Below are 55464 nucleotides of genomic sequence, written 5' to 3' on the forward strand. Positions count from 1 at the left end.
CCCGCTGGGCTACGTCATCGACCTGCTGGCCGCCGTGCCGTCCATCGTCTTCGGACTCTGGGGCCTGTACGTTCTCGCGCCGGTCATCTCGCCCGTCGCCGAGTGGCTCAACACGAACCTCGCGTGGTTCCCGCTCTTCGCCACCGGTTCCGTCTCCATCGCCGGCGGCGGCACCATCTTCACCGGTGCGATCGTGCTCGCCGTCATGATCCTGCCGATCATCGCCGCGGTCACCCGCGAGGTGTTCGTCCAGACGCCCCGTGGCCAGATCGAGGCTGCTCTCGCCCTCGGGGCCACTCGGTGGGAGGTCGTGCGCACCACGGTCATCCCGTTCGGCAAGTCCGGCTTCGTCAGCGGCTCGATGCTGGGCCTGGGCCGCGCGCTCGGCGAGACCATCGCGCTCTACATCATCATCCGCAGCACCCAGGAGACGTTCGGCTGGACGCTGTTCGACGGCGGCAACACCTTCGCGACGAAGATCGCACTGGCCGCGGGTGAGTTCAACAACCAGCTGCAGGCCGGTGCTTACATCGCCGCGGGCCTGGTGCTGTTCGTCCTCACCTTCGTCGTCAACGCCGGCGCCCGCGCCGCCATCGCTGGAAAGAAGGACTGACCCATGGCCGACACCACGTCCGGTGGAACCGCCACCATGGATCGCCCCGTCAAGGAGCCGACCTTCCAGGGTGTCAGTGCCCGTCGCAAGGCCTCCGACTCGATCGCGACGGTCCTCGTGTCCCTCGCGGTGCTCATTGCGCTCGTCCCACTGATCTGGGTTCTCTACACCGTCGTCTCCCGCGGTATCGGCGCCGTCGCGTCGGCCGACTGGTGGCAGTACTCGCAGGCGGGTGTCACCCCCTTCAAGGAAGGCGGCGGCGCGTACCACGCGATCGTCGGAACGCTGCTCCAGGGACTCTTCTGCGCGGTCATCTCCATCCCGATCGGCATTTTCGTCGCCATCTACCTCGTCGAGTACGGCGTGGGTACGCGGCTCGCGAAGGCCACGACGTTCATGGTCGACATCCTCACCGGTGTCCCGTCCATCGTCGCGGCGCTGTTCATCTACTCGCTGTGGATCGCGACGTTCGGCTTCGACCGGTCGGGTCTGGCTGTCTCGCTCGCCCTGGTCCTGCTCATGATCCCCGTGATCGTGCGCTCGGCGGAGGAGATGCTGCGCATCGTTCCCCAGGACCTGCGCGAGGCGTCGTACGCGCTGGGTGTGCCGAAGTGGAAGACCATCGCCAAGATCGTCGTCCCGACGGCGCTCTCGGGCATCGTCACGGGCATCATGCTCGCTCTCGCCCGCGTCATGGGTGAGACGGCGCCGGTGCTGATCCTGGTCGGGTCCGCGACGGCCATCAACTTCAACCTGTTCGCCGGTCCGCAGACGTCGCTGCCGCTCATGATGGTCGACCTCCAGAAGGCCGGAACCGCTGCCCTCACCAGCGAGCGGATGTGGGGTGCCGCCCTCACCCTCATCCTCATCGTTGCGGTGCTGAACATCGGCGCGAAGCTGGTCTCCCGCTTCTTCGCTCCCAAGAACTTCTGACAGAAGGATCTCGACATGGCAAAACGACTCGATCTCAAGGACGTCAACATCTTCTACGGCAAGTTCCACGCCGTGTCGAACGTGACGCTCTCCGTTCCTCCTCGTAGCGTCACGGCCTTCATCGGACCGTCCGGCTGCGGCAAGTCCACGGTGCTCCGCTCGCTGAACCGCATGCACGAGGTCACCCCGGGTGCCCGCGTCGAGGGCTCGGTGCTGCTCGACGGCGAGGACATCTACGGTTCCGGCGTCGACCCGGTCGGCGTTCGCCGCACCATCGGCATGGTCTTCCAGCGTCCGAACCCGTTCCCCACCATGTCCATCCGTGACAACGTCGTGGCCGGCCTGAAGCTGCAGGGTGGCCGCAGCAAGAAGCAGCTGGACGAGGTCGCGGAGGAGTCGCTCAAGGGCGCGAACCTGTGGAACGAGGTCAAGGACCGCCTCGACAAGCCGGGCGGCGGTCTGTCCGGTGGTCAGCAGCAGCGTCTGTGCATCGCCCGTGCGATCGCGGTGCAGCCCGACGTCCTGCTCATGGACGAGCCCTGCTCGGCTCTCGACCCGATCTCGACGCTGGCGATCGAGGACCTGATCGGTGAGCTGAAGAAGGACTTCACCATCGTCATCGTCACGCACAACATGCAGCAGGCTGCACGTGTGAGCGACCAGACCGGCTTCTTCAACCTCGAGGCCACCGGCAAGCCCGGCAACCTGATCGAGATCGACGACACCGAGAAGATCTTCTCCAACCCGTCGCAGAAGGCCACCGAGGACTACATCTCCGGTCGCTTCGGCTAGACCGCAGCTCGCGCGTCCACACACGGAAAGGGCGCCCTCCCCGCGGGGAGGGCGCCCTTTCGTGCGTCCGGGTACCGAGTGGAAGAACTAGGACACGTGCTGCGCGGGAGGCGTCGGCAGGTCGCTGGGCAGGCTGCCGGTGACCAGGAAGATGACTCGGCGGCCCACCTCGACGGCGTGGTCGGCGAAGCGCTCGTAGAAGCGACCCAGCAGGGTCACGTCGACGGCTGCGGCGACGCCGTGCTTCCACTCCTTGTCCATGAGGACGCTGAACAGGTGGCGGTGCAGGTCGTCCATCGCCTCGTCCTCCTCACGGAGCTTCGCGGCGCGCTCGGGGTCGCGGGTCTCGAGCACCTCACGTGCGGAGGAGCCGAGAGCGACGGCGATGCGTCCCATCTCGGCGAAGTAACCGTTGACCTCCTCCGGCAGTGCGTGCTGGGGGTGGCGACGACGCGCGATCTTGGCGACGTGCAGGGCGAGAGCGCCCATCCGGTCGATGTCGGCGACGATCTGGATACCGGAGACCACCGAGCGGAGGTCGCCGGCGACGGGTGCCTGGAGAGCCAGCAACGCGAAGGCGCGCTCCTCTGCCTGGGCACTGAGGTCGGTGATCTTGTCGTGCTCGCCGATCACCTGCTCGGCGATCCGGAGATCCGCCTGCAGCAGGGACTGCGTGGCGCGCTCCATCGCACTACCGGCCAGGGCGGCCATCTCGCCGAGCAGGTCGGCGAGTTCTGTCATCTGTTCGTTGTAAGCCACGCGCATGGCCCGATTTTACTCGGCCGTACGTGGGTACAGGGCATGCAGGCGGTGAACGGGCGGTGAATGCGGAGCAGCGATTCACACACAGGACTCGTCCGCCCCGTTCGTGACCGTCAGATCGCTGGGGAGCGCGACCTCCGTGGACGCTCCGGAGACCCCCGTCGCGAAGGTCGGTAGCAGGTCTCCGACGACGGTCGGCGGCGTCAGGAAGCCCTGGAAATCCGTCCCCAGGACGACCTCGACGATGCCGCCCAGAGTCGGCGTCTCCTCGAGAACCGCTCCCGGAATGGTGCTGGCCACCGTCGACGCGTCCGCGATCGACCCGGCGCCGTACCGCACGACGGTCGCCGCGGCACCGGTGGTCTCGGCGTTGCCGGTCCCGACGACCTGGAAGCCGTAGGCCGCCAGTTCGTCCGCGGTGGTGGCGGCCAGTCCGCTGGTCTCCGAGGCGTTGGAGATCTGGACCGACACCAGCGAGGGGTCGACCGCGACCTGCGTTTCGGTGGTGACCGGCGGCGCGACCTCGGGGGTGGTCTCGGGTGCGCGTTCCTCACCGGGGAGCGGCTGGTCGTCGATGATCGCCTGGAAGATCGCCTTGATGTCGTCGGTGCGCGGGATCTCGTTGCCGTAGTCGGTGGTACCCGCGGTGGGGACGGTGAGGAACGTGACCGCGCCCGCCTCGACGCCGCGCAGCGACTTGCCGAGCGTCAGCAGATCCGACGTCTTCACGTTCTCGACGAACGTGTCGCGGGTGAACGCCGTGACGAAACCGTTGAGGGCGCCCGGGTCGAACAGCACGCGGTTGCTCAGCACGGAGCGCAGGAGCGAGGACAGGAAGAGTTGCTGACGTTTGATGCGTCCGTAGTCACCGGTGCCCTCGGCGTCCACCTTGCGGGCGCGCACGTAGTTGAGCGCGGTGCGTCCGTCGATGCGCTGTTCGCCCGCGGTGGCCAGGACCGTTCCCAGCTCCTCGTCGACCAGCGGAACCGGGGAACACACGTCCACCCCGCCGACCTCGTCGACCATCGACTCGAAGCCGGCGAAGTCGATACCCACGAAGTGGCCGATCCGCAGTCCGGAGATCTTCTGAATGATCTTGACCAGGCACTTGGGTCCACCGAGCGCGTAGGTCGCGTTGAGCTTGTCGCCGTCCGCGGCGGGATACATCTCGCCCGTGTAGTCACCGGTGGTGCTGTCCCAGCCCTCGCACTCGGGGCGTTCGACGTCGAGGTCGCGGGGGAACGACACGGCGACCACGCGACTGCGGTCGGCCGGGATGTTGATGAGCATGACGGTGTCGGACCGTGCACCCTCGGCATCGGCTACCGTGCCGGCGCCGATCTCACCACTGGCTCCGGCTCGGGTGTCCGTCCCGACGATGAGGTAGGTCTCGTCGCCGTACTGGCCGGGCGCGTCGACCACGTCGGTGGACTCGGTGTCCAGGGCCGCGACCTGCTCGAACCCGCGGTCGGTCGCCCGGAGATATCCCCACACGACACCGGTGATGACCAGGGCCAGGATCGAGACCATCGAGACGCCGACACGGCCGGCGACCCGCATCCGCTTGCGCTTGCGTGCCCTGCTGAGGGCGAGCCGCGTGAGCGTCGGGGGTGCGACGGGGCCGACCGCCTCGGGCGCCGGACGCTCTGCGGTGCGTCGCTCGTCCACGACGGGGGCGATCACCTCGGTGGGCGGCTCGGGATCCTCGCGAGGTGGAACCGGCGGGGACGGTGGAGGGCTCGACGCGACCGCTCGATCGTCCGCGCCGGAGGTCGGCGAGTCGTCGCGACCCGCTGCGCGTCCCCGGTTGGAACCGATGCGGGAGATCCGATCCACGACCTCGGCCACCGAGAGCCGTCGATCCTGGTCGTCGGACGAGGACGGCGGGGTCTGCTCGGGCTCGGGTCGATCCGCTGGCGGGCGCTGTTCCGGCGCGGGCTGCTCGGACGGGGGAGACGGTGTCTCGGGGTCGCGATCGGAGCGCGGCACTCGCGAGATGGGACGCTCCCAGGGGGCGCGTCGTCCGGGTGTGGGCGACCCCGGTTCGTTCTCGTCACCCACTGGTCGTTCCGTCTTTCTCTCTGGCGTCGAACAGTGGTCGACGGATCGACGCCATAGTACTGATCATCCGCCCGAGTGCATCAGATCGGCGCCCGCCGGCACCGCACAGTCGTCGGGATCGTCGAGCCAGCCGTCGGGCAGCGACACGGCGCCGGGGGAACCCTGGCGACCGCGGGGGCCCTCGGCGTCGGCCGGGAAGGGAACGGTCGGATCCAGGCGAGCCAGCAGCTCGTCGAGCTCCGCGAGTGTCGAGACGGTGGCCATGCGTACCCGCAGGTCCGAGCCTGCCGGGAAGCCGCGCATGTACCAGGCGACGTGCTTGCGCATCTCCCGGAGCCCGCGGCCCTCGCCGTGGTGGTCGGACAGCAGTTCCGCGTGCCGACGCATGATGACGGCGACCTCGCCCAGCGTGGGCGGCGTCGGCGCAGTGGTGCCGCGCAGAGCGGCGGACAGTTCGGCGAACAGCCAGGGGCGTCCCAGGCAGCCGCGGCCGACGACCACGCCGTCGCAGCCGGTCTCGGCCATCATGCGGGCGGCGTCGGACGCGTCGAAGATGTCGCCGTTGCCCAGGACGGGGACGTCGCGGACGTGATCCTTGAGGCGCCCGATCTCGGACCAGTCGGCCGTACCGGAGTAACGCTGCGCCGCGGTGCGCGCATGGAGCGCGACGGCCGCAGCACCCTCGCCGGCGGCGATCCGTCCTGCGTCGAGGTGCGTGTGATGCTCGTCGTCGATGCCGATCCGAAACTTGACGGTCACCGGGATGTCCGTCCCCTCGGTGGCCTTCACCGCCGCGGCGACGATGCGTCCGAAGAGCGATCGCTTGTACGGCAGGGCGGCGCCGCCGCCCTTGCGCGTCACCTTGGGCACGGGGCAGCCGAAGTTCATGTCGATGTGGTCGGCCATGTTCTCGTCGACGATCATCTTCGCGGCGTCGTACGTCGTGTCCGGGTCCACGGTGTAGAGCTGCAACGAGCGAGGCGTCTCGGTCGGGCCGAACGTGGTCATGTGCAACGTGGCGGGCTGCCGCTCGACGAGGGCACGCGCGGTGACCATCTCGCAGACGTAGAGCCCGGAGGTGCTGCCCGTCAGCGTCTCCTCGAGCTCCCGACACAGCGTGCGGAACGCCACGTTGGTGACACCGGCCATCGGCGCGAGGACGACGGGACTACGCAGGGCGAGGGAACCGATCTGCAGAGTCATGGTTGATCACACACCAGACATGGTCGACGGGAAACAGCGATGTGCCCGGCATCCGCGGAACGGGTGCCGGGCACATCGAGGGTATCCGTCGGAACTGGCACTCGGCCACTCCGTGGTGCGGTGCGGGTCAGGATGCCTGCGCGGCCTGCCGCTTGGCAGCCTCGCGGGACAGCATGCGGTCGCGCTGCTCCTCGAACTTGAGAACGTCCTTCTCCAGCTTCTCGAGGAAGGCGGCGAGCTCCTCACGCGTCTGCTCGCCCTCGGCGGTGAAGTCGGTGCGATCGAAGATGTTCCACTTGCGCAGCACCGGCATGACGACGTCCTCGAGGTGCTGACGCAGATCGTAGATCCCGTGCTTGGCCATCAGCACGCCGTTGCGGCGGAAGTTGGGCATGCCGGCGCCGGGCATCTGGAAGTTCTGCACGATGTCGGCGATGGCACGCAGCGCCTGGTCGGGCGAGATGTCGAGCGCCGCACCGCACAGGTTGCGGTAGAAGATCATGTGCAGGTTCTCGTCGGCCGCGATGCGCTGGAGCATGCGGTCGGCGATGGGGTCGTTGCAGACCTTGCCCGTGTTGCGGTGGCTGACTCGCGTGGCCAGCTCCTGGAACGTCACGTACGAGACGGAGTGCAGGAAGCCCATCTGATCGTGGCCACCGGCAGCGGCCGAGGAGAAGCCGTTGGTCATGTGCTCGATGCGGGCCTGCTCGAGGGCGACGGGATCCACTCCGCGCGTGACCACCAGGTAGTCGCGCATGACGATGCCGTGGCGGTTCTCCTCGGCGGTCCACCGGCCCACCCAGGTGCCCCAGGCGCCGTCCTGCGAGAAGTTCTCCGCGATCTCGCGGTGGTACGACGGCAGGTTGTCCTCGGTGAGGAGGTTGGTGATCATGGCGGCCTTGGCCACCTCGTCGAGCCGAGACTGCTCGGGCGACCAGTCCTCGCCACCGAGCGCGGCGAAGTTACGCCCCTCGTCCCAGGGGACGTAGTCGTGGGGGTGCCACTCCTTCGCCATGGAGAGATGCCGGTTCAGATTCTCTTCCGCAACCGGCTGCAGCTCTCCGAGCAGCTCCAGTTGGGTCAGATCCCGTGCCATGCGTGTCCTCCAGAATGGTGTTCGGCTCACTGCTTCCGCGCGATGACCGCGCTGCCTCGTACTGTGAGGGCAGCCTACGGCACCGTAACTTCGATGTGAATTGCTTCGACGAGCCGCCGCGAGGGGTGCGTACCGTCCGGTAGACGTTCATCGAGCGGGGCGACAGTTCGTTACGCCCGCCCGCCGTCGACCTCGTCCAGTATATGCCGCGGGGTACGGGGTACAGGTGTTGTGACTTCTGCGAGAAACGAACTCGATGTACTGTGCGTCACTCGGAGTCGCTGGCAGGGGACAGATCACCGGAGCCACTGTGGCGACGACCGTTGTCTGCCATTCTGTCTGCCGTGGCGCAACTGAGAACCGAGGGACACCGCGTTCTGGTCGTCGACCTGCACGGGGACAGCGTGCGGGCGGTCACCGGATCGATGATCGCGTACGAGGGCCAGGTGACCTTCCGGAACGCCGGGATGGGCGGTGGCGGTGGACTGCGCGCCGCTCTCAAGCAGAAGGTCACCGGCGAGTCGCTGTCCCTGATGGAGATGGCGGGGCAGGGAACGGTGCGGCTCGCGGTCGACGCGCAGCACGTCGTCGTCGTGCCGTTGGCGGGTGACGCACTCCACGTCGAATCGTCGCAGTTGCTCGCTCTGTCCGGCGGGCTGCGGTCCGATGTGGCCTTCGCCGGGCTCCGCGGCGCCTCGTCCGGGCAGGGCCTGTTCACGACGGTCGTCAGTGGACAGGGCGAGGTGGGGCTGCTGTCCGCGGGCGGACCGCTCATCGCGCTCGAGGTGTCGCCGCAGTACCCGTTGGTGGTCGATCCGGACGCCTTCGTCGCGCACCGAGGTCAGGTGACACAGAGCTTCGTCACCGACGTCACGTGGCGGTCGGCCGTCGGCGGCGGGAGCGGCGAGGCCTTCTCCCTCCGCTTCGACGGCACCGGTGTCGTCTACATCCAGCCGCAGGAGCGCTGACATGTTGGAACTCGTCAACAGCAAGGTCGTGAAGTCGACCGTCGCCCCGGGCTCGCCCACGCTCGCGCGCCGTGGATCCATGTTGTTCCACCAGGGCGACGTCCGCTTCGTCCCGCACACGATCGGCGGCGCGGGCGGCATGCCGCGGATGGGTGCCGTCGCGGGAATGGCCGGCCGGATGATGTCGGGCGAGCACGTCGCCATGATGGCCGCCGAGGGGTCCGGCACCGTGCACTACGGCCACGCCGGGCTGCACGTGTCCGTCATCGATCTCGACGGGACCGGTCTCCTGTCGGTCGAGGCGTCACGGTTGCTCGCACACAGTGGCGCACTCTCGACATCGGTCGTACCCCTGACGCAGCAGGGAGGAGTCCGCGGCGCGGTGCGCGGGGCGATGACCGGGCAGGGCATGTTCACGACACAGGTCGCCGGACGTGGGCAGGTGGCCGTGCTGTCCCACGGTGGGACGGTCGAGATCGAGGTGGGTCCGCACCGGCCGCAGGTGGTGGTCGATCCGCAGGCGTACGTGTGCCACCGCGGCACTCTCACCGTCGACATCTCGACGAACGTCGGGTGGCGTGACGCCGTCGGCCGCGGTTCGGGTGAAGCCGTGCAACTCGCGATCGGCGGCGCAGGGACCGTGTGGGTCCAGGCGTCCGAGCAGAAGTTCTGACGAGAGGGAATCGGACATGACCGACGTCGTGCACAACCCCCACACCCTGCCGGTGAACGACAACGTGCCGGGAAACGACTACGCCTTCTGCATCGAACTCGCGGGACAGCCGTGGTTCACGGCGAAGGGCGCGATGATCGCCTACTACGGGTCGGTGCAGTTCGAGCCTCTCGGGCGGACGTCGATGGCGGCCGTCGTGGCCTCACGCTTCTCGTCGCCGCTGTACGCGAACGACTGGGTGCTCGCGAGCGGACACGGCAAGGTGCTGCTCGGCGATCGCGGCTTCGACATCAACTCGTTCGATCTCGACGACGGCAACCTGACCATCCGGGCGTCGAACCTGCTGGCCTTCGAACCCGGCCTCGAGCTGAAGCAGTCCATCGTGCCCGGTTTTCTCACGCTGCTCGGCACCGGGAAGTTCCTCGCCTCGTCCAACGGTGCGGTCGTGTTCGCCGAACCGCCCGTTCGAGTGGATCCGCAGGCACTCGTCGGCTGGGCCGACTGCCCCGCTCCGTCCCACCACTTCGACGCGCAGTGGATGCAGAGCTTCCTGGGGGCGGCGCAGGGGATGCTCCTCGGAGCACAGACGGGGGAGGAGCGGCAGTTCGACTTCACCGGTGCGGGAACGGTCCTGATCCAGTCGTCCGAGAAGGTGGTGAGCGACGCTCATCTGCTCCGCCACATCGAGTCGGAGACCGTGGCGCTGGGTCAGAACGCGTTGCGCTCACTCCATCAGAGCATCGGGGCCCGGCTGAGCCAGAATTCCTGAGCGTCGACGGGTGTGGGGAAAGACGTTGTGCCCCCAGTAGGGCTCGAACCTACGACCTGCGGATTAAAAGTCCGTAGCTCTACCAACTGAGCTATAGGGGCAGTGCTCGACGAGTGTAATGGACCCCGGGCGGACGCTCACGACCTGGCCTCGCGTCGGGAGTGACGCATTCACCATTCACCTATTCGCTATGAATCATCACCATTCTCGCCGGTCGACATTCGGATGCGGGCCGGGCATATATCCGACAAACCGGTCATCGGAACGCACGACACGCTGGTGGGGCCGTCCGAACACGCCGGACGAACCCGCTCGAGCTCGATGTTTGCGGCCACGTCCGAGGGGATTCTCAGGTTTGTCGGCTACCCTTCACTCAGTATCAGGGCCCTTCAGGGTGTTCAATTTCGGAGGCAGCAGCGCAATGGCACAGCAGGAACGTGCTCGACGCACCCGGGCCGCGATCGTCGAGGCAGCCGCGTACGAGTTCAGCAAGCGTGGGTACACCGCGGCGTCGGTCAACACGATTCTCGAGGGATCACGCGCCACCAAGGGTGCGATGTACTTCCACTTCAGCTCCAAGGAAGAACTGGCTCGCGCCGTTCTGCAGACCGCGATGGAGAAGTACGTCGCGATCATGGACGTGGAGCGCCCGGACGGCGTCGACGCCCTCGAGTGGCTGCACAACCTCATCTTCCAGCTCGCCCGGTCCTTCGACGAGAACGTCGTCGTGCGTGCGGAGTTCCGTCTCGTGGTCGAGCCCGAGTTCCACGCGAGCATCCGCGAGGGAGCGGGCGCCGTGTGGGGTCGCACCGCCCACAAGCTCGCGGCCGAGGCGCACGAGACCGGTCTGCTGCGCCCCGACATCGATCCGCGCATGTTCACCCGCGTGCTGGTGACCTCGCTCGCCGGCCAGCGGTACATGGCCGATCTGACCGCCGAGGACACCGACCTGGTGGTGCTGTTCGAGGAGTCCCTCGAGGTTCTCCTGATGGCGATGGCGTCGCGGGAATGGCTCGACAAGTGGCGCGTCAACGGGTGGCCCCGAGTCGACGCTGTGAGCGTCGAAACATAGCCTCACCTGCGGATTTGTGAAATTCCGAAGCGGTGTCCTAAGCTATCCAAGCTCCCAACGGAACGCCGTTGGGGTACGGTCGGAGCGATTCGACGGGCCCCCTTCGTTTAGCGGCCTAGGACGCCGCCCTTTCAAGGCGGTAGCGCGGGTTCGAATCCCGTAGGGGGTACGTTTCAGCGAGTGACAACGCTGGAGCGGGAGTGGTGAGAAGTAGGACGAAGATGCAGTAGGGTCTTCCACGCAGTACATGCTTCACAGCATGGCCCTGTGGCGCAGTTGGTTAGCGCGCCGCCCTGTCACGGCGGAGGTCGCGGGTTCGAGTCCCGTCAGGGTCGCAACACCTCAGAGGTCGCAATACCTCAGTGATGCGATGATCGTCAGCACCGAGTAGTACAGCATCACCGGTACCCGCGAGGGTGCCCACGGCCAGGTAGCTCAGTCGGTACGAGCGTCCGCCTGAAAAGCGGAAGGTCGCCGGTTCGATCCCGGCTCTGGCCACCGAGAATGGACACAGACTGGAACCACCTGCCGGCGCAGGTGGTTCTTCTCGTTTCCGGACCCGTCGTCCTAGGTCGCCGACGCCCGGGTGGTATCGATAGGGCATGACTGACATCGATGCTGACGTGATCGTGGTGGGGGCGGGTATCGCCGGTCTACGGTGCGCCGGAGCGCTGCGCCGGCGTGGATTCACGGTGCGGGTCGTGGAGGCGGGCGACGCCCCGGGGGGACGGATCCGCACCGACGTCGTGGACGGCTTCCGCTGTGATCGAGGCTTCCAGCTCCTCAACCCCTCCTACCCGGCCGTGAAGCGTCATGTCGACGTGTCCGCGCTCGATCTGCGGGTCGCCGGTCGCGGTGTGCGGATCGTCGACGACTCGGGGCGAGCGCACACGATCGCCGACCCGACACGGCACCCGGGCCTGCTGCTCGGGACGGTGCGGTCCGCGGCTCGCCTCGGCCTGCTGCACCCGGGCGCCGTCGTCGGCGCCGCGCGGTGGGCGTTGCCCGCTGTCGGACCGGTGCGCCGCCTGGCCGCGTCCCCCGACGCTGCACTCGCCGACGACTGGGACCGCGTCGGCCTCCGCGGTCCGCTGCGCTCCGCACTGCTGGCTCCGTTTCTCAGCGGGGTCCTCGCCGACGGCGTGGGAGACACGTCGGACCGCTACGTCCGGCTCGTGCTCCGCAGCTTTCTTCTCGCGACACCCGGTGTGCCGAACCGCGGAATGCAGGCGTTCCCCGAGCAGCTCGCCCGCGATGCCGGGGTCGACATCGCGTACTCCTCGCGCGTCGAGCAGGTCACCGACGGCGCGGCACCCGCCGTGCGGATCGCCGACGGGTCGGTGCTGCAGGCCCGCGCGGTGGTGGTGGCGACGGACGCGCGAGGCGCGAACGAGCTGACGGACACCCGGACCTCTCCCATGCGCGGGTTGTCGACGTGGTGGTTCGAGGCCGACGCCGCGGAATCCGACGAGTTCCTCCGCATCTCGGGGACGGGCGGCGTGGTGGTCAACACCGCCGAGATGAGCTCCATCGCACCGGGATACGCGCCGACCGGGAAGACCCTGGTGCAGGCGACCACGCTGCTGGACGACGCCGGTCCCGCCGAGGAGTCCGTCGTGCGCGCCGTTCTCGATCGGCTGTGGGGTCGGTCCACCGCGTCGTGGCGGGTGATCGTGCGTCACGACGTACGGCGTGCGCTCCCGGTCCAGGCACCCGGGACGTCGCTCCGGCGATCGCTGCAGGTCGGTGACCGCGTGCTGCTCGCCGGCGACCATCGCGACACCCCGTCGATCCAGGGTGCTCTGGTGTCGGGTGGTCGCGCGGCCGCCGAGGTGGCGCGGCTGCTCGGCTGACGTGGCGTCCGGTTCGTGGGCCGGAGCGATCTCCACGGAATCTTCACAACGTGTCCCCGAGACCCGCACATGATGCCGTTACGGTCTGTTTCATGGATCGACGACGAATTCTGGTGGTCGAGGACGAACGGGCCCTGGCCGACGCGATCGCGGCGCGGCTGCGGTCCGAGGGCTTCGACGTCGACCTCGCGTCGACCGGACCGGCCGCCGTGGAGACGGTGGCCCACACGAACCCCGACCTGGTGGTCCTCGACGTGATGCTGCCGGGGTTCGACGGTCTCGAGGTGTGCCGACGCATCCAGTCCCGCCCCGAGGGAGCAGTCGCCGTCCTCATGCTCACGGCGCGGTCGGACGAGACGGACCAGCTGGTGGGCCTCGGGGTGGGTGCGGACGACTACATGTCCAAGCCGTTCTCGATGCGCACCCTGGTGGCCCGCGTGCACGCACTGCTGCGCCGGGTGGAACGCCATCCCGCGCCGACGCCGACCGTCGTGCACGAGTTCGACGACGTCCGGGTCGACGAGCACGCGCGGCGGGTCTTCCGTGACGGCGACGAGGTCCACCTGACACGCACGGAATTCGATCTGCTGCTGTTCCTCGCTCGGCGGCCGGGCGCGGCCTTCGGGCGAGATCGACTGCTGTCGGACGTGTGGGGGTGGTCGCGCGACGACTCCATGACGTCGGTGCCGTCCCGCACGGTCGACAGCCACGTCAAGGCGTTGCGGCGCAAGCTGGGGTCCGACGTCGTGCGCACCGTCCACGGCGTCGGGTACGCGTTCCGGGCACGCGCATGATCCGCCCTCTCGACTCGCTGCGCTCGTTCAAGGTCAAGACCGGCCTGGTGGTGGTGATCGCGCTGTTCGCGGCGTCGGGCACCTTCTGGCTCGCGGCCCAGCAGCCGTTCCGGTACGCGCTGCTGCTCGCACTCGTCGTGGCGCTGGTGGTCACGCAGATCGTCGCGCACGGGATGACCTCGCCGCTGCGCGAGATGACCGCAGCCTCGCGAGCGATGGCGAACGGGGACTACACGCATCGGGTCCGGGCCACGTCGCGGGACGAGATCGGCCAGCTGGCCGTCGCGTTCAACACGATGTCGGCAGACCTGGCAGAGGCCGACCGCTACCGTCGGGAGCTGATCGGCAACGTCTCGCACGAACTCCGGACACCGATCGCGTCGCTGCAGGCCGTGCTCGAGAACATCGCAGACGGGGTGCAGGAAGCGACCCCGGGGACGGTGGGGGTCGCCCTCGAGCAGACCGAACGTCTGGCTCGGCTCGTCGACGACCTCCTGGACCTCTCCAAGCTCGAGGGTGGCGCACTCGGTCTGTCGCGCAGCACGTTCGACCTCCGTCAGTTCCTGACCAGCGTGGTCACCCAGAGCACGGCGACCCGATTCTCGGTGTCGGTCGAGCCTCCCGGTGCGACGGTGACCGCCGACGAGGAACGGGTACGGCAGGTGGTGGCCAATCTGGTCGAGAACGCCGTGCGCCACGGTCCGCCCGACGGTGCAGTGGCCGTGTCGGCCGTGGTGGGTGACGACACGGTGCGCATCGACGTGGTCGACGAGGGCGACGGGATCGCGCCGGCCGATCGCGCTCGGGTGTTCGACCGGTTCGTCCGCGGCGGGTCGACCGACGGCGGCACCGGCATCGGGCTCGCCATCGCTCGATGGGCCGCCGAGTTGCACGGCGGCACACTCGATGTGGTCGACGTCGGCGCCGGGTGTTGCTTCCGGCTCACCCTTCCCGTCTGACCCCCCACCGTCCGCACTCGGCACGTGACACCGCATCCGGTGCTCGCGCGATCACCCCTGCCCGAAAGAGGTTCACGATGACCACCGACCTTCTTCCCGATCCGGCGGCGCAGTCGCCGGTCCGCACCGTCACCGAGTCTCCGCGTCGCTGGGCCGTGGGCTCCGCCGCAGCGGTCGGGGTGGTCGCCGGCGCCATACTGACCGACCGGCCGTCGGTGGCCTACCTCGCCGTCGGCGTCGCTGCCGTCCTCGCCGCTCGACTGCCGGACCGGTCGCGCTGGTCCGTGGCATGGATCGGCGCCGCGTTCGCGCTGCTGCTGGTCCCGTTCGTCCGCGATTCGGGTTGGCTCGCAGCGTCGTCCGTCGGATTGGCCGTGTGGTGTGTGGCTCTGTCGACCACGAGATCGACGACGTTCACCGCCACGGTGCTCGCGCCGATCGTGCCCGTCGTGGTGCAGGGAGCCGTGCTCCGCTCGCTCGGAACCGGTGCCGCACAGGTGACGCTCCCGTCTCGGGGGTCCGCGGTACGCACGCTGCGCGTCGTGGTGAGCACGGCCCTGCTGGTCACCGTGTTCACGCTGCTGTTCGCGGGTGCCGACGATCGCTTCGCCTCGCTCGTCGACGCGGTGATCCCGACCGTGTCCGTCGACGTCGACCCGCTGGGGCCGGTCGTGGCTCTGTGCGTCGCGCTGTGGATTCTGGGTGTCGCCCACGCGAAGCGTCACGCGATGGCACTCGATGCGCTCGCTCCCGGCGCTGGTCGACGACGACCGGTGTGGGAGTGGGCGGTGCCGGTCTGCGCGCTCGTCGTCGTGTTCGCTGCGTTCGTCGTGGTGCAGGCAGCCACGTTGTTCGGCGGACACGACCACGTGATGACGACGGACGACCTGACGTTCGCGGACCACGCCCGATCGGGATTCTGGCAGCTGATCACGGTGACAGTCGGCGTGCTCGTCGTGGTCGCCGTGCAGGTACGCAAGGTCGACGCCGAGGTGCGGCGCGACCGGGTGCTCGCGCGCATCGCCTTCGGGTCGCTGTGTGTGCTGACGCTGGTGGTCGTCTGGTCGGCGGTGTACCGAATGTCGTTGTACGAGCAGCAGTTCGGTCTCACTCGGCTGCGAGTCGGGGTCATGGCCGTCGAGGTGTGGTTGGGCGTCGTCGTGCTCGCCGTCATCGTCGCCGGTGCGCGCTGGTCCGCGCGCCTACTGCCCGCGGTGATCGTCGGCACGGCGGCGCTGGGCGTGCTGGTGATGGCGGTGGTGAACGTCGATGCGCTGGTCGCGGACCGTGCAGTCGAGCGCTACGAGCGGACCGGACTGATCGACGTCGACTATCTCGGCACGCTGTCGGCGGACGCGGTGCCCGCCGTGTCGACCCTGCCGCCCACGCTGCGCGACTGCATCGTCGACGAGCCCGGGAGCGACCCGTGGTGGAACGCGAACCTCGCACGCCGTGAGGCCGCCGTCATCGCGGCGAGCGACCCTCTCGCAGAGTGCGCTCTGCCAGCTCGCGAAGCGGGCCGGTGAGTGCCGAATCGCCGGTCTCGCACGAGTGCTCGCCGATCTCGAGTCGCCACCGGAAGGTGTCGCGAGCGAGGGACGACGACTCGGGCAGGCCGTTCAACAGGGGGAGCGCGCGAGTGACCAGCTGCTCCCACTCGGGTGCCGTGTCGCCGAGGGCCGTGGTGTCGACGCTGCCGCGGCGGGTCATCCCGGCCACGCCGCCGCTGCGTACCACCACGATGACCATGTCACGTCCTCTTGCTCGCCTCGTCCGCCGCATCGGACGCGGATCCCGTCCCGGCCGGCTCGAGGCCCACGGTAGTCCACCCGCCGACCACGGCGCGGTGAACGTCGGACCCGGTTCCGTACCGCGCCGATGCGGCCGCGACCGTCACCGCGGAGAAGGCGGCGAAATCGGCGGTCGGCGTCAGGCTGCCGGACGTGAGAGCGTCGAACCAGACCTGTCCGAGACGATCCCAGGCCGGCCCGCCGAGCGCGACGGCGGCCTCGGCGAACGCGCGGTTGGGGATGCCGGAGTTGATGTGCACCCCGCCGTTGTCCTCGGTGGTCTCGACGTATCCCGCCATGTCCGCGGGCTGGGGGTCCTTGCCGAGGACGTCGTCGTCGTACGCGGTACCGGGTGCCAGCATCGAGCGGAGGGCGCTGCCCTGCACGTCGGGGAGGAAGAGCCCCTCGCCGACGAGCCAGGACGCGTCCTCGGCGTTCTGCCCACGCGAGCGCTGTTCTGCGAGGACGCCGAACACGTCGGACACCGACTCGTTGAGGGCGCCGGACTGTCCGGCGTACTCGAGCTGTGAGGTGTACTGCGTGAAACCGTGAGCCAACTCGTGCGCGATGACGGACAGCGACACGGTGAAGCGGGTGAACACCTCGCCGTCACCGTCGCCGAACACCATGCGGGTGCCGTCCCAGAACGCGTTGTCGTACTGCTCGCCGTAGTGCACCGTGGCGTCGAGCGGCAGCCCCTGCCCATCGAGGCTGGACCATCCGTAGACCTCGGCGAACAGGGCGTGGGTGACGCCGAGGCCGTCGTAGCTCTCGTCCGCCGCCGGATCGCCGACAGGTTCGCCGCCCTCGGTACGCACGACGTCGCCGGGCAGAGTCTGCGTGTTCTTCGCGTCGGCGATGGTGCGCTGCAGCCGATCCGCGACGGCGCCGCGGGGAGCGGTGGGCGACACGGTGGACCGCGTCGAGTCGCGTCGGCGCCGCATCTCGTCGTCGAGTTCCAGCGTGCGGCTCGCGACGGACGGGGCGGTGTCCAGGCGGGCACTGCGTTCCGCGGGGGCCGACGCGAGGCGCTGCAGAAGGTAGGGAGGAACGACGCCCTGGCAGCAGGGCGTGGTGCGCGAGAGGTCGGGGGTGGCCACGATGAGATCCTTCCGAAGGGGAACGATCGCCACGCTAACCCCGATCACCGACAGCCCGCGCACCTCGCGGAGCTCGTGCGGTCAGGGGCAGGCGACCTTCGCCTGGTCGTAGATGCGACCGGCCTCGTCGACACCGGGCTCGTTGCCGTTGTTGGTGGCCTGCGACCGGATGTCGGTGACCACGGCGTCCTTCTCCTTGCCGTCGGTGATCTGCTGGCAGATGCTGCCGAGCAGCGATTCGATGTCCTCGTCGGACTTTCCCTCGGAGAGCGCGGAGAACTGCGCCTTGTAGGCGGCGACGAAGGTCGCGCGCTTGGCGTCGTCGAACACGTTGCCGGCATCGTCGGCCAGGCTGCCGGCGCTCGACTGGATGCCGGGTGCGGCCGACTGTGCAGAGCTGAGTGCGCCCTGAGCTGCGTCGCCCACCGATTCCGCGGCGTTGTTCGCGGTGTCCTGTGCGGACTGCTGATCCTCGGAGCTGCATCCACCCAGGACCAGGGCGAGGGTGGCAGCGGCGGCGAGCGTGGCGGGAAGGAGTCTCATCGGACGAACTTTACCGGGCGTACCGTCGCATTCCACCGCGAAAGAGGCCTGTGAATGACCATGATCGACGATGGCCATCATGCAGCGGGGTGCGCGTGCGCGGCGGGTGCGGACGCCGATCGTGCGCAGTGCCGACGGGACGTCGTCCGTGGAGTCGTTCGTCATCGCCGCGGTCGCGACCATCCTGCTCACCCGCGCCTACCTCGAACTCACCGACTATCCGCAGGTGGGCGGTGGGAGCCTGCACATCGCCCACGCACTGTGGGGCGGTGCGCTGATGATGACGGCGCTCGTCGTCGGATGGCTGTTCCTCGGCTTCGGAGCGCGCTCGTCGGCCGTGCTGCTGGGCGGCGTCGGCTTCGGTCTGTTCCTGGACGAGGTCGGGAAGTTCGTGACGAAGGACAACGACTACTTCTACGGCCCGTCCGCCGAGATCATGTACGTGACGGTGGTTCTGGTCCTGGTGCTCGGACGAACCGTCCGCGACGTCCGTGAACCGACGCCACGGGAATGCCTCGCGAACGCTGCCGCCATCGCGTCGGAAGGACTCGTCGGTGGGGTACCGGGATCGCGCCGGGAGCTGGCCCGCGAACTGCTCGACCGAGCGCGGACGACGGGAGCCGATCCCGAGCTCGTCGCGAGCATCGACACCCTGCTGAGTCGGTGCGTTCCGGCACCGTCCCGGCCGACGAGTCGGCGGGCGTGGTTCTCGCGCGCCGTCCCGTCGTTCGTGACCAGTACGCGCTGGGCGATCGCGTTGTCCTGGCTCATGGTGGTCACCGCGTCCGCGACGGTCGTGGCGGGCATCGCGCAACTGGCCACGGGCGGTCTGGTCATCGAGCGCGACGACCTCGATGTCACCCTCGACCGGATGACCATCTCGGGCGGCATCCTGTGGGTGACGGCGTGCGTCACGGTCGCCCTCGGGCTCCCGTCGCTGATCGCACGGCGGCGCACCGCGTCCCTCTGGCCTCTGCACCGACTCCGGTCGGCGGCCCTGATCTACGCGTTGCTCGGTGCGCTCGTCGACTTCGCCGAGACGGGCTTCGCCGCCCTGACCAACCTCGCGATCGGACTGTTGACGCTCGCCGCGATCTCGCACCGGATCACGGTGGAGACAGCGCGAGGGTCCGCTGCGACGCGAAGTGCCGCGGTGCGCCTGTGAGCGGGTCGGTGAACTCGATGCTCCGCGCCAGCAGTCGCAGTGGATCCCGGTAGTCGTCGACGGCGACCTCGCGCGGCACGGGATACAGCGAGTCGCCGACTATGGGCAGGCCGAGAGAGGCCATGTGCACGCGTAGTTGATGGGTCTTGCCCGTGCGTGGATGCAGGCGGTAGAGCGCCAGGTCGCCCACCGTGCGCACCTTCTCGATCACGGTCTCGCTGTTCGGCTCACCCGGCACCTCGGTCGCCTGCAGTGATCCACGGTACTTGACGATGCGGCTGCTCACGGTGTGCGGGAACGAGATCGGCGAGTCGGGGGCCACCGCTTCGTAGACCTTGACCATGCTGCGCTCCCGGAACATCTCCTGATATGCGCGGCGGACGTCCTGTCGTGCGGTGAAGACGAGCACGCCCGCGGTGAGGCGATCGAGGCGGTGCGCCGGGGACAGTGCGTCGTTTCCCAGTTCGCGTCGCAGCCGGGTCAGGGCGGTCTGCACGACGAAGCGCCCCCGTGGTGTCGTCGCCAGGAAGTGCGGCTTGTCCACCACCACGATCGCATCGTCTCGGTACAGGATCGGGGCGGTGAACGGCACCTCGGGTTCCACGGGCGGATCCCGGTACAGGTAGACGTCGGCGCGGGGGACCAGGGGAGTGTCGACCAGCACGGGCCGTCCTGCGGCATCCACGACCTCGCCGTCCGTCACCTTCGCGCGCAGGGCCTCCGCATCGCGCGGAAAGCGTGCGACGAGGTACTCGACTATGGTCCTGTGCTCTGCCGGCGCGTCCGGCATGCGGATCCGCGTCGGATTGAGACCGTCTCGGATCGGCAGCGGTGCGGGCACCGGATCGAGCGTAGTGCGCCGGTACCCTCGAACGCGGTCGGCCGCGGCGAGCGGCCGAGAGAAGTCTCAGGGGGGAAGCGCATGGCACAGAAGTCTGCACACAAGTGGGTCGAGACCGACGTACCGGATCAGTCCGGCCGGACCTTCGTGGTCACGGGAGCCAACAGCGGGCTCGGCGCCGAGGCCGCGAAGGCACTCGGTCGCGCGGGCGCGACGGTGGTGCTGGCCTGCCGGACCGTGGAGAAGGCGAAGCCGATCGCGGACGAGATCGGTGAGCGCGCCGAGGTGCGTCGACTCGACCTCGCGGATCTGAGCTCGGTGCGGGAGTTCGCCGACGACACGCCCACCGTGGACGTACTGATCAACAACGCCGGCGTCATGGCACTGCCGCTGAAGCGGACCGCCGACGGATTCGAGATGCAGTTCGGCACGAACCATCTCGGGCATTTCGCGCTGACCGGCCTCCTGCTGGACAGGATCACCGACCGCGTGGTCACCATGTCGAGTTTCATGCACCAGGTACCGGGACTGAAGCTGTCGGATCTCAACTACGAGAAGCGTCGCTACAGCCGGTGGGGTGCCTACGGGCAGTCGAAGCTGTCGAACCTGCTGTTCGCGTACGAGCTGGATCGCCGACTGCGTGCGGCGGGGTCACCCGTGCTCTCGCTGGCGGCGCATCCCGGTTACTCGAGTACCGAGTTGATGGGTCGGACGGAGAGTGTGCAGGACGCGTTCATGTCACTCGGCCGGGTCTTCGCCCAGTCGGCCTACATGGGAAGCCTGCCGGAGCTCTACGCCGCGACGGCACCGGGGCTGCAGTCCGGCGGCTACTTCGGACCGGACGGGTTCCAGGAGCTGAGCGGGCACCCGAAAAAGGTCGGATCGAACAAGGCCTCGCGTGACGAGGCGAAAGCCCGTGAGCTCTGGACCAGGTCGGTCGAGCTCACGGGCGTCACCTACCCGATCTGAACGGTCAGTCGTCGCTGACGGTGATCTGCACGTCGATGTTGCCGCGGGTCGCGTTGCTGTAGGGGCAGACCTCGTGGGCCTTGTCCGCGAGGGCCTGCGCCGTGTCGTGATCGAGGTTGGGGAGGGTCACCTCGAGGACCACGGCGAGCTCGAAGCCGCCGGCGTCGTTCGGGCCGATGCTGACCTTCGCGCCGACGGAGGAGTCGGTGACGTCGGCCTTCTGCTGGCCGGCGACGAGGCGCAGAGCGGAGTGGTAGCACGCGGCGTAGCCGACGGCGAAGAGCTGCTCCGGGTTGGTTCCGTTGCCGCTGCCGCCCATCTCGGTGGGGGCGGCGAGGTCGACGTCGACCTTGCCGTCGGTGGTGCGGCCGTGGCCGTTGCGTCCGTCGCCGGTGGCCAGTGCCTCTGCGGTGTACAGCGTCTTCATGGGTGAACCTCTCGTGGTGGGGATGGACGGGTCAGGCGGAACGAAGCGACGCGGTGGTCTTGCGGACGAGCGCGATCAGCGTGGTCGCCTCGTCTTCGGTGAGGCCGGTCGCGGTGAAGATGCACTCGGGAACGTGCGCGGCCGCGGAACGCAGGGCGCGGCCCGTGTCCGTCAGCCGGATCTCGACGCGTCGTTCGTCCTCCGCTGAGCGTTCGCGGGTGACGAGCGACAGTGTCTCGATGCGCTTGAGCAGGGGGGACAGTGTTCCGGAATCCAGGCCGAGTCGATCGCCCAGTTCCGAGACGCTGAGTCCGTCCCGCTCCCACAGCACGAGCATCACCAGGTACTGCGGGTAGGTGATGCCCAGGTCGTCCAGCAGGGGCCGGTAGACCGCGGTGGTGGCCCGCGACGCCGAGTACAGGGCGAAGCAGAGTTGCTTGTCCAGTGTCAGCGCGTCGTTCACAAGACCGAACGTAGCGCACAATTGAATTGTGCACAACCTATTGCTCGAGACAATTGTCCGTCCAAGCGATCGAGGCGGACGTCAGCGTGCGAACAGGAACATCGCAAGAGTGCGGAGAACGCCGGGGTAGGCGTCGTCACGCGGCTGCGAGGCGGCGGGCGCGGGTCGGAGCGGCGTCATGGGCACCGATGGGTACTGACCGTCGGTAACGGGTGCAGTGGTGGTTTCGGCGGAATGGTCCAGACTCATACCCCGTATTGTGCACCACCCGTCTGCGAAAAGGCTGTGAACAGCCCGTGCGGTTCGTGGCGTGTCCCACGGGACGTCACATCCGGGCGTGCCGGGCCATCACGACGGCGTAGACGCCGTAGAGGGCGATGCCGACTCCGGCGAGGACGAGCAGGATCTGTCCGAACGGCTGCGCCCCCAGGGTCTTGACGGCTCCGTCGAGACCCGTCGCCTTGCCGGGATCCGCGGTCAGCACGGCGGCGGCCACCAGGACACCGACACCGACGAGGGCGAGGCCCTTGGCGGTGTATCCGACCACGCCGATGACCCGGACCGGACGCCCGACGTGACCCTCGAGGTCCTTCTCGAACTTCGTGGAGATGCCCTTGTACACGTGATAAGCGCCGACGCCGATGATGACGGCCGCGGCCACGACGAGAACGACCTTGCCGATCGTCGACTCCATGAGGCGGGCGGTGAGCCCGGCGTTCTGCTGACCCGTCGACTGCCCGGCACCGCGAGCGAAGTTCAGCGCGGACCAGGCGAATGCGAGGTACACGACGGCGAGTGCACCGGCCTTGAGTCGATCGGTCGCACTGCCGGAATCGGCCTCGGTCTTCTTACCCACCACCGCCTCGAGAATGCGCCACGCGGCGAGGGCCAGGAAGGCGACGACGGCGATCCACAGCATGACGGCACCGCCGGGCTTGGAGGCCAGCTCGCCCAGCGCGCCGGACTGGTCGGCGTTGCCGCCCTGTCCGAAGGCGAGCCGCACCGCGATGTATCCGATCAGGAGGTGCAGCACTCCGCTCACGAGATGCCCTGCGCGGGCGGCTCTCTCGAGGGCCGTGCTGTTCTGGATGCGGTCCCCGCGAGAGGTGTCGATCGCCATCGGTCCATGGTCCCACGTCAAGGGAGAAGAATGTCCGCTTCCGCCGCCCGGGTGCGTCGGTACGGCCGTGCGCTACAGTGCCTGTGTGCAGCGAGCATATTTTTGGTTCAGCAGGCCGGCCCTCGGTGGTCCGGTCAGCGGAACCATGCGCTGACCCACTCCACCCGACGAGCCGGCAGGACCGGCTCGCGTGGAATTCGTGTCCCGGTCGTGACGTCTCACCCGACCGCCCCGAGGACTCATCGTGACTCTCGCACTCGACACTCTTCCCGACCTGTCGCGGACAGGTCCGCTCGTCTCGCCGCGTGCGCTGCGGGACGCGGAACCCGCATCCGCCGACGCGGCTCTCCGCGTCGCCGACAGCCGTGACGCCCTGCGCGCCATCCTGACCGGAGCCGACGACCGCGTGGCCGTCGTGGTGGGCCCGTGCTCCGTGCACGACCCGATCGCGGCACTGGACTACGCCCGCCGGCTGGCCGTCCTGGCCGACGAGGTGGGGGATCGACTCCAGGTGATCATGCGGGTCTACTTCGAGAAGCCGCGGACATCGGTGGGCTGGAAGGGTCTGCTCAGCGACCCCGGCCTCGACGGCTCGGACGATCTCGACGCCGGGCTCCGGGCGGCGCGGCGCATTCTGGCCGCCATCGTCGACGGCGGCCTGCCCACGGCGACGGAGTTCCTCGATCCTGCTCTGTCCGGCCATCTCTCGGACCTGGTGACGTACGGGGCGATCGGTGCCCGCACCGCGTCGTCGCAGGTTCACCGCCAGATGGTCAGCGGTCTGCCGATGCCGGTGGGCATCAAGAACGGAACGGACGGCGACGTGCAGGTGGCCGTCGACGGGGTGCGCTCGGCGAGGTCGCCGCACGTGTACGCCGGGGTCGACGACGACGGCCGACTGGCCGCCGTGCGCACGACGGGCAACGAGGACGCCCACGTCATCCTCCGGGGTGGGTCCTCCGGCCCGAACTACGACGCGGCTTCGGTGACCGACGCTGGGGAGCGGCTCCGGCGCTCGGGCGCGGACCCGCGGGTGGTGGTGGACGTCAGCCACGGCAACAGTGCCAAGAACCACCGACGCCAGCTCGACGTGCTGGGCGACCTCGCCGACCGGATCGCCGGCGGCGACCGCGGCGTCGTGGGGGTGATGGTGGAGAGCTTCCTCGTCGAGGGCCGTCAGGACCTCGGCACGTTGGGGGAGCCGCTCACCTACGGCCAGTCGATCACCGATGCCTGCCTCGGGTGGGCGGACACCGAATGCGCCGTGCGTGCGCTGGCCGACGCCGTCAGCGCACGCCGTGCGGTCGGAACTGGACGCTGATCCGGGGCCCCGTGGCGCGCGTGCTCTTGGGCACGCAGTGCTCCCAGGTCCGCTGACAGGACCCGCCCATGACGATCAGATCACCGTGTCCCAGAGTGTGTCTCACCGAGGGACCGCCGCCGCGCGGTCGCAGCAACAGCGGCCGTGCGGCGCCGAGGGACACGATGGCGACCATGGTGTCCTCGCGCGCTCCGCGTCCGAGGTCGTCGCCGTGCCAGGCGACGCTGTCCTTGCCGTCGCGGTAGAAGCAGAGTCCGGCCGTGGCGAAGTCCTCGCCCAGTTCGGCTCGGTAGTGCTCGCTCAGCTGTCGACCGGCATCGACCAGGACGGGGGCGGGCAGCCGCTCGGGATCGGGGAAGAAGGAGACCAGGCGCGGGACGTCGACGACGCGGTCGTACATCGGTCGGCGTTCCGACCGCCACGGAACCTCCTCCACCAGCCGGTCGAAGACGGAGTCCGAGCCGCTCACCCAGTTCGGCAGCACGTCGATCCACGCGCCGTCGGTCAACACCGTCCGGCGGACGGACGTGAGGGAGCCGAGCGACGGTCCGTCCGCGCCGTCGTCGAACAGGGACGCCTGGAGTGCGTAGGTCACGGGGCCATCGTAGCGCGGTCGTTCGAACGTATGTTCCTACGCGGCCGTCGTCAGCGAACGCGGGCCAGCTCCGCTGCGCGCAGACCGACGTACAGTTCGGCGGCGTCCACCGGGTTCGTGTGATCACGGCCCGTGAGGTCGTGGATACGGCGGAGCCGGTAGAGCACGGTGTTGCGGTGGTAGTGCAAGCGGTCGGCCGCCGCGGTGGTGGAACCGGCGGCCGCGAACCACGCGTCGAGCGTCTCGAGCAGGCTGTCCCGGTCCGCGAGGCGGTGCGGGCCCTCGGCCACGGCGAGCGGACCCAGGATCTGCCGGGCGGCCCGCGCGGCGGCGTCGGGAGTCGAGACCAGCAGCAGCGGAACCGGACACGCGTCGTAGCGACTGACGCGCGCGCTCCCCGGCGGTGCGCAGCGACGAGCCGTCCGGGCCTGCGCCACCGCCGTCGGGGTGGACAGCGACCGCTCGTAGTACGTGCCGACACCCAGTCGGGTGCCGTAGAGCCGGCCCAGGGTGTCCACCGCGTCGTCGAGCACCGCCGGCGCCGAGGCGACCAGCAGTCCCAGGTGACCGTCCGCATCGGTGTCCCACACCGACTCGACACCGAGCGGCAGGATGCTCTCGCGCGCGCTGCCCGGAGTGGCACCCCGGTCGACGGTGGTCTCGGCGGACACGACGGCGAAGTGGCCCGCGTCCGGGATGCGGAAGGCCCGCAGGGCGTCCTGCACGGCAGCGGGGTCCGAGGCGGTCTCGTCGAACAGAGCGCGGAGCACCATGCGGCGCGCATCGGCGTCGTCGAGGGCGAGCCGGTCCGCGGCGTCGCGATACGCCTCCGCGGCCGCGTCGGAATAGGTGTCCACCAGTGCCCACACCTCGGTGGCCATCGCGAGCAGCACCTCCGGAGCCCGGCCCGCGGCCGCCGCGGTGAGCTCGGCCCAGATCAGACGACCACCGAGGCGGAACGCGTGCAGCAACGCCGCCAGCGGCACCGCGTTCTCGGCCTTGATCCGGCCGGCCGCGCGTGCGGGTTCCAGGTCGCCGCTCGCGCCCGTGGTCAGAGCGTCGAGCATGGATCGAAGATTGCCGGTGCACACCGTGGCGAGCTCGTCCCGCGTGAGCGACGTGGCCTCGAGGTACGACTGTTCGGCGACCAGGATGTCGAGGACGAGTCGCTCGCTGAGCTCGCCGACGTGCTCTCCCAGCAGCGCGGCGAGACCCTGCGAGGTGAGCGGTTCCGGTGCGGAGCGGCGGACGGCCACGGGCGTCGACATCACTCCACCGTACGGCTGTCCGGTGACGGACACCACAGGGCGGCTGTGCCTCGGCACAAACCGGGCGCGTGAGCTGCCGACGTCCGCCTATGGCCACCTGATGTAGTACAGGTCACAATCAACGGTATGGCCACAGGCGAACTCACCCCGAGTACCACCGGCGCATCCGCCTTTCCCGAGGTCGACGCGGCTCTCCGCGACCTCGAACAGGGCGAGGCCGCATGGGCACGTGCCTCGCTCGGCGACCGCGCGGACCTTCTCGACCGGGTCGCGGCCCTCACGGCGTCGAAGGCGCAGGAGTGGGTCGATGCGGCCGCTCGATTCAAGAAGCTGCCCGCGGCCTCCGCACTCCTCGGTGAGGAATGGCTCTCCGGGCCGTACTCCGTCGTCACCGCGTGCCACGTGCTCGCGCAGAGTCTGCGGCAGCTCGCCGTGGGGAAGAGCCCGCTCGCGGACGCCCGGATCGGCTCGGGTCCGGGCGGGCGCACCACCGTGCAGGTGCTGCCGTCGAACATCTTCGACACGTTGCTGCTCAACGGGTTCTCCGCCGAGGTGTGGCTCGAACCGGGTGTCGACGCGGACACCGCGCGCCGTGACGCCGGACTCGCGCAACGGAATCCGACCGAGACCGGCGGCATCGGTGCGGTGCTCGGCGCCGGCAACATCACGTCCATCGCCCCGCTCGACACGCTCTACGAACTGGTCGCTCACAACCGCGTCGTCGCGCTGAAGCTCAACCCGGTGACGGATCCGATGGAGCCGGTGCTCCGCGCCGTCTTCGCTCCCTTGGTCGAGCTGGGCGCGGTGCGCATCCTCACCGGTGGCCCGGACGTCGGCTCGTACCTCGTGCACCACGACGCCGTGGCGCACGTGCACATGACGGGCAGCTCGATCACGCACGACGCCATCGTCTTCGGCACCGGCGAGGAGGGTGCCGAGCGCAGGAAGGCCAACACCCCGTTGCTCGACGTGCCCATCTCGAGCGAACTCGGCGGCGTCTCGCCGGTCATCGTGATCCCGGGCGAGTGGTCCGACGCGGACATCCGGTTCCAGGCCGAACACGTGGTGACCCAGCGGCTGCACAACGGCGGCTACAACTGCGTCGCGGCGCAGGTCGTGGTGATCTCCTCCGAGTGGCCGCAGCGCGACGCGTTCCTGGCGGCACTGCGCACGGCACTGCACGAGGCACCGGACCGCGAGCCGTACTACCCCGGCAGCGCCACCCGCGTCGCCGGTGCCCGAGCGGACTACCCGGGCGCGGAGTCGCTCGGCCCGTCCGGCGGCCGCACCCTCGTGAGCGACCTCGATCCGGACAGCTATCGCGCTCTGCTCACCACCGAGTACTTCGCACCGGTACTCGGTGTCATCGAGATCCCCTACACCGGGCAACGTTTCGTGGACGAGGCCGTCCGCATGTCGAACGAGGAGTTCGTCGGCACGCTCGGCGTCAACGTGATCGCGCATCCCGACACGCTGTCGTCGCTCGGCACCGCCGTCGACGAGATGCTCGAGGACCTGCGCTACGGCACCATCGCGCTCAACGCGTGGACCGGCGTCGGCTTCCTCACGGCGGCGGCGACCTGGGGTGCGTTCCCGGGCCACACGCTCGACGACGTCCAGAGCGGAATCGGCGTCGTGCACAACGCACTGCTGATCGACCGACCCGAGCGCACCATCGTCCGCGGGCCCTTCCGGCCCGCGCCGCGCTCGATCCTGAAGGGCGAGTTCACCCTGTCGCCGAAGCCGCCGTGGTTCGTCACCAACCGCACCGCGGCCACCACCGCGAAGCGGTTCACCGCGTTCGCTGCGGCTCCGTCCTGGAAAGCCCTGCCCGCCATCTTCGCGTCCGCTCTGAGAGGTTGACATGACTGAGACTTCCACCGACTACGTCGTCGTCGGCGCAGGATCCGCAGGATGCGTCGTCGCGAATCGGCTCAGTGCCGCATCGAACACCGACGTCGTCGTCCTCGAGGCGGGCCCGGAGGACAAGGACAAGTTCGTCCACATTCCCGCCGGGTTCTCGAAGCTCTTCCGTTCGAAACTGGACTGGGACTACGACACCGAGCCGCAGGCCGAACTCGCCGGCCGACGGATCTTCTGGCCCCGTGGGCGCATGCTCGGCGGCTCCTCGTCGATGAACGCCATGATGTGGGTGCGCGGATTCGCAGCCGACTACGACGACTGGGCGGAGGCAGCGGGACCCGGGTGGTCGTTCGACAGCGTGGTGGACACCTTCCGCCGTATCGAGAACATCGAGGGTGCCACCGAGTCCGACGAGGGCAGCGGCGGACCGCTGCACGTGTCGAAGCAGCGCAGTCCCCGGTCGATCACCGGCGCGTACCTCGACTCGGCCGCGGCACTAGGCTTGTCGACGGAGCGCGCCAATCTCCCCACGCCCAAGGGCATGACCGAGACGATGGTCAACCAGAAGCGCGGCGCCCGGTGGAGCTGCGCCGACGCGTATCTGCGGCCGGCCATGTCACGGCCCAACCTCACCGTGGTGACGGAGGCGCAGGCCACGCGCGTGCTCTTCGAGGGAACCCGCGCGGTGGGTGTCGAGTACTCGAAGGACGGTGCGCTGCACACGGTTCGGGCTTCGAAGGAGGTCATCCTGTCCGGCGGTGCCATCAACACTCCGCAGTTGTTGATGCTGTCGGGGATCGGTGCGCCGGAACATCTCGCCGAGCACGGCATCGACCTGGTGCACGCCGCCCCCGAGGTGGGCGAGAACCTCATGGACCACCTGGTGTCCGCCCTCGGATACGGGGTGCAGTCCGACACGCTGTTCACCGCGGAGAAGATCCCGGAGCTGATCAACTACCTCGCACGTCGACGCGGCATGCTGACCTCCAACGTCGCGGAGGCGTACGGCTTCGTCCGCAGCCGCGACTCGCTCGACCTCCCGGACATCGAACTGCTCTTCGCGCCGGCGCCCTTCTTCGACGAGGGTCTCATCCCGGCGGACTCGCATGCGGCCATCCTGGCCTCGATCCTGCTCAAGCCGGAGAGCCGCGGACGCATCTCGTTGCGGTCGTCCGCACCGTTGGACAAGGCGATCGTGGATCCGCGATACCTGTCCGACCCGGGCGGTGTGGACCGCGCGGCGATGCTCAGCGGGCTGCGGTACTGCGCCGACATCGCGCAGACGGAGCCGCTGAAATCGCGACTGGGGGAGATGGTGCGCCCGGTACTGCGCAACAGCGAGGCACTCGACGAAGCGCTGAGCGAGTCGCTGGAGACCATGTCTCACACCCTCTATCACCCGGTGGGCACCGCCCGGATGGGCTCGGACGCGGCATCGGTGGTGGATCCGGAGCTGCGGGTGCGCGGGGTGGAGGGGCTGCGCGTGGCCGACGCGTCCGTGATGCCGACGATCATCCGCGGCCACACTCACGCCCCGTCGGTGCTCATCGGGGAGAAGCTGTCGGAGTTCGTGCTCGCCTCACGCGTGTGAGCGGTAGGACCCCGGCGTCATCCCGGTCCACCGTTTGAAGGCGCGGCGGAAGGCGCTGGGTTCGGAGAAGCCGAGACGCGAGGAGATCTCCTCGGCCGTCTCGCCTCGTTCGAGCCCGGCGACCGCCGCGTCGCGCAGCACCTCGTCGCGCAACTGACCCAGTGACGTGCCCTCCTGGCGCAGCAACCGGCGCAGGTGCGGCACGCTGATGGACAACATCGTCGCGATGTCGGTGGTGGTCGAGGCGCGGCCCATCGCGCCCAGTGCGAGGGCGCGCCGCACCACACTCGCCGCGCTGGAGCCGTAGTCCCGCTCCGAGAACAGGCGATTGGGCGACTCGCGGAGGTACTCCTCGAGGCTCTCCTCCGTCTGCACGAGCGGTGACGCCATGATCGCGTCGTCGAATTCCAGTGCCGCGACGTCGGATCCGAACGTCACGTGCACCCCGAATATGTCGTCGTACACCCGCGGCGACGGATGCTGCGGTTCGGGGAAGGGCACCTGGACGGACAGCAGTTTCACGCGCCGCCCGATGAGCCATGCCGAGAAGCGGTGCCAGAGGATGAGCAGGAACTCGATGCGGATGCGCTGCGCCGCCTCGGCCGCCTCCGGGGAGAGCTGATCGGCGATCATCGTCGGGGAGTCGACGAGTTCGAGCCGGGCGCGTCCCCCGCCGCGCATCAGCACACCGCGCGGGACGCCGGGAAAGGCGCGACCGACGTCCACCATCCGCTCGAGCGCGCTCCCCAGATCGGGGCGGTGGATCATCGTCAGACTGAGTGCCCGAAAGGTGCCGCGGCGCACCGGAGCCGATCCGAGACCCATCAGCTCGTCGCCCGTCATCTGCCACAGCGCGCGAGTGAGGCGCGTGACCTGGTCGGTGGTGAGGCGGGCGCCGGGACGAGTGAGGACGTGCGGGTCGATGTCGGCCTCGCGCAGGCAGGCGGACAGGTCCACACCCGTCTCCTGCGCGAGGGTCACCGCCGTGCGGACGAACTCCACCGAGATGGTCGGCGGCGCCGCAGTGTCGATCGTCATGGGGTGGCGGACAATCGGGCCAATCGCGACGCCGCGTCGGCGAGCACGTGATCCTGTTTGCAGAAGGCGAAGCGCACCAGGTTGTCCCAGCCCTCGCGGTGATCGACGAACGCGTCCACCGGTACGCCGACGACGCCGATGCGTTCGGGCAACGCACGGCAGAAACTGTCGGCGTCGGACTCGCCCAGTGGAGCGATGTCGGCGCAGACGAAGTACGTGCCCTCACTGCGCTTGACGTCCAGCCCGGCATGCGACAGCGCGGCGGACAGCGTGTCCCGCTTGGCCTGTAGTCCCGATCGCAGGGCGTCCACCCAGGCGCTCTCGTGGTCGAGGGCGTGGGCCACCGCCGGCTGGAAGGGGGCGCCGCCGACGAAGGTCATGAACTGCTTGGCCGCCTTCACCGCGGCGATGAGGTCGGCGGGTCCGCAGGCCCACCCCGTCTTCCACCCGGTGGCGTTGAACGTCTTCGCCGCGCTCGACACCGTGATGGTGCGTCCGGCCATGCCGGGGAGCGTGGCGATGGGGGTGTGGACGGCGTCGTCGAACACCAGTCGCTCGTAGACCTCGTCGGTGAGGACCAGGAGGTCGTGCTCGCACGCGACCTCGGCGATCGCGGCCAGCTCCGATGCGGTGAACACGGTTCCGGTGGGATTGTGCGGGGAGTTGACGACGATCATGCGGGTACGCGGGCCGACGGCGGAGCGCAGGGCATCGACGTCGAGGGCGAACCGATCGCCGTCGACGACGAGGGGGACGGTGCGCCGCTGCGCACCCGCGAGCGCGACGGCGGCCGCGTAGGAGTCGTAGTACGGCTCGACGAGCAGCACCTCGTCACCGCTCTCGACGAGGCCGAGCATCGCAGCGCTGATCGCCTCGGTGGCCCCGACGGTGACCAGGATCTCCGAGTCCGGGTCGTACTCGGTGCCGTAGCGGCCGACCCGGTCCCGAGCGACGGCGTCGCGCAACACCGCCATGCCCGGCCCGGGCGGGTACTGGTTGAGGCCGGACGCGATGGCCTCGCGCGCCACCTCGAGCATGCGCGCGGGGCCGTCGGTGTCCGGGAAACCCTGACCGAGGTTGACGGCGTCGTGCGTGGCCGCCAGCGCGGTCATCTCCGCGAAGATGGTGGACGCGAAGGGGCGCAGCCGGGCGACGGTGCGGGAAGGCCGGAGGCCGGCCGGATTCGATTCGCGGGAGGAAGGCCGGAGGCCGGCCGGGTCGGAGTCGGAAGGCCGGAGGCCGGCCGGACTCGATGCGCGGTCGTTCGACGTCACAGCCATGAGGGGGAGCCTAGCGTTCGAGTCACGAGTCCCTCGACGCGTCAGTCCGCGCGCTTCTGCAGCAGTTCCTCGGGCAGGTCGTGGGGGTCGATGAGGAGCTGATCGTTCTCGGCCTGCCGCACGGTCTCCGACACGGACAGGTTCTTGCGCAGCAGCTTCCACTCGACCGGATCGATGGCCTCGATGGCCGTCCGCAGCACGGTCCTGTCCCGCGTACCCCAGGCGATGGGCATGGGGCTGACCATCTGCCACGTCTCCGAGATGGATTTGGCGCTCCGGTCGGACAGCACGGCCACGGAGGGGACGCGCTCGCCCTCGGTCATCGTGTGTCCCGGCAGCGCCCGCACGTTCCGGACGACGAGTGCGTAGTGCGGGACGGTGGTCTCCGGTTTGGCGATGTCGATCAGCGCGAGGATCGTGGCTCCACGCGGTCGCGTCTCCGACACCATGGCCGGCACCAACGCGCTCGAGGCGTACAGCTCGTCGATGGACCCGACCTTGCGGGGCGCCCACACGGACACCCACAGCGACATCAGGGCGGCCACGGCCAGCACCGCACACAGGATGTAGGACCACGCGTGGTCGAGGACGTACAGCCAGGCCGCGCCGCCCGCGAGGAGCACGGCGAAGACGACGGACGAGATGCGCAACCGCCGCACGTCGCCGAGGGTCTCGTTCACCGACCGGGCGTGCGCGCGGTCGACGGGGAAGTCGAAGGTGCGCACGTCAGATCGCCGGTCCCAGGAGGTCGTCGGCGTCGGTGATGCGGTACGCGTAGCCCTGCTCGGCGAGGAAGCGCTGGCGGTGAGCCGCGTACTCCGCGTCGAGGGTGTCGCGCGAGACGACCGAGTAGAAGTGCGCCTGCCCACCGTCGTGCTTGGGGCGCAGCAGTCGGCCCAGTCGCTGGGCCTCCTCCTGCCGGGATCCGAAGGTGCCCGAGACCTGCACGGCCACCGAGGCTTCGGGGAGGTCGATGGAGAAGTTGGCGACCTTGCTCACCACGAGGGTCTTGATCTCGCCGCGGCGGAACGCGTCGAAGAGCAGTTCGCGCTCCTTGTTCTTGGTCGAGCCCTGGATCACGGGAGCATCCAGGGCCGCACCCAGCTCGTCGAGCTGGTCGAGGTACGCGCCGATGACGAGCGTCGGTGAGTCCTCGTGCCGTGCCAGGATCGACTTCACCACGGCGATCTTCGTGTGCGCCGTGGAGCACAGCTTGTAACGCTCCTCCGGCTCCGCCACGGCGTACGACATGCGTTCCGCGTCGGTCAGAGTGACGCGCACCTCGATGCACTCGGCCGGCGCGATCCAGCCCTGTGCCTCGATGTCCTTCCACGGTGCGTCGTAACGCTTGGGGCCGATGAGCGAGAACACGTCGCCCTCGCGGCCGTCCTCGCGCACCAGCGTCGCGGTGAGTCCGAGTCGGCGTCGCGACTGCAGGTCGGCTGTCATGCGGAACACGGGAGCGGGGAGGAGGTGCACCTCGTCGTAGATCACCAGGCCCCAGTCGCGGGAGTCGAAGAGCTCGAGGTGCTTGTACTCACCCTTGGTGCGGCGCGTGATCACCTGGTAGGTCGCGATGGTGACCGGGCGGATCTCCTTGCGCTCGCCGGAGTACTCGCCGATCTCCTCCTCGGTCAGGGAGGTTCGGGCGATGAGCTCGCGCTTCCACTGCCGACCGGCGACGGTGTTGGTGACGAGGATCAATGTGGTCGCGCGGGCCTTGGCCATGGCCGCGGCGCCCACCATCGTCTTGCCGGCACCACAGGGGAGGACGACCACACCGGATCCACCGGCCCAGAACGAGTCGGTCGCCATCTGCTGGTAGTCGCGGAGCTCCCAGTGGCCACCGGAGAAGTCCAGGTCGATGGGATGCGCCTCGCCGTCGACGTATCCGGCCAGATCCTCGGCCGGCCAGCCGACCTTGAGGAGCATCTGCTTGAGGCGCCCGCGCTCACTGGGGTGGACGAGCACGGTGTCGTCGTCGACCTGCGCGCCGAGCATCGGGGCGATCTTCTTGTGCCGCATGATCTCGGTGAGCACGGCGCGGTCGAGGCTCACCAGGGACAGCCCGTGCACGGGCGACTTGACCAGCTGGAGCCGGCCGTAGCGGGCCATCGTGTCGACGATGTCGACGAGCAGGGGCTGCGGAACCGCGTAGCGGGAGAAGGTCACGAGGGCGTCGACCACCTGCTCGGCATCGTGGCCCGCGGCGCGCGCGTTCCACAGCGCGAGCGGTGTGATGCGGTAGGTGTGGACGTGCTCGGGTGCGCGTTCCAGCTCGGCGAACGGAGCGATGGCCGCGCGGGCCTGCCCGGCGAGCTCGTGGTCGACCTCGAGCAACAGGGTCTTGTCGGACTGGACGATCAACGGTCCGTCGGTCACGGTCTCTCCTTCACGCGCCCCGCATGGACGAACCGGGGCGCAACCAGTCCATTGTGCCTTGCACCGGCGCGGCGGTTCAGGCGAGCAGGGCCACCGACGTGATGCGGTGCAACGTGAAGTGACGCATGACACCGGCGTCGGGGTCCCACGCGTCGAGTTGGCCGCCGCCGACGGTCACCGGTTCGACGACACGGTTGCTCGAGACACCGGCAGCGTCCACGTAACCGATGCTGATCGGTGAGCGGGACAACGCGGCGCGCTGGAGAAGCGCGATCGTCGCGGCGCCGGACGCACGGGTGCCGTCGGACCGCACCCGTTCACGCTCGGTCCGGCGCACCTCTCCGGCTCGGGTGCCGGCCCGCATCTCCGAGACGAGGCGCCCCAGTTGCTCGTCCGTGGGGACGGCGGGCGTGCGGTAGGGCGAGCGACCGCGACGGGGGACGACGCGCGCACCGCGATCGCGGACGTCGACGATGGTGCCGGAGGAGTCCTCGCCCGCGGGTGCGAACCCGGCGGCGCGCAGCCCGGCCAGCACGTCGGCCAGCGGCGCCTGCGAGATCGCGACGGTCGGGGCCAGTGCCCGCAACGCGAGGGCCTCGGCGGCGGGAGAGGAGAGCACCTCCGCGAGCAGTGCGGGGTCCTCGCAGCGGACGAAGGACGACGCCACCCCGGCACGCAGGCGTCCGTGGCGGCGGGCGACGTCGTCGATGAGGTAGGTCAGCGACTGCGGGACAGGCGTCCGCGAGTGGGTGGCGAAGAGTGCATGGAGCTCCACGGCGGTGGTGCCGCCGTCCAGAGCACGTCGCAGCGTCCGCTCGTCGATGCGGTACATCGTCGCGGCGCCCGCCGACTCGATGTCCGCGACCGTCGCCATCCGCTGCGCGAGCTCGGGAGTCAACGGCCCGGGGGCGACGACGGTCAGGTCGGCCTGGACCAGAACGTGGTCGATGGGGTCGGGCAGGACGCGGTGCATCGCCGCCGCGGCCGAGGAGGGATCACCGATCAGTGCGCGTCCGGGGGTGGACAGTGCTCCGCGGCCGACGACCCCGAGAGCGCCGGCCTCGGCCAGGTAGCGGGAGACCGGGCCGACGCCCAGGCGAGCGGCGAGGCGTGGCCTGCGCCAGGTGGCGATGCGGACGACGTCCTCGGTGGCGAGGGCCTTTCCCGAGGCGAGATCGGCGATCACGCCCAGCACGATCCGCCGGTCTCGGGGCGCGGCGGCCGAGCGGGCCTCGTCGGACAGTGCGGCGATCGGCTTGTCGTTGGCGTCGCGCATGCCGATCAACCACGGCACCCTGGGCAGATCCAGCCAGGCTCCGGCCAGGGTGGCCCAGCGCTGTGCCGGCGATGCGGTGACCCACGCGTCGACCGCGGGGGTGGGCGTCCACATGTCGTCGATGTCGGTGAGAGGTCCGGGATCGGGCAGCCCCACCGCGATGAGTCCGGCGCCCGCCAGGACCTCGACCAGCAGGCCGACCCGCGCCTCGTCGAGATCGGCTGCCTTTGCGATGCGTCGGATCTCCCGGACGCCGAGTCCCCCCGCCTTGAGTGCGGGCGCGGGTGTGCGGGAGAGCGAGTCGACGATGTCCTCGCAGTGCCGCAGCAGCTCGAGGGCCTCCCCGGCGGCGGCCGCGTCGACGTCCGCCACCCCGACAGCGGTGGTCGACGCCGCCGGTGGGGCCAGCGACACCGGATCGGTGACGGGCTCGCCGCGGAGTACCTGCGAGACCTGCGGCGGCAGTTCGACCGTGTTGTCGTCGAGCCAGGTGAGCAGCCCGGCGGCGAGCAGGCGCTGGACGGGCCGATCCGCGGGCGTACCGGGTGCGGCGTCGCGCGTCCGGCCGATCGACGACGAGCGGGTCAGCGTGGTGAGCAGCTCACGGCTGCGGTCGTCGATCTCCGCGAGCTTCGCACCGACCACCTCGGCGGTGAGAGAGGCGTCGACGTCGAAGAACCGTCCGACCCGCCACGGCACGGCGTCGCGTGCGGCCGCGACCAGGGTGAGCGACGTCGTGCCGCGCACCAGCGCACGCGCACGCAGCACCGACAGTGCCGCGTCGACCGCCTTCTTCGTCGCTCGGCGGCCGACGATCTCGTCGAGTCGGGCGCGGGCGACCGGGGCGGTGTCGGCGCCCTCGTGCGCGAGCAGTTCCACGACGGTCAGGCACGTGGTGTCCAGGTCCTCGGCCGCGCGCAGTACCGAGGCACGTTGCTCGGACCGGCCCGCCAGAACCTCGAGTGTGGGCGGCGGCGGGATGGTCAGGTCGGGGCGGAGCCGCAGCAGTTCGGCCAGTTCGTCGTCGCTGCGCGCGGACAACCACTCGGTGAGTGTGTCCGCCGGCGTGCCCTCGTTGTCGGTCATCGAGGTCAAGCGTAGAGACCGGTCCGGGGACCTGGACTGGCAGAGGCGCTACTCCGAATGGTGAAATGAACCATGGCGAACTCAGAGAAGAAGCGATATGTCGACCCGGGCTGGCCGCACAGTGCGGACGACGACGATCATCCCGTCACCGAACTGATGTCGGCGCGCGCCGGAAACCTGTCCCCGTTCGGTGAGGAGACGGAGTTCCCGCTGCCGGTGGACTCGCTGCCCTACGCGCATCCCCACACGGTCATCAACCGCTGACGCGCGAGACACGAGAAAGGCCCCCACCAGTCGGTGGGGGCCTTTCTCGTGGAGTGGGTCAGCGGGGCAGGAGATCCTGGTTCGCTGCGATGAAACTCGCCACCTGCGGATCCGCGGTGGCGGCCTGGACGAAGCCCAGGATCGCCGGATCGTTGGTGAAGTTCTGGACGACCTGGGTGAGTCCCTGCACGGCCTGCTCGGTCGACGGGATGCTCGTCAGATCGGGGAGTGCCGGTGCGGTGGGCGCCGTGGTCGCCGGTGCGTCGCGCTGCGTCGGGCCGCTGCTCAGTCCAAGCTGCGAGGAGCAGGACGGCCAGGCGCCCCAGCCCTGCGACTCGAGCACGCGCTCGGCGACGACGATCTGCTCTTCACGGCTGGCCTGGTTCGCGGTGGCCGCGAACTCTCCGCCGCCGTGTCCGGTCCAGGTGCTCGGCGAGAACTGCAGGCCGCCCTGGAAACCGTTGCCGGTGTTGATGCCCCAGTTGCCGCCGGCCTCGCACTGCGAGAGACGGTCCCAGTCGGAATCGGGGGCTGCGTTGGCCGTGCCGCTGAATGCGAGACCTGCGGTGCCGACCAGTGCGCCGGTGACGGCGACCTTGGCGACGGTCTTGCCCGTGGTGCTCGGCTTGCGATGACGTCCGCTCATAAGGGTAGAAATCCTCTCCACACGCGCCTGCGAGGTCAGCTGTCGGATTCGGGCTGAGAGGTAGCCCGGCCTCGGTGCGCTCCTGGCTGGAGCGGAGAGGCTTCACCCCTAGGTCGACTGCTCGGTGCCCGGTGGGGCGCCGCGAGAGCCGGCCGGATATCTACGAAGGACGTGTGGGTCCCCCGCCCTCGTCCCTGATCATGTCTGTGAGGGATGTCCGGTACCCGCGGGACGAGGTTTGGCGCGGCGGGCCGGACGTCGGCCGAACTTCCGGCCGTGATGGACAGTATTACGAAACGGGCACACATGTCACTGTTCGATAACTTCCCCTGGTGCGCGCGTCGCGCCGCCGTTGTGAGGTGTTCGAACGGGTCGTCGCAGCTAGGACGGCGAAGGCGTGCTGACCACCGTCTCGTCACCCGTTCGTGACCGCTTCGTTATGTGTCCGACGTCACATGTGCGCAGTATCACAGCCACGACGACGAGCACCAGGACACCCGTGGTCGGGTAGACGGTCTGCAGCGCCACACCCTCGAGTCGGTTCGACGGCGGGAGCATGAAGGTGCCGATCGCGTAGACGTCACCGGGCGCCACCCAGAACCAGGCGATCTGCGGCAGGCTCGCGACGAGCGGCAGGAGCCAGGCGAGCGGGTTCGAGGCACGCAGTGCGACGTCCATGCAGACGATGACCAGCGGCAGGAGCCACACCCAGTGGTGACCCCAGGAGAACGGGGACACCAGAGGCGCTGTCAGGCCGATGACGATCAAGCCGAGGAGCGGCAACCCCCGGCGGTGCGCCGCGGCGCCCACGAGAAGGCCGGCCACGCAGACGGCTCCGGCGATGACGATCCAGAGCAGCGTCGGCGCCTCGGTCATGCCGAACCACCTCGGTATCGACGCGCGCAGCGACTGGTTCGCGCCGGACGAGATGTCGCCGATGCGGGACGAGTCGGAGATGGCGCCGAACCAGTAGGTGACCGCGTCGGAGAAGAGCACGACAAAGCCGAGCACCACGGTCGCCGCGGCGGTGACGACGCCGACGACCAGTGCCCGCCACTGCCGTGTCAGCGCGAGGTGGACGAGGAACAGTCCGGGAGTCATCTTGATGCCGGTGGCGATGCCGACCCCGATGCCGCGGAGCCGGCTGCCCTCGGGCCGCGACAGGTCCCACAGCACCAGCGCCAGGAGCACGAGATTGATCTGACCGAGCCAGATGGTCATGCGCACCGGTTCGAGCCACGTGAAGACGATGGACAGTGCGGCGCTGACGATGCGGAGACTGCGGTCGTCGCGGAAGCCGAGGACCATCCAGCAGGACCGGACGACCAGATAGAGCAGCGCGATGTTCCCGAGCCAGAAGACGATGTTGGTCGTCGCGGTGGACATCGCCCCGAGAGGTGCGAACACCAGCGCGGCGAACGGGGGGTACGTGAAGGGGAGTTCGCCGACCAGATCGTGGGCGTACAGCGGGGACGAGTCGAGCACCGTCGCTCCGCCGGCGCGGTACACGAGAGCGTCGATGCCGAACCGGAACAACCCGAACTTGGGGACGTCGAACGGGATGAGCCGATCGTGCGCGACGAGCGCCACGGCGGCACCGATCACGGTGAGGGCGACGAAGATTCTGTGTGATCCGAAGGTGCGGTCATCGGATTTCTTCAGTATCACGCACAGGATGGTAGACCGATCCGACGTGCATCACCCCTCGGGCCACGCCGAGAAGGAACCGTTCGTTCTGTTGAGTGCGCGCCCCGACGTCAGTAGCGCGTGGCCACGAACGGTGCGTCCGAGTCGACGATGTCCTTGCCCAGCGGCATGAGCGACACCGGGATCAGCTTGAGGTTCGCCAACGCCAGCGGGATCCCGATGATGGTGATCGCCATGGCGATCGCGGTGAGGATGTGCCCGATGGCCAGCCAGATTCCTGCCACGACGATCCAGATCACGTTGCCGATCACCGAGGCGACGCCCGCCGTGGGCTTGTCCACCACGGTCCGGCCGAAGGGCCACAGGGCGTACACCCCGATGCGGAACGCCGCGATACCGAACGGGATGGTGACGATGAGAATGCAGCAGACGATGCCGGCCACGAAGTAGCCGAGAGCGAGCCACAGGCCGCCGAAGATCAACCAGATGACGTTCAGCAGCAGGCGCATGCGACCAGTATGCCCGGTTCCGCCGTGTCAGCGCCGGGCTCGGCGGCCCGACCGCAGCGCGTGGATCAGACCGAGCAGGAATCCCAGCGGGCACAGCATCGCCGAGAGATAGATCCACAGTCCGGGCGGATCGTCCCAGACGAGCAGCGTCACGAACATGACGACGATCGCCAGCAGGCCCAGCCCGAAACAGACGAGGGCGGCGACCAGGAGCGCCGGGGTTCCGGTACGGGGGGAGTCGGTCACGAGAGAGCACACTATCTCTCCGGCCTTCCCGGCCTGATGCCCCGACCGGCCTCCGGCCTTCCCGGCCTGATGCCCCGACCGGCCTCCGGCCTTCCCGCCCTGATGCCCCGACCGGCCTCCGGCCTACCCGCCCTGATGCCCCGACCGGCCTCCGGCCTACCCGCCCTGACGACCCGACCGGCCTCCGGCCTTCCCGCCGCCTGCCCCGCGATATCGAGGTGCTCGTCGTTCGCGCAGCGGAGTACCATCGACTCATCGCGTCCCGAGCGCCAGGGCCCGTCATGGGCGGCGGCAACGGGCGCGATTATTCATGTGACGCGATCAACGAGACGAATGGGTGAGATCGGTGCCGACCGGCAAGGTGAAGTGGTACGACGTCGACAAGGGTTTCGGCTTCCTCTCGCAGGACGAGGGTGAGGACGTGTACGTCCGGTCGTCCGCGCTCCCGCAGGGAGTCGAGGGCCTGAAGGCCGGCCAGCGCGTCGAGTTCGGCATGGCCGCCGGACGCCGCGGACCCCAGGCGTTGTCGCTGAAGGTTCTCGACCCGGCGCCCTCACTGCGTCAGGCGGGTGCCGCCGCCCGCCGCGATCAGCCGACCGCTCGCAAGCACACGCCCGACGAGTTGCACGGCATGGTCGAGGACATGATCACGCTTCTGGAGGCCACCGTGCAGCCCGAATTGCGCAAGGGCAAGTACCCCGACCGCAAGACCGCCCAGAAGATCTCCGAGGTGGTCCGGGCCGTCGCCCGCGAACTGGACAGCTGACCCGGGCGGTCACTCCCAGCGGCCGTGCGTGCGCCAGTGCTCGAACTGCGCGACGAGAGCGTCCACCTCGCGTCGATGTGCGTCGGACAAGTACTTCCTGACGCCGTCTCGCCATCGCTTCTGCACGGCATGCCCTGTTCCCTCGAGCATCGTCCGTCGTCCGTACACATCGACCACGCCGACGACGGGTCCTCCCTCGTCGTCGGGCTTCCCGCGGAACGACTCGATCGCGTCCCGGGGAATCACGGACGTGACGCCCTTGCGCCGATGAACCTCGAGTCGGTCCGGGTACACGACGGTCCGTCGGTGCGGGGCGTCCCGCCCCGTCCACACGAACACCGCGGCGAACGCGAGGACAGCCGGAGTCCACCACATCGACGTCCAGTTCCACGCCGTGTTGGTGACGACGAATATCACCGTTGACACGACGACGACCATGGAGACGTCCCGTTGCTTCAGGGAGTCCAGGGGGGTCATGACGAACTCGGTCAGTGCTTCCTCCACCACCACCCGAGCCCCGAGTCCTAGAGGGCCGTCGTGGTGGCGATCGACCAGATGGCGTGGCTGACGATCTCCTCCTGGTCGGTGTCGACGTCGATGACACCGGACGGCAGGCGCACCTCGACGCCGATGAGCACGAGTCCGTCCTCGTTCACCGGCGGCACGGTGAGCGTGTTCCGAGTCCCGGGGGCGAAGTACTCGTCTGCTTCCACGACGTCGCCGGAGTCCGGGTCTCCGTAGACGCTGGCGAAGCCCCACGGGTTCTCCGAGATGGCGCCCGGCAGGGACAACTGCAGCGGATGGCCCTCGCGCACGGGCATCGTCGCGGTCGTGCCCTCGTAGTCGCAGAGCGGCTCCTGCACCGGGCAGTACCGGAACGGTTCCACTTCCTCGTACCGGCCGTCGGCGTACGCGGACACCCGCGGGGACTCCTCGGGGGCGTCGAGGATCGCCTTGCCGACCACCAGCACGAAGGCGACGCCGACGACGGCGACCAGTGCGGACAGTCCGTACAGGATCTTGCGTGTCGTCATCGGGGAGCGTCCTCGCCCGCGGGTGCGCGGCCCGCGTCCTGATCCACTCGGGGAATTCGGCCGGTGGCGTGGCGCAGTTCGCTGCCCGCCACCTCCTGGTCCGCTCGTACCGGTCTCTTGCCGCCGAAGCCGGGAAGCAGCGAGCCGCCCCGGTGGGTCACGAATGTCTGCACCAGGCCGATCGTAAGGACCACCGACACCACGGTGAAACCCAGCCAGTACTCGGTGGGGAGCAGCACGCCGAACGTGCCGCCGATGACCCAGCTCAGCTGCAGCACCGTCTCGCTGCGCCCGAAGCCGGACGCGATCGACTCGGGAGGCAGGTCGTTCTGCAACGACGCGTCGAGCGACACCTTCGCCAGCGCGCTCGCGCCCGAGGCGACGAGAGCCGCGAGCGCGGCAGTCAGCAGGCTGTTCGTCAGAGCCGCGACGATCGCGACCGCAGTGACGGCCGCGGTGCAGCGCACCACCAGCACCGACGGGCGACCGAGCTTCACCCGGGCGCCGGCGGCGTTGCCGCCGAAGTTGCCGAGTCCGGCCGCCGCGCCCACCAACGCCAACATGAGTGCCTGCTGGAGTGGCTCGTGCTCGGTGCGGGACTTCGCCACGAACGCGACGTACAGCGTGAGGAAGCCGGTGAGCACGCGGATGGTGCCGTTGCCCCACAGTCCGGTGAGGACGTCGCGGCCGAGGGGCTGCCGGCGTTTGCTGGGCGCCGGGACGATGCCGATCGCGCCGGTGGTCGCCTCGGCGTGGTACCCGAGCGTCGCGGGCACCTCACCCTCGGTGACCTCCACCCAGGACGGGATGCGCATGGAGAGATACGCGCCGAACACCGTCACGGCGAACGTGAACCACAGTGCCCCGGCGGAACCCAGCGCGAACGCGATGGCACCCGCGACCGCTCCCGCCGAGATGGTGCCGCCCAGCAACCCGAACACGGTCAGGCGGGAGTTCACCCGGACGAGGTCGATGTCCGGTGGCAGCACCCGAGGGGTGACGGCCGACTTGAGCACCGAGAACGACTTGCTCAGCACCATCATCCCGAGCGCGGCGGGATAGAGGAGCCAGGTGTCGAAATTGAAGACCAGCACCACGGCGAGGACGGCACGCAGGACGAACGAGGTGGCCAGCGCGATGCGGCGACCCTGCTGCAGGCGGTCGAGCATGGGGCCGATCAGGGGCGCGATGATCGCGAAAGGGGCGATGGTGATGAGCAGATACAGGGCGACCTTGGTCTTGTCCTCGCCCGTCGCGGCGGAGAAGAACAGCGTGTTGGCCAGCGCCACCGCCATCGCCGCGTCCGAGGCGAAGTTGGCCATCGTCGCGTAGGTGAGCGCCGTGAGACCGGACTTGTCGGCTCCGTCGGCGGTGGCGGCGCGTCGGAACGTCGCGATGCCCTTGCCCGTGATCTCACGACCACGCATCGCCGCGACGCGGGTGACCGTCAGTTTGCGCGGTACGCGGGGACGGCGGGGACCGGTGTCCTGGTTCGGCATGCGTGTCGTCGGGTCGGGCGCCGTGGTCGGGTCGCCCGGGATCGTCTCGCCCGGTCCGGCCGTCGGTGGATGCAGCGGAGGCAGCGGCGATCGACGGGGTGGGAGTCGCTCGGACGGCGAGTAGTTGTCCCATCCCGGATGTCGCGAACCGGGGCGCGGATCGTCGGGACCTGTCACCCCGTCATTGTCCCCCACCTCGGGTCGGGGAGTGTGGGCGACTCGCTCGGCGGGGGCGGCGTCCCTCGGTCACCGTGGTCGGAACTCGACCTCGAACAGAGTGGGCCACAATTTGCCGGTCACGAGGAAGCGGGACGTGCCGGGGACGGCCGCGATGCCGTTGAGGACGTCGATTCCGGACGTGTCCTCGAGTGCGGCACGCAACGGCGAGGCGTCGATGATCGCCGTCACGGCGCCGGTCGACGGATCGATCCGCACGATGTCGTCGGTCTTCCAGATGTTGGCGTAGATCCCGTCCGCGGTGCACTCCAGCTCGTTGATCGACGTCACCGGCCGCTCGCCCCGAGTCACGCGCACGCTGCCGGTGGGCTCGAAGGTGACCGGATCTCGGAAGGTGAGGGTGTCGGTGCCGTCGCTCATCACGAGGCGGCCGCTCGATCCCGCACTCGACTCGTCGAGGCACAGACCCCAGCCCTCGCCGTCGTAGTCGACGCGTCGCCGCTCCAGCAGAGTCTCGCGATCTCGGGCCACCGCGATCCCGTCCTGCCAGGTCAGCTGCCACACCGTGTCGCCGGCGACGGTGAGGCCCTCGCCGAACAGCGGTGCGGGAAGGTCCACCTCCGCGAGCACGTCGCCCGTCTCCCGATCGGACGCCGTGACGCGGGAGCGGCCCTCGCGGCCCGTCCCCTCGAGCAATCGGTCACCGTCGATCTCGAGACCCTGGGTGAAGGCGTCGGTGTCGTGCGGCGACGTGCCGAAGATCTCGACGCCGAAGCGGGGCACGTCCGCGGCCGGCGGTGCGGGGTCCGGCGCGCATCCACCGAGCACCACCGCGGCGGCGACGGTTCCGGACCCGATCGCGCGGCCGACTCCCGAACCTGAACGCAAGAGACCCGAACGCATACGGCCATCCTGTCAGGCCCGGTGGGCGCACGACGCGAGCCGATGCTGCAAAATAGGGGGTGTGAGTGCCCCTGTCGTGACCGAGATCCCCCCGCTCCTCGCCGACGCCGTGTCCGTGGCGCAGGCCGCCGTCGTGGAGTCGGGCGAAGGCCCGGTCGGAGCCCACCTCGGGGTCGAGGCCGTCGACGAGGCCTCTGCGATCCACCGCTTCGCGGCCGACCTGCCCGGATACGGCGGCTGGCAGTGGGCGGTCGTCGTCGCAGCGCCCCCCGGCTCCGAGACCGTCACCGTCAGCGAACTCGCCCTGCTTCCCGGTCCGGACGCCCTGGTGGCGCCGACGTGGGTTCCGTGGGACGAGCGCATCCGTCCCGGCGATCTGGCTCCGGGTGACCTGCTGCCGCCACGCCACGAGGACGTCCGACTGGTGCCGGGGTACCTGGCCACCGGCGATCCCGCCGTCGACGACGTCGCCCTCGAACTCGGTCTCGGTCGCAAGCAGGTCATGAGCCGCGAGGGTCGGCTCGAGGCCGCCGAGCGGTGGGCCGAGAGCGACTTCGGTCCCGATTCCCCGATGGCCAAGGCGGCGCCGGGCACGTGCGTCACGTGTGGTTTCTATCTCGCTCTGCAGGGTTCGCTGAGCGCTGCGTTCGGCGTGTGCGGAAACGAGTTGGCCGCGGACGGACACGTGGTGCACGCGGCGTACGGCTGCGGTGCGCACTCGGACACCGAGGGACCGACCGGCGCCGGATCGCCCGCGTACGCGGCCTACGACGACGGTGCCCTGGAGACCACGCCGACCGAGAACACCGAGCCCCGGAACACCGAGCCCCGGGACACCGAGGCGGTCACCGACATCACGGAGTCGTCGTCGACCCTCTGACCGACCCCTTCGGGACGGAGGCGCTGCGCGAGTCCGTTCTCGCGGCCTGGTCGTCGTCGCCCACCCGACTGCGGGAGGATGCGGCCACGGAGGCCGATCTGGTGGTGGGGGGCTACCGCGATCGCGTGATCACGGAGCTGGCGCAGAACGCCGCCGACGCCGCCTCCCGCGCCGACGTTCCCGGTCGCCTGGCGGTGTGGTCCGTCGGCGACACGCTGCACGTCGCGAATGTCGGTGTGCCGCTGTCGATCACCGGGGTGCAGGCGCTGTCCGCGCTGCGAGCGTCCGACAAGACTTCCGAGCACGCCACGTCCGTCGGGCGATACGGAGTCGGGTTCACCGCCGTCCGTGCGGTGTCCGAGCGTATCGAGATCCGATCCACGTCGGGCTCGATCGTGTTCGACGGATCGAGGACGCGCCGAGCGATCGCCGCGCGTGGGTTCAGTGAGCCTGAGCAGGGCGTTCCCGTCCTCCGATTGCCGTGGGCGTCGGACGACGTGCCGACCCCGGGTTGGGACACCGAGGTCGTGCTGCACGGCGTCGTGGACGTCGCCGAAGTGCTGACCGCGGCCGCCCGTGAGTCGATCGATCTGATGCTCGAACTCGATGCGCTGCAGTCGATCTCCGTCGACGGGACCGAACTCGTACGTGAGGTGTCGTCGGGCCCGGGAGCGTGGACGGACGTGCGGGTCGGCGGCCGACGATGGTGGCGCGGCGACGCGGCGACCGCACGCTGGTTTCTGCCGCTCGAGGACGACGGTCTCACGCCGGACTCACCCGCGCCACTGACGCGGGACGTGCTGCGTGCGCCCACCAGATCCGATGAGGTGCTGACGATTCCGCTGCTCCTGATCGCGGACGTCCCCCTCCAGCCCGACCGTCGACGGGTCCTTCCGGGCGCTGACCTCTCGGTCGTGGCGACCGGATACGCGGCACTGGTCGCCGACCTGCCGGCGTCTCATCGGGCCGCCGCGGTACCGCGTCCGGGACTGCCGGCGTCCGAGGTCGACGAGGCGGTCCGCGCGGCGCTCGTCCGCGACCTGGAGTCGACCGCGTGGGTCCCGACGGCGGCGGGCCGGGCGGTACGTCCCGCGAATGCCGCGGTGGTGGACTCGATCTCAGCCGAATTGGCCGAACTCCTCGTGGACGTCGTGCCGGGTCTGGTGGCACCCGAGGCATCGGATCGCGCGTCGGCGACGACTCTGGCGGCGGTCGGTGTGCGTCGGCTCGGGCTCGCGGGCATCGTCGAGAGCCTGTCGGGGGTGTCGCGACCGCCGATCTGGTGGCACCGCCTGTACGACGCACTGACCGACATCGTGCACGACTCGGCGGACGTCGACGAGTGTGCGGCGCTGCCGGTTCCGCTGACGGACGGCCGCACCGTCACGGGTCCCCGCACGGTGGTGCTGGTGGACGGCGACCGTCTCGGCTCGGTCGGGTGGGCTCGTGTGGTGCACCCGGACGCCGCCCATCCGTTGCTCCGCCGCGCGGGAGCGCGGACCGCTCGCCCGGCCGACCTGCTCGCCGACCCCGCGTTGGCAGCGATGCTCGAGGATCCGGACGACGTGCCGGAGGAACTGGTGCACGACGTGCTGACCCTCGCGGCAGCCGTCGGCGGCGAGACGAGGATCGGCTCCGTCGGGTCGTTGCCGTTGCTCTCGTCGGACGGCGAGATGCGGGCGGCGGACGAACTGCTGTTGCCGGACTCGCTGTTACGGCGAGTGTTGCAGCGGGACAGCCCGTTCGGCGTGGTGGATCGGTCCGTCGTCGACCGGTACGGCGCGGACGCCCTGCGGGTGGTGGGCGTGGGTCACGGCTTCGGCGTCGTGGTGGACGAGACCCCCGCGGGTCCCGATCACGATCTCGACGACGAGGAGGCGTGGTGGGACAGTCTCTCCGGTGAGCCCGGCACCCTGGTCGCCGTGCGTGATCTCGATCTGGTGGACGAGGCGCGCTGGGCGGACGCGCTCACCCAGATCGTCGACGATCCGGTGACGGCCGCGGCGGTGCGGGACCGGACCGGCTACACCGCCTGGTGGCTGCGTCGTCACGCGCGGGTGAACGAGACACCGCTGGGGTTGCTCCGTCTGCCCGGCGACGACTCCCTGCGTGGACTGCTGGACCCCGTCGACCATCCCCGCGCCGCCGAGTTCGCCGCGGCGCTGGCGGGTCCCGCGATCGACGACGCCGACACGGCGGCCGATCTGCTCGCCGCGGCGGCCGATCCCGATCGTGTGGTGTCTCCCGCGGTGGCGATCCGGGTCCACATGCTCCTCGCCGAGGCGGTGGACGCCGGGCGGGTGGATCTACGCGACATCGATCCGCCCGTGGCGGTACGCACTCTCGCCGGCAGCGTGGCCGATCCCGCCGCGGTGGTCGTCCTCGATCACCCGCGGTGGATCGCCCTGCTACCCGCCGACCGAGTCGTGCTCGGATCGACGGCGTCCGCCGACACCCTCGCGGATCTCCTCGACGTGGAGACGGCGTCGACGGCGCTGAGCGTCGAGATCGTGTCGGTGGGGGAGCGGGCGACGGTGGACACCCATCCCGCCCTCGCGGCCGCACGCGCGATCTCGTCGTGGCCGGTCCCGGACGTCGTCGTCCTGCACGACGACCTGGTGGTGCGGTGTCGCGGCACCGTGCGAGTGGAGCGAGCGGTGCCCTTCTGGGTCACCGACGACGGCGAGACGCACGTGTCATGGACGGTGCTGCCGTGAGCGCGGACCGTGATGTCCTCGACTGGATGGTGGATCACCGGAGCGCGGCCCTGACGGACGCCATGACCGTGATCACCACGGTGGGCAACACCGCGGGCGTCGCACTCGTGACGGTGGTGGTCGCGCTGATCCTGGTGCGCCGTGGGCACCGCCATCTCGGGCCGGGCCTCGTGGCCACGGTGTTCACCGGATGGCTCGTCATGAACGCTCTCAAGTACGCGATCCGCCGGACCCGGCCGCCGGTGCCCGAGCGCCTCGTCGACATCTCGACCTACTCGTTCCCGTCCGGTCACGCCATGGTGTCGGCGACCTTCGCGGCGGCGGTGATCACGCTGCTGGTCGCGCTCGGCGCGTTCGACAGTGCCCGGAAACGAACGAGAGCAGCGGCCGCCGTGGTCACGGCGGCAACGCTGCTCATCGGGTTCTCCCGCGTCTACCTCGGGGCGCACTGGCTCAGCGACGTCGTCGTCGGCTGGCTCCTGGGGGCCCTGGTCGGTGTCGCGGGTATCGCGGTGGTGTCGCGACTCAGCGGTCGCGCTGGGCGATGACGAGAAGCTCGTCACGCATCGCGGGGCTGCCCACGTTGTTCGCGCGTGCGTAGAGATCACGCAGTGCCCGAACGTGGCGGCGGCGGTTGAGGAAACTTTCGACGTACTTCACTTCTATCTCTCCGGACGTTGCTCGAGTAGCTGAACTGACATAACCGATTCTCCACGTTACGTCCGTGTTACTCAACCTCGAGGAGGGTGAGTTCCAGCACGTCAGAGGGGGTTTTCGCGCCCGGAACCTGTCGCCCGGGTCACACCTCGGGCGGGTGCACGAGCCCCTTCTGGGCCGTGCGTCGGCCGCGGCGAGCAGCGCGGCGTTGCAGTGCGAACAGTCCGAACCCCAACGCGCCCAGAGCGGTTCCCGTCCAGCAGACCGCGACCGCGCCCGAGAAGGAGTCGACCACCGAGCACAGGACGGCGGCGACGAGGAACAGCAGCGTCCCGGCAGCGAGCACCGGAGCGGGATCGGTCACGCGCGGTGGCAGTCCGGGCGGGGTGGCGGGGGTGGGGCGCACGGCGCCGACGCTACCCGCGCCCCTCACCGGGTCATGGCCTAGTCTCCACTTCATGTCTCGCGCGACGTCTCTCCTCGACTCGTACTTCAAGATCACCGATCGCGGATCGACCATGTCCGCCGAGGTGCGGGGAGGCGTCGTCACGTTCGTCGCCATGGCCTACATCGTGGTGCTGAATCCGCTGATCCTCGGCAGCTTCTCGCCCGACGACGCGGCGGCCAAGACCGACGTGCTGGGCGACATCCTCCCGGTGCCCCAGGTCGCCGCCGTCACGGCGCTCGTGGCCGGCGTCATGAGCATCCTCTTCGGTGTCATCGCCAACTACCCGTTCGCCATCGCGGCGGGACTCGGCATCAACACGCTGCTCGCCGTCACCATCGCCCCGCAGGTCACCTGGGCCGAGGCCATGGGGCTGGTCGTCATCGACGGCATCATCATCGTGGTGTTGGCGCTCACCGGATTCCGCACCGCCGTGTTCGAGGCCATCCCCAGCGAACTCAAGGCCGCCATCGCGGCGGGCATCGGCGCCTTCATCGCGCTCATCGGTCTCGTCGACGCAGGCTTCGTGCGTCGTGTGCCGGACATCGCCGGCACCACCGTTCCGGTCGGCCTGGGCATCGACGGGTCCATCGCGTCGTGGCCGACGGTGACCTTCGTCTTCGGTCTGCTTCTCATGGGCATCCTCGTGGCGCGAAAGGTGCGGGGCGGGTTGCTGATCGGCATCGTCGTCACCACCGTGGTGGCCGCGATCATCGAGGCGATCACCGACACCGGTGCCTCCGCGGGAGTGAACCCGAAGGGCTGGAACCTCAGCGTGCCGGCGCTGCCCGACGTCGTCGTCGACCTCCCCGACCTGTCACTCGTGGGCAACGTCGATCTGTTCGGCGCCTTCACCCGCATCGGCGTCCTGGCGGCCAGCCTGCTGGTGTTCACGCTGGTGCTGGCCAACTTCTTCGACGCCATGGGCACCATGACCGGGCTCGGCAAGGAGGCCGGGCTCGCGAGCAAGGACGGTACGCTGCCGGGCGTCGGCAAGGCGCTCGTCGTCGAGGGTGTCGGCGCGGTCGCGGGCGGCGCGGGTTCGGCGTCGTCGAACACGGTCTTCGTCGAGTCGGCGTCGGGAATCGCCGAGGGTGCGCGCACCGGCCTCGCCAACGTGGTGACGGGCGTGCTGTTCCTCGCCGCGATGTTCCTGACACCGCTGTACTCGGTGGTCCCCATCGAGGCGGCCGCACCGGCCCTCGTCGTGGTGGGGGCGTTGATGATCGGGCAGGTCGCCGACATCGACTTCACCAAATTCCATGTGGCGCTGCCCGCGTTCCTCACCATCGTGGTCATGCCGTTCACCTACTCCATCGCGAACGGCATCGGCGTCGGATTCATCACCTGGGTCGTCCTCGCCGTCGGTCGCGGCAAGATCCGCAGCGTCCACCCACTTCTCGGCATCGTGGCCCTGCTCTTCGTCGCGTACTTCGCCCTCGGGCCCATCACGGACGCGCTCACGTAGTCGGCGCAGATCCGCTGCTCGCGCGGGTCGTTCAGCACCCGCACGTGCCGTATCCTGTGGCGATGCCTCAGGAACTGCGTGCGTTGGCCGGCGACCTCTCCCTCGCTGTCGTCCGTATGACGCGGCACCTGCGAGGCCGCCGCACCAGCCAGGTGACGCTCACGCAGCTCTCCGCTCTCGCGACCCTCGCACGCGAAGGCGCGATGACTCCGGGCACCCTGGCAGCGCGCGAGCGCGTACAGCCGCCGTCCATGACGCGCGTCGTCGCGTCCCTGGGCGATCTCGGGTACGTGGACCGGATGCCCCACCCCACCGACGGCCGTCAGATCATCGTGTCGCTGTCCGACGCGGGCCGTCAGGTCATCGAGGACGAGGTCAACGCCCGCGAGGCGTGGTTGACCGAACAGTTGCGCGGGCTCGACGCGGACCAGCTCGTGGCGATGCGTACCGCGGTCGACATCATGTCGGCCATCGTCAACGAGTCGGAGTGACGCTCCCCGCCTGACCTCGGGCCGAGGTCTCCGCCACCGGAGTAGATTGGTACTTCGTGCAACTACTTCATCGGCGGACGGACGGGTCCGCGGCCCGGCCCTCTCTGTTCGACGCGTTGCACTCGCGCAACTACAGACTGTGGGCGTCGGGTCAGATCGTCTCGCTCATCGGCACCTGGATGCAGCGCATCGCCCAGGACTGGCTGGTTCTCGAACTGTCCGGGGGCAACGGGCTCGCCGTCGGCATCGTCATGGCACTGCAGTTCGGTCCCACGCTGGTGCTGTCCGTGTGGGGCGGGGTGCTCGCGGATCGGTACGACAAGAGACGCCTCCTCATGGCCACTCAGGCCGCTGCCGCCGTGTTCGGGCTCGTGCTCGGGCTGCTCGACGTCGGCGGTGTCGTGGCGCTGTGGCACGTCTACGTCCTGGCGCTGCTCCTCGGCTGTTCGTCGGCGATCGACGCGCCCGTCCGGCAGTCGTTCACCATCGAGATGGTCGGTCCCGCACGGCTTCCCAACGCCATCGGCCTCAACTCGATGACGTTCAACCTCGCCCGCATCGTCGGCCCCGCGATCGCCGGCGTGGGCATCACGCTGGTCGGCACCGGCTGGGTCTTCCTCGTCAACGCAGCCTCGTTCGCCGCGGTGTTCGGCGCCCTCGCCGCCATGCGGCCCGCCGAACTGTTCACCGTCGAGCGTGCACCGCGTCGGAAAGGGCAGGTGCGGGAGGGATTCCGCTACGTCGCGGGGCGGCCGGATCTGTGCGTGCTCCTGGCGACCGTGTTCGTCGTGTCGACGTTCGGCATCAACTTCCCGCTGAGCCTGTCGGTGATCGCGCGCAACACCTTCGACAAGGGTGCGGACGCGTACGGATTCCTGTCCACGGTGCTCGCGGTGGGCACCTTGATCGGCGCGACTCTCGCCGCCCGGAGACGCGGCACCCCCGGGATCCGTCTCTTCGTGCTGTCCGCGGTGGTGTTCGGCATCTTCGAGACTCTGGCCGGAGTGATGCCCGCGTTCTGGGCCGTCGCAGTCATGCTGATCCCGGCCGGCGCAGTCCAGCTCACGTTCAGCACCATCGCGATGAACATCCTGCAGGCGTCGGTCCCGTCAGACATGCGCGGCCGGGTCATGGGCATCTACATGCTGTGCTTCCTCGGCGGAACCCCGCTGGGCAGCCCGTTGCTCGGCTGGGTGGCCGACGTCGTCGATCCTCGCGCACCGCTGGTGCTCGGCGGGATCGTCTCCCTGATCGCGGGCCTGGGCGCGGCGCTGGTCGTGCGCCGCACCCATGTCGCCGACATCGCGATGCCCGACGTAGGGGTCGACGAACCCCGACCCGCCTAGAAGAACCAGCCGATCTGGGGCTGGCTCGGGGTGCCGAAAGCCAGATCGAACTCGTGCAACGCCTTCTCCGACGTCGACGCCACTCGGCCGGCGGCCGCGAACTGGCGAGCGCGGTGCGCGCCGAGGTAGAGGCTGCCGAGGACGGACGAGGACACCGTCACGTCGGGGTCGTCGTCACTGCGGGTGACCTCGGCGTGCCCGTCGCGGGTGACGAAGCGATAGGCGCCGCCGGCATGCAGGAACGGATCCTCCACGCCGATCACGAGATCGGTGTCGATGGCGTACGTCCGCGCCGACAGCGCGGCCGGGACGTCCATCAACCGCACCCACAGGCCGTCCTTGACGCCGGTGACCTGCGGGACACGGCGATCGGTCAGCAGTGTCAGCAGCGGATCCCCGACGGGAAGCGTCACCTCGATCGTCTCCACGAGATCGATGCCGCACATCACCTGCCAGAGATCGGAGCGTGCCTCGTCCGTCGCGGCGATGATGTCGACGATGCGCGCCTCCTGCGCCCCCGCTGTCCCGACGCGGTAGCCGCGGCGGAACGCGATGTATCCGTCGGGGTGGACGATGAAGAAGAGCTTGGAGAAACCACCGCGGGAGTTCTTGCGATCGGCGAAGAAGCGATGCCACCGGGTCTGGGGCATCGGCTGGGCGCCGGCGGTCTGTCGCTGCCACCGTCCGTAGATCTCCGGCAGCAGTTCACGAGCCTCCGCGGACGTCACCAGACGGGCGCCCCGGGGCGGCGGCAGATCCTTGCGGAACGCGGTGAAGCGCCGGTCGATGGTGTAGTTGACACCCTGCGTGGCGGCGCCGTACCCGAACCGCTCGTAGATGGTCGCCTCGCTCGCCGTGAGCACCGACAGGGGCTTGCCCGCCTCCTCGAAGCGCTCGTGCTGCGCGGTGAACATCCGGCGCAGGATGCCGCGTCGGCGATGCGTGGGAGCGACCGACACCCACGACACCCCCGTCGCGGGCAGGGTGCGGCCACCGGGAACGGTGACGTCCATCGGGAAGTGCATCGTGACACCGACCGGCAGGTCACCGTCGCACGCCAGGAAGATCTCGGACGAGGCCGTGAGTATCTTGGTCTCCTCCATGTCCTCGCTGTTCTGGTGCTCACCGAAAGCGTGGGCGTCGAGGAGCGCGATGGCGTCCCAGTCGTCCTCGGTGGCGGTACGGATGGTGATCGTGTCGTCGGTAGTCATCGCAGACGACCTTATCGGCCGCGCCGATGCACCGCCGGAACACGTCCTGAGAAGATGGGTCCGTGGTACACGTCGTCGACATCACCGACCCAGCCGATCCTCGCCTCGACGACTTCCGGGACCTCAACTCCTCGGACCGTCGCCCCGACCTGCCCGAGGGCAAGGGGCTGGTGATCGCGGAGGGTGTTCTGGTGGTCCAGCGCCTCGTCGCGTCACGTTTCGAGCCCCTCTCGCTGCTGGGCGTCGAGCGGCGGCTCGGTGAGCTCGCGGACGATCTCGTGGACGTCGACGTGCCGTTCTACCGCACCACGGCGGACGTCATGGCGGAGGCCGTCGGGTTCCACCTCAACCGCGGTGTGCTCGCGGCCGCCCGGCGCCCCGCACCGCTGGACCTCGCGGACGTCGTCGCCGACGCGCGGACCGTGGCGATTCTCGAAGGCGTCAACGACCACGAGAACCTCGGCTCCATGTTCCGCAATGCCGCCGGCCTCGGTGCCGACGCCGTCCTCTTCGGCGGCGCCTGCGCCGACCCGCTGTACCGACGGTCGGTGCGTGTCTCGATGGGCCACGTGCTGCGCGTGCCGTTCGCCACGGTCCCCGACTGGCCGCGCGGGCTGTCCGTGCTGCGCGACAACGGGTTCCAGCTCGTCTCGCTGACTCCGAATCCCACCGCCGTTCCGCTGGCCGAGGCGATGACGGGGGAGAAGGTCGCGCTCCTGCTCGGCGCCGAGGGGCCCGGACTCACCGAACACGCGATGCGCGCCACCGACGTCCGGGCGCGGATCCCGATGGCACCGGGCACCGACTCGCTCAACGTCGCCACCGCGGCCGCCATGGCGTTCTACGAGCGGGTGCGCACGGGATGAGGGATCCGGACGAACCGACACCGTGGGGCCCGGGAATTGCGTGTGCCGTCGCCGCGGCACTCGTCACCGCCGCCGCGGTGATCTCGCTGGGCCTCACCCTGCTCCGGGTCAGCAGCCTCTTCGCTGTCCTGGTGATGGCCGTGATGGTGGGCGGCGCTGCGCCGTCGGTCGCCCGCCGGCGTGCAGATCCGGTGTGGCGCTTCGTCGTTCCGGGCATCGCCGCCGGCGCGGCCGTGGGTGTGCTGGCGTTCGCCGTCGACGCGTCGGTCTAGCGGCGCCGGAACAGGCCGCGCTTGCGCTGCGGCTCCGGAGTCTCCGGTCGCGGCGGTTCGGGCGGAGGGGTCGCCGCCGGATCGCGCATCGCGAAGTCGCACAACAGCACCGACCCGGGGTCGGTGTCCCCGTCGCGGGCACCGCCGATCATGCGGACGCCGAGCCACTGGGCGCTCGCCGCGTCGGCGAACTCCTGGGGGTGGAACGGCAGCGCCTGGGGATCGGGAAACTTCTCGCCGTCGAACTGCAGCGGATGGTCGCCCGACCAGAAGGGCCGTTCCCACGGGAAGGGAAGACCCTCGTCCTCGTGGATGTAGGTGGGGCCGGCGCTGAACGAGCGCTTCAGGGTGCCGGAGTCCCATTGCGCGAAGGCGCCCCACGCGTGCTCGCGTTCGGAAGCGACGAGAAAGGTGTGCGTGGACGGCAGCAACGACGTCCACGACTCCTCGAGAGTCGACGGGCGCACCGCGGCGGGCTCGGGCGCGCAGACGACGGTGATGCCCGGGTAGCAGCCGACCAGCACGCGGTTCGGCTCCGACGCCACGGCGAACGCCGTCAGGGGAGCCATGCCGACCAGGGTGGGCTCGAGGCCGGGATGGAGCTTCCGTGCGACGGCCGCGGCCGCATCGGTGTCGGACTGCACTCCGGACCGCAGTACCGCGATCGGATCAGGTGCGTCGACGAACCACAACGCTGCTGTTCCCAGCCCCACCGGGCGCCCCCTTGTCGTCGTCCGGTCTCAGACGGTCACAT

The 55464-nt window shown here is 69.5% G+C and carries 57 protein-coding genes, 4 tRNA genes and 1 riboswitch (1 of these 62 running past the window's edge); of the genes, 29 read left to right on the plus strand and 32 right to left on the minus strand.

Annotated features, from left to right (window positions below):
• The 3 genes in view from pstC to pstB are tightly spaced (at most 15 nt apart) and all read left to right on the plus strand, a layout consistent with a single transcriptional unit that may run on beyond the window.
• Positions 1–613, plus strand: the 3' portion of a protein-coding gene (gene pstC / locus HQ308_RS12990) for a phosphate ABC transporter permease subunit PstC (RefSeq protein WP_027504268.1). 425 nt of this gene lie to the left of the window's left edge; only the last 613 of its 1038 coding nucleotides appear in the window; the start codon falls outside the window, past its left edge; the stop codon is at positions 611–613.
• Between the two features lie 3 nt (positions 614–616).
• Positions 617–1546: a phosphate ABC transporter permease PstA gene (gene pstA / locus HQ308_RS12995; RefSeq protein WP_027504267.1), complete on the plus strand. Its 930-nt coding sequence runs from the start codon at positions 617–619 to the stop codon at positions 1544–1546.
• 15 nt (positions 1547–1561) lie between these two features.
• The gene (pstB, locus tag HQ308_RS13000; protein WP_027504266.1) at positions 1562–2338 is read left to right on the plus strand and encodes a phosphate ABC transporter ATP-binding protein PstB; all 777 of its coding nucleotides are present in this window, start codon (positions 1562–1564) and stop codon (positions 2336–2338) included.
• A gap of 87 nt (positions 2339–2425) precedes the next feature.
• Here the strand turns inward: pstB and phoU are convergent, their stop codons facing one another.
• From phoU to HQ308_RS13020, 4 genes are all read right to left on the minus strand, one after another.
• Complete coding sequence (phoU, locus tag HQ308_RS13005) at positions 2426–3103, minus strand: phosphate signaling complex protein PhoU (RefSeq protein ID WP_027504265.1); 678 nt, start codon at positions 3101–3103, stop codon at positions 2426–2428.
• A 75-nt stretch (positions 3104–3178) separates the two neighbouring features.
• Positions 3179–5161 (minus strand): LCP family protein, encoded by a 1983-nt coding sequence (locus HQ308_RS13010; protein ID WP_222646619.1) that lies wholly within the window; start codon positions 5159–5161, stop codon positions 3179–3181.
• A gap of 63 nt (positions 5162–5224) precedes the next feature.
• Positions 5225–6364, minus strand: coding sequence for a tRNA dihydrouridine synthase DusB (gene dusB / locus HQ308_RS13015; protein ID WP_222646620.1), 1140 nt, complete (start codon positions 6362–6364; stop codon positions 5225–5227).
• 127 nt (positions 6365–6491) lie between these two features.
• Positions 6492–7460, minus strand: coding sequence for an acyl-ACP desaturase (locus tag HQ308_RS13020; RefSeq protein ID WP_027504262.1), 969 nt, complete (start codon positions 7458–7460; stop codon positions 6492–6494).
• Between the two features lie 353 nt (positions 7461–7813).
• On the opposite strand from HQ308_RS13020, the gene HQ308_RS13025 reads away from it, so the two are divergent.
• The 3 genes from HQ308_RS13025 to HQ308_RS13035 are packed head-to-tail and all read left to right on the plus strand — an operon-like array spanning position 7814 to position 9870.
• Positions 7814–8428 carry an AIM24 family protein gene (locus HQ308_RS13025; RefSeq protein WP_373428398.1) on the plus strand — a complete coding sequence of 205 codons (615 nt, stop codon included), beginning with the start codon at positions 7814–7816 and terminating at the stop codon, positions 8426–8428.
• Position 8429: 1 nt separating this feature from the next.
• Positions 8430–9101: an AIM24 family protein gene (locus tag HQ308_RS13030; protein WP_222646621.1), complete on the plus strand. Its 672-nt coding sequence runs from the start codon at positions 8430–8432 to the stop codon at positions 9099–9101.
• A 16-nt stretch (positions 9102–9117) separates the two neighbouring features.
• A complete protein-coding gene (locus HQ308_RS13035) occupies positions 9118–9870 on the plus strand; it encodes an AIM24 family protein (RefSeq protein WP_027504259.1) in 753 nt (250 codons plus the stop codon).
• A 28-nt stretch (positions 9871–9898) separates the two neighbouring features.
• Here HQ308_RS13035 and HQ308_RS13040 read toward each other — a convergent pair.
• Positions 9899–9971: transfer RNA gene (locus tag HQ308_RS13040), tRNA-Lys, on the minus strand.
• Between the two features lie 320 nt (positions 9972–10291).
• Between HQ308_RS13040 and HQ308_RS13045 the strand changes: the two genes are divergently transcribed.
• From HQ308_RS13045 to HQ308_RS13080, 8 genes are all read left to right on the plus strand, one after another.
• The gene (locus HQ308_RS13045) at positions 10292–10942 is read left to right on the plus strand and encodes a ScbR family autoregulator-binding transcription factor (RefSeq protein WP_027504258.1); all 651 of its coding nucleotides are present in this window, start codon (positions 10292–10294) and stop codon (positions 10940–10942) included.
• A 96-nt stretch (positions 10943–11038) separates the two neighbouring features.
• A tRNA-Glu gene (locus HQ308_RS13050) sits at positions 11039–11111 on the plus strand.
• A 92-nt stretch (positions 11112–11203) separates the two neighbouring features.
• A tRNA-Asp gene (locus HQ308_RS13055) sits at positions 11204–11277 on the plus strand.
• A gap of 89 nt (positions 11278–11366) precedes the next feature.
• A tRNA-Phe gene (locus HQ308_RS13060) sits at positions 11367–11440 on the plus strand.
• A 104-nt stretch (positions 11441–11544) separates the two neighbouring features.
• Complete coding sequence (locus tag HQ308_RS13065; protein WP_222646622.1) at positions 11545–12795, plus strand: FAD-dependent oxidoreductase; 1251 nt, start codon at positions 11545–11547, stop codon at positions 12793–12795.
• A gap of 92 nt (positions 12796–12887) precedes the next feature.
• Complete coding sequence (locus HQ308_RS13070; RefSeq protein ID WP_222646623.1) at positions 12888–13589, plus strand: response regulator transcription factor; 702 nt, start codon at positions 12888–12890, stop codon at positions 13587–13589.
• Positions 13586–14548 (plus strand): HAMP domain-containing sensor histidine kinase, encoded by a 963-nt coding sequence (locus HQ308_RS13075; protein ID WP_222646624.1) that lies wholly within the window; start codon positions 13586–13588, stop codon positions 14546–14548. Before HQ308_RS13070 ends, HQ308_RS13075 begins: the two co-directional genes overlap by 4 nt.
• Before the next feature lie 77 nt (positions 14549–14625).
• The gene (locus HQ308_RS13080; protein ID WP_222646625.1) at positions 14626–16074 is read left to right on the plus strand and encodes a DUF4153 domain-containing protein; all 1449 of its coding nucleotides are present in this window, start codon (positions 14626–14628) and stop codon (positions 16072–16074) included.
• On the opposite strand, the gene HQ308_RS13085 is transcribed toward HQ308_RS13080, so the two are convergent.
• The 3 genes from HQ308_RS13085 to HQ308_RS13095 all read right to left on the minus strand — a co-directional run bounded on the left by HQ308_RS13085 (position 16013) and on the right by HQ308_RS13095 (position 17981).
• Positions 16013–16297, minus strand: a complete 285-nt coding sequence (locus HQ308_RS13085; protein WP_027504254.1) for a protealysin inhibitor emfourin — start codon at positions 16295–16297, stop codon at positions 16013–16015. The genes HQ308_RS13080 and HQ308_RS13085 overlap by 62 nt on opposite strands.
• A gap of 1 nt (position 16298) precedes the next feature.
• On the minus strand, positions 16299–17438 hold the full coding sequence (locus HQ308_RS13090) for a M4 family metallopeptidase (protein ID WP_308115775.1): 1140 nt from the start codon (positions 17436–17438) through the stop codon (positions 16299–16301).
• 81 nt (positions 17439–17519) lie between these two features.
• Positions 17520–17981, minus strand: a complete 462-nt coding sequence (locus HQ308_RS13095; protein WP_051612982.1) for a hypothetical protein — start codon at positions 17979–17981, stop codon at positions 17520–17522.
• A gap of 70 nt (positions 17982–18051) precedes the next feature.
• On the opposite strand from HQ308_RS13095, the gene HQ308_RS13100 reads away from it, so the two are divergent.
• Positions 18052–19146 (plus strand): hypothetical protein, encoded by a 1095-nt coding sequence (locus tag HQ308_RS13100; protein WP_261776070.1) that lies wholly within the window; start codon positions 18052–18054, stop codon positions 19144–19146.
• On the opposite strand, the gene HQ308_RS13105 is transcribed toward HQ308_RS13100, so the two are convergent.
• Entirely contained in the window at positions 19088–19936 is an 849-nt protein-coding gene (locus tag HQ308_RS13105; protein ID WP_222646674.1) for a pseudouridine synthase, read from the minus strand. The genes HQ308_RS13100 and HQ308_RS13105 overlap by 59 nt on opposite strands.
• A gap of 132 nt (positions 19937–20068) precedes the next feature.
• Between HQ308_RS13105 and HQ308_RS13110 the strand changes: the two genes are divergently transcribed.
• Complete coding sequence (locus tag HQ308_RS13110) at positions 20069–20956, plus strand: oxidoreductase (RefSeq protein WP_056446802.1); 888 nt, start codon at positions 20069–20071, stop codon at positions 20954–20956.
• A gap of 4 nt (positions 20957–20960) precedes the next feature.
• Here the strand turns inward: HQ308_RS13110 and HQ308_RS13115 are convergent, their stop codons facing one another.
• The 4 genes from HQ308_RS13115 to HQ308_RS13130 all read right to left on the minus strand — a co-directional run bounded on the left by HQ308_RS13115 (position 20961) and on the right by HQ308_RS13130 (position 22966).
• Positions 20961–21383, minus strand: coding sequence for an organic hydroperoxide resistance protein (locus HQ308_RS13115; protein ID WP_027504250.1), 423 nt, complete (start codon positions 21381–21383; stop codon positions 20961–20963).
• A gap of 31 nt (positions 21384–21414) precedes the next feature.
• On the minus strand, positions 21415–21846 hold the full coding sequence (locus HQ308_RS13120) for a MarR family winged helix-turn-helix transcriptional regulator (protein WP_285187834.1): 432 nt from the start codon (positions 21844–21846) through the stop codon (positions 21415–21417).
• 81 nt (positions 21847–21927) lie between these two features.
• Positions 21928–22095, minus strand: a complete 168-nt coding sequence (locus HQ308_RS13125; RefSeq protein ID WP_155956908.1) for a hypothetical protein — start codon at positions 22093–22095, stop codon at positions 21928–21930.
• A 76-nt stretch (positions 22096–22171) separates the two neighbouring features.
• Complete coding sequence (locus HQ308_RS13130; protein WP_222646627.1) at positions 22172–22966, minus strand: DUF1206 domain-containing protein; 795 nt, start codon at positions 22964–22966, stop codon at positions 22172–22174.
• Positions 22967–23210: 244 nt separating this feature from the next.
• Between HQ308_RS13130 and HQ308_RS13135 the strand changes: the two genes are divergently transcribed.
• Positions 23211–24287, plus strand: a complete 1077-nt coding sequence (locus tag HQ308_RS13135; RefSeq protein ID WP_308115777.1) for a 3-deoxy-7-phosphoheptulonate synthase — start codon at positions 23211–23213, stop codon at positions 24285–24287.
• Here HQ308_RS13135 and HQ308_RS13140 read toward each other — a convergent pair.
• Together HQ308_RS13140 and HQ308_RS13145 are read right to left on the minus strand one after the other, a co-directional pair.
• Complete coding sequence (locus tag HQ308_RS13140; RefSeq protein ID WP_222627809.1) at positions 24253–24882, minus strand: alpha-ketoglutarate-dependent dioxygenase AlkB; 630 nt, start codon at positions 24880–24882, stop codon at positions 24253–24255. The two genes, HQ308_RS13135 and HQ308_RS13140, sit on opposite strands and share 35 nt — an antisense overlap.
• A 50-nt stretch (positions 24883–24932) precedes the next feature.
• Positions 24933–26150, minus strand: coding sequence for a CdaR family transcriptional regulator (locus tag HQ308_RS13145; RefSeq protein WP_222646628.1), 1218 nt, complete (start codon positions 26148–26150; stop codon positions 24933–24935).
• Positions 26151–26276: 126 nt separating this feature from the next.
• On the opposite strand from HQ308_RS13145, the gene HQ308_RS13150 reads away from it, so the two are divergent.
• Positions 26277–28013, plus strand: a complete 1737-nt coding sequence (locus tag HQ308_RS13150) for an aldehyde dehydrogenase family protein (RefSeq protein WP_222646629.1) — start codon at positions 26277–26279, stop codon at positions 28011–28013.
• 1 nt (position 28014) lies between these two features.
• Positions 28015–29604, plus strand: coding sequence for a GMC family oxidoreductase (locus HQ308_RS13155; RefSeq protein ID WP_222646630.1), 1590 nt, complete (start codon positions 28015–28017; stop codon positions 29602–29604).
• On the opposite strand, the gene HQ308_RS13160 is transcribed toward HQ308_RS13155, so the two are convergent.
• The 5 genes from HQ308_RS13160 to HQ308_RS13180 all read right to left on the minus strand — a co-directional run bounded on the left by HQ308_RS13160 (position 29593) and on the right by HQ308_RS13180 (position 36666).
• Positions 29593–30642, minus strand: a complete 1050-nt coding sequence (locus HQ308_RS13160; RefSeq protein ID WP_222646631.1) for an AraC family transcriptional regulator — start codon at positions 30640–30642, stop codon at positions 29593–29595. The genes HQ308_RS13155 and HQ308_RS13160 overlap by 12 nt on opposite strands.
• Positions 30639–31922: a pyridoxal phosphate-dependent aminotransferase gene (locus HQ308_RS13165; RefSeq protein WP_222646632.1), complete on the minus strand. Its 1284-nt coding sequence runs from the start codon at positions 31920–31922 to the stop codon at positions 30639–30641. The genes HQ308_RS13160 and HQ308_RS13165 overlap by 4 nt, the downstream gene beginning before the upstream one ends.
• 41 nt (positions 31923–31963) lie before the next feature.
• Positions 31964–32647, minus strand: coding sequence for a DUF3239 domain-containing protein (locus HQ308_RS13170; RefSeq protein ID WP_222646633.1), 684 nt, complete (start codon positions 32645–32647; stop codon positions 31964–31966).
• A 1-nt stretch (position 32648) separates the two neighbouring features.
• Positions 32649–34304 (minus strand): DNA repair helicase XPB, encoded by a 1656-nt coding sequence (locus HQ308_RS13175; RefSeq protein WP_027504240.1) that lies wholly within the window; start codon positions 34302–34304, stop codon positions 32649–32651.
• A 76-nt stretch (positions 34305–34380) separates the two neighbouring features.
• Positions 34381–36666 (minus strand): helicase-associated domain-containing protein, encoded by a 2286-nt coding sequence (locus HQ308_RS13180; RefSeq protein WP_222646634.1) that lies wholly within the window; start codon positions 36664–36666, stop codon positions 34381–34383.
• A 72-nt stretch (positions 36667–36738) separates the two neighbouring features.
• Between HQ308_RS13180 and HQ308_RS13185 the strand changes: the two genes are divergently transcribed.
• A complete protein-coding gene (locus HQ308_RS13185) occupies positions 36739–36930 on the plus strand; it encodes a hypothetical protein (RefSeq protein WP_027504238.1) in 192 nt (63 codons plus the stop codon).
• 58 nt (positions 36931–36988) lie between these two features.
• On the opposite strand, the gene HQ308_RS13190 is transcribed toward HQ308_RS13185, so the two are convergent.
• The 4 genes from HQ308_RS13190 to HQ308_RS13205 all read right to left on the minus strand — a co-directional run bounded on the left by HQ308_RS13190 (position 36989) and on the right by HQ308_RS13205 (position 39978).
• Positions 36989–37576 (minus strand): transglycosylase family protein, encoded by a 588-nt coding sequence (locus HQ308_RS13190; RefSeq protein WP_027504237.1) that lies wholly within the window; start codon positions 37574–37576, stop codon positions 36989–36991.
• Between the two features lie 8 nt (positions 37577–37584).
• Positions 37585–37791, minus strand: a riboswitch (cyclic di-AMP (ydaO/yuaA leader).
• A 166-nt stretch (positions 37792–37957) separates the two neighbouring features.
• On the minus strand, positions 37958–39244 hold the full coding sequence (locus HQ308_RS13195) for a glycosyltransferase 87 family protein (RefSeq protein ID WP_222646635.1): 1287 nt from the start codon (positions 39242–39244) through the stop codon (positions 37958–37960).
• Positions 39245–39333: 89 nt separating this feature from the next.
• Positions 39334–39732, minus strand: a complete 399-nt coding sequence (locus HQ308_RS13200) for a YccF domain-containing protein (protein ID WP_056446832.1) — start codon at positions 39730–39732, stop codon at positions 39334–39336.
• 27 nt (positions 39733–39759) lie between these two features.
• Positions 39760–39978 carry a hypothetical protein gene (locus HQ308_RS13205; RefSeq protein ID WP_027504235.1) on the minus strand — a complete coding sequence of 73 codons (219 nt, stop codon included), beginning with the start codon at positions 39976–39978 and terminating at the stop codon, positions 39760–39762.
• Between the two features lie 346 nt (positions 39979–40324).
• Here HQ308_RS13205 and HQ308_RS13210 point away from each other — a divergent pair, with 346 nt between their 5' ends.
• Complete coding sequence (locus HQ308_RS13210; protein WP_027504234.1) at positions 40325–40744, plus strand: cold-shock protein; 420 nt, start codon at positions 40325–40327, stop codon at positions 40742–40744.
• 9 nt (positions 40745–40753) lie between these two features.
• Here the strand turns inward: HQ308_RS13210 and HQ308_RS13215 are convergent, their stop codons facing one another.
• The 4 genes from HQ308_RS13215 to HQ308_RS13230 all read right to left on the minus strand — a co-directional run bounded on the left by HQ308_RS13215 (position 40754) and on the right by HQ308_RS13230 (position 44357).
• The gene (locus HQ308_RS13215; protein WP_222646636.1) at positions 40754–41221 is read right to left on the minus strand and encodes a hypothetical protein; all 468 of its coding nucleotides are present in this window, start codon (positions 41219–41221) and stop codon (positions 40754–40756) included.
• 47 nt (positions 41222–41268) lie between these two features.
• A complete protein-coding gene (locus tag HQ308_RS13220; protein ID WP_027504232.1) occupies positions 41269–41778 on the minus strand; it encodes a DUF2771 domain-containing protein in 510 nt (169 codons plus the stop codon).
• Positions 41775–43454, minus strand: a complete 1680-nt coding sequence (locus tag HQ308_RS13225; RefSeq protein ID WP_285187861.1) for an MFS transporter — start codon at positions 43452–43454, stop codon at positions 41775–41777. Before HQ308_RS13225 ends, HQ308_RS13220 begins: the two co-directional genes overlap by 4 nt.
• A 69-nt stretch (positions 43455–43523) precedes the next feature.
• Positions 43524–44357: a glutaminyl-peptide cyclotransferase gene (locus tag HQ308_RS13230; protein WP_222646638.1), complete on the minus strand. Its 834-nt coding sequence runs from the start codon at positions 44355–44357 to the stop codon at positions 43524–43526.
• A 52-nt stretch (positions 44358–44409) separates the two neighbouring features.
• Between HQ308_RS13230 and HQ308_RS13235 the strand changes: the two genes are divergently transcribed.
• From HQ308_RS13235 to HQ308_RS13245, 3 genes are all read left to right on the plus strand, one after another.
• Positions 44410–45237 (plus strand): DUF3027 domain-containing protein, encoded by an 828-nt coding sequence (locus HQ308_RS13235; RefSeq protein ID WP_051613068.1) that lies wholly within the window; start codon positions 44410–44412, stop codon positions 45235–45237.
• Positions 45238–45362: 125 nt separating this feature from the next.
• Positions 45363–47954 carry a sacsin N-terminal ATP-binding-like domain-containing protein gene (locus tag HQ308_RS13240; protein WP_308115778.1) on the plus strand — a complete coding sequence of 864 codons (2592 nt, stop codon included), beginning with the start codon at positions 45363–45365 and terminating at the stop codon, positions 47952–47954.
• Complete coding sequence (locus tag HQ308_RS13245) at positions 47951–48502, plus strand: phosphatase PAP2 family protein (RefSeq protein ID WP_027504228.1); 552 nt, start codon at positions 47951–47953, stop codon at positions 48500–48502. Before HQ308_RS13240 ends, HQ308_RS13245 begins: the two co-directional genes overlap by 4 nt.
• On the opposite strand, the gene HQ308_RS22630 is transcribed toward HQ308_RS13245, so the two are convergent.
• Together HQ308_RS22630 and HQ308_RS13250 are read right to left on the minus strand one after the other, a co-directional pair.
• A complete protein-coding gene (locus HQ308_RS22630; RefSeq protein WP_261769702.1) occupies positions 48480–48614 on the minus strand; it encodes a hypothetical protein in 135 nt (44 codons plus the stop codon). The genes HQ308_RS13245 and HQ308_RS22630 overlap by 23 nt on opposite strands.
• A 139-nt stretch (positions 48615–48753) precedes the next feature.
• Positions 48754–49017, minus strand: coding sequence for a DUF2530 domain-containing protein (locus HQ308_RS13250; RefSeq protein ID WP_051612979.1), 264 nt, complete (start codon positions 49015–49017; stop codon positions 48754–48756).
• A 52-nt stretch (positions 49018–49069) separates the two neighbouring features.
• On the opposite strand from HQ308_RS13250, the gene HQ308_RS13255 reads away from it, so the two are divergent.
• From HQ308_RS13255 to HQ308_RS13265, 3 genes are all read left to right on the plus strand, one after another.
• On the plus strand, positions 49070–50524 hold the full coding sequence (locus HQ308_RS13255; RefSeq protein ID WP_027504226.1) for an NCS2 family permease: 1455 nt from the start codon (positions 49070–49072) through the stop codon (positions 50522–50524).
• Between the two features lie 62 nt (positions 50525–50586).
• A complete protein-coding gene (locus HQ308_RS13260; RefSeq protein WP_056447507.1) occupies positions 50587–51015 on the plus strand; it encodes a MarR family winged helix-turn-helix transcriptional regulator in 429 nt (142 codons plus the stop codon).
• Positions 51016–51119: 104 nt separating this feature from the next.
• Complete coding sequence (locus HQ308_RS13265) at positions 51120–52361, plus strand: MFS transporter (protein ID WP_051613067.1); 1242 nt, start codon at positions 51120–51122, stop codon at positions 52359–52361.
• Here the strand turns inward: HQ308_RS13265 and HQ308_RS13270 are convergent.
• Positions 52358–53572 (minus strand): GNAT family N-acetyltransferase, encoded by a 1215-nt coding sequence (locus HQ308_RS13270; RefSeq protein ID WP_222640915.1) that lies wholly within the window; start codon positions 53570–53572, stop codon positions 52358–52360. The two genes, HQ308_RS13265 and HQ308_RS13270, sit on opposite strands and share 4 nt — an antisense overlap.
• A gap of 62 nt (positions 53573–53634) precedes the next feature.
• Between HQ308_RS13270 and HQ308_RS13275 the strand changes: the two genes are divergently transcribed.
• Positions 53635–54438: an RNA methyltransferase gene (locus HQ308_RS13275; RefSeq protein ID WP_027504223.1), complete on the plus strand. Its 804-nt coding sequence runs from the start codon at positions 53635–53637 to the stop codon at positions 54436–54438.
• Positions 54435–54710: a DUF2537 domain-containing protein gene (locus HQ308_RS13280; protein WP_222627779.1), complete on the plus strand. Its 276-nt coding sequence runs from the start codon at positions 54435–54437 to the stop codon at positions 54708–54710. The genes HQ308_RS13275 and HQ308_RS13280 overlap by 4 nt, the downstream gene beginning before the upstream one ends.
• Here HQ308_RS13280 and HQ308_RS13285 read toward each other — a convergent pair.
• Positions 54707–55423, minus strand: a complete 717-nt coding sequence (locus tag HQ308_RS13285) for a hypothetical protein (RefSeq protein WP_222646639.1) — start codon at positions 55421–55423, stop codon at positions 54707–54709. The genes HQ308_RS13280 and HQ308_RS13285 overlap by 4 nt on opposite strands.
• Positions 55424–55464: the final 41 nt, after the last annotated feature.

The organism is Rhodococcus sp. BP-241 (assembly GCF_019836145.1).
Taxonomy (GTDB): domain Bacteria; phylum Actinomycetota; class Actinomycetes; order Mycobacteriales; family Mycobacteriaceae; genus Rhodococcoides.

Excerpts from the sequence above, each read along its gene's own strand:
- pstA (WP_027504267.1), top strand. The coding sequence starts at position 617 with ATGGCCGACACCACGTCCGGTGGAACCGCCACCATGGATCGCCCCGTC.
- pstB (WP_027504266.1), top strand. The coding sequence starts at position 1,562 with ATGGCAAAACGACTCGATCTCAAGGACGTCAACATCTTCTACGGCAAG.
- phoU (WP_027504265.1), bottom strand. The coding sequence starts at position 3,103 with ATGCGCGTGGCTTACAACGAACAGATGACAGAACTCGCCGACCTGCTC.
- dusB (WP_222646620.1), bottom strand. The coding sequence starts at position 6,364 with ATGACTCTGCAGATCGGTTCCCTCGCCCTGCGTAGTCCCGTCGTCCTC.
- HQ308_RS13020 (WP_027504262.1), bottom strand. The coding sequence starts at position 7,460 with ATGGCACGGGATCTGACCCAACTGGAGCTGCTCGGAGAGCTGCAGCCG.
- HQ308_RS13030 (WP_222646621.1), top strand. The coding sequence starts at position 8,430 with ATGTTGGAACTCGTCAACAGCAAGGTCGTGAAGTCGACCGTCGCCCCG.
- HQ308_RS13035 (WP_027504259.1), top strand. The coding sequence starts at position 9,118 with ATGACCGACGTCGTGCACAACCCCCACACCCTGCCGGTGAACGACAAC.
- HQ308_RS13045 (WP_027504258.1), top strand. The coding sequence starts at position 10,292 with ATGGCACAGCAGGAACGTGCTCGACGCACCCGGGCCGCGATCGTCGAG.
- HQ308_RS13065 (WP_222646622.1), top strand. The coding sequence starts at position 11,545 with ATGACTGACATCGATGCTGACGTGATCGTGGTGGGGGCGGGTATCGCC.
- HQ308_RS13070 (WP_222646623.1), top strand. The coding sequence starts at position 12,888 with ATGGATCGACGACGAATTCTGGTGGTCGAGGACGAACGGGCCCTGGCC.
- HQ308_RS13075 (WP_222646624.1), top strand. The coding sequence starts at position 13,586 with ATGATCCGCCCTCTCGACTCGCTGCGCTCGTTCAAGGTCAAGACCGGC.
- HQ308_RS13080 (WP_222646625.1), top strand. The coding sequence starts at position 14,626 with ATGACCACCGACCTTCTTCCCGATCCGGCGGCGCAGTCGCCGGTCCGC.
- HQ308_RS13085 (WP_027504254.1), bottom strand. The coding sequence starts at position 16,297 with ATGGTCATCGTGGTGGTACGCAGCGGCGGCGTGGCCGGGATGACCCGC.
- HQ308_RS13095 (WP_051612982.1), bottom strand. The coding sequence starts at position 17,981 with ATGAGACTCCTTCCCGCCACGCTCGCCGCCGCTGCCACCCTCGCCCTG.
- HQ308_RS13100 (WP_261776070.1), top strand. The coding sequence starts at position 18,052 with ATGGCCATCATGCAGCGGGGTGCGCGTGCGCGGCGGGTGCGGACGCCG.
- HQ308_RS13105 (WP_222646674.1), bottom strand. The coding sequence starts at position 19,936 with ATGCCGGACGCGCCGGCAGAGCACAGGACCATAGTCGAGTACCTCGTC.
- HQ308_RS13110 (WP_056446802.1), top strand. The coding sequence starts at position 20,069 with ATGGCACAGAAGTCTGCACACAAGTGGGTCGAGACCGACGTACCGGAT.
- HQ308_RS13115 (WP_027504250.1), bottom strand. The coding sequence starts at position 21,383 with ATGAAGACGCTGTACACCGCAGAGGCACTGGCCACCGGCGACGGACGC.
- HQ308_RS13125 (WP_155956908.1), bottom strand. The coding sequence starts at position 22,095 with ATGAGTCTGGACCATTCCGCCGAAACCACCACTGCACCCGTTACCGAC.
- HQ308_RS13130 (WP_222646627.1), bottom strand. The coding sequence starts at position 22,966 with ATGGCGATCGACACCTCTCGCGGGGACCGCATCCAGAACAGCACGGCC.
- HQ308_RS13145 (WP_222646628.1), bottom strand. The coding sequence starts at position 26,150 with ATGTCGACGCCCGTGGCCGTCCGCCGCTCCGCACCGGAACCGCTCACC.
- HQ308_RS13150 (WP_222646629.1), top strand. The coding sequence starts at position 26,277 with ATGGCCACAGGCGAACTCACCCCGAGTACCACCGGCGCATCCGCCTTT.
- HQ308_RS13155 (WP_222646630.1), top strand. The coding sequence starts at position 28,015 with ATGACTGAGACTTCCACCGACTACGTCGTCGTCGGCGCAGGATCCGCA.
- HQ308_RS13160 (WP_222646631.1), bottom strand. The coding sequence starts at position 30,642 with ATGACGATCGACACTGCGGCGCCGCCGACCATCTCGGTGGAGTTCGTC.
- HQ308_RS13165 (WP_222646632.1), bottom strand. The coding sequence starts at position 31,922 with ATGGCTGTGACGTCGAACGACCGCGCATCGAGTCCGGCCGGCCTCCGG.
- HQ308_RS13180 (WP_222646634.1), bottom strand. The coding sequence starts at position 36,666 with ATGACCGACAACGAGGGCACGCCGGCGGACACACTCACCGAGTGGTTG.
- HQ308_RS13185 (WP_027504238.1), top strand. The coding sequence starts at position 36,739 with ATGGCGAACTCAGAGAAGAAGCGATATGTCGACCCGGGCTGGCCGCAC.
- HQ308_RS13190 (WP_027504237.1), bottom strand. The coding sequence starts at position 37,576 with ATGAGCGGACGTCATCGCAAGCCGAGCACCACGGGCAAGACCGTCGCC.
- HQ308_RS13200 (WP_056446832.1), bottom strand. The coding sequence starts at position 39,732 with ATGCGCCTGCTGCTGAACGTCATCTGGTTGATCTTCGGCGGCCTGTGG.
- HQ308_RS13215 (WP_222646636.1), bottom strand. The coding sequence starts at position 41,221 with ATGACCCCCCTGGACTCCCTGAAGCAACGGGACGTCTCCATGGTCGTC.
- HQ308_RS13220 (WP_027504232.1), bottom strand. The coding sequence starts at position 41,778 with ATGACGACACGCAAGATCCTGTACGGACTGTCCGCACTGGTCGCCGTC.
- HQ308_RS13230 (WP_222646638.1), bottom strand. The coding sequence starts at position 44,357 with ATGCGTTCGGGTCTCTTGCGTTCAGGTTCGGGAGTCGGCCGCGCGATC.
- HQ308_RS13255 (WP_027504226.1), top strand. The coding sequence starts at position 49,070 with ATGTCTCGCGCGACGTCTCTCCTCGACTCGTACTTCAAGATCACCGAT.
- HQ308_RS13260 (WP_056447507.1), top strand. The coding sequence starts at position 50,587 with ATGCCTCAGGAACTGCGTGCGTTGGCCGGCGACCTCTCCCTCGCTGTC.
- HQ308_RS13270 (WP_222640915.1), bottom strand. The coding sequence starts at position 53,572 with ATGACTACCGACGACACGATCACCATCCGTACCGCCACCGAGGACGAC.
- HQ308_RS13280 (WP_222627779.1), top strand. The coding sequence starts at position 54,435 with ATGAGGGATCCGGACGAACCGACACCGTGGGGCCCGGGAATTGCGTGT.